48 protein-coding genes (1 of these 48 only partly in view) are annotated in these 57,274 nt (G+C 67.7%); 33 read left to right on the top strand and 15 right to left on the bottom strand.

Annotated features, from left to right (window positions below; translation table 11 throughout):
- The 3 genes from ABE571_RS09465 to ABE571_RS09455 form a co-directional block, all read left to right on the top strand.
- Positions 1 to 1,188 carry the final stretch of a TonB-dependent receptor gene (locus ABE571_RS09465; protein WP_346462780.1) on the top strand. Its footprint begins 1,569 nt before the window's first position, so 1,188 of the gene's 2,757 nt are visible here — the last part of the coding sequence; its start codon lies off the left edge, out of view; it ends in the stop codon at positions 1,186 to 1,188.
- 260 nt (positions 1,189 to 1,448) lie between these two features.
- Positions 1,449 to 4,628, top strand: coding sequence for a TonB-dependent receptor (locus tag ABE571_RS09460; RefSeq protein ID WP_346493610.1), 3,180 nt, complete (start codon positions 1,449 to 1,451; stop codon positions 4,626 to 4,628).
- A 151-nt stretch (positions 4,629 to 4,779) separates the two neighbouring features.
- Entirely contained in the window at positions 4,780 to 8,598 is a 3,819-nt protein-coding gene (locus ABE571_RS09455; RefSeq protein ID WP_346493609.1) for a LamG-like jellyroll fold domain-containing protein, read from the top strand.
- 45 nt (positions 8,599 to 8,643) lie between these two features.
- On the opposite strand, the gene ABE571_RS09450 is transcribed toward ABE571_RS09455, so the two are convergent.
- From ABE571_RS09450 to ABE571_RS09430, 5 genes are all read right to left on the bottom strand, one after another.
- Positions 8,644 to 9,483, bottom strand: a complete 840-nt coding sequence (locus tag ABE571_RS09450) for a PhzF family phenazine biosynthesis protein (protein ID WP_346462777.1) — start codon at positions 9,481 to 9,483, stop codon at positions 8,644 to 8,646.
- Between the two features lie 65 nt (positions 9,484 to 9,548).
- Positions 9,549 to 10,139 (bottom strand): cysteine dioxygenase family protein, encoded by a 591-nt coding sequence (locus tag ABE571_RS09445; RefSeq protein WP_313210570.1) that lies wholly within the window; start codon positions 10,137 to 10,139, stop codon positions 9,549 to 9,551.
- A gap of 116 nt (positions 10,140 to 10,255) precedes the next feature.
- A complete protein-coding gene (locus ABE571_RS09440) occupies positions 10,256 to 11,074 on the bottom strand; it encodes a rhamnogalacturonan acetylesterase (RefSeq protein WP_313219944.1) in 819 nt (272 codons plus the stop codon).
- Between the two features lie 44 nt (positions 11,075 to 11,118).
- Positions 11,119 to 12,741: a carboxylesterase/lipase family protein gene (locus ABE571_RS09435; RefSeq protein ID WP_346493608.1), complete on the bottom strand. Its 1,623-nt coding sequence runs from the start codon at positions 12,739 to 12,741 to the stop codon at positions 11,119 to 11,121.
- Positions 12,734 to 13,702 carry an alpha/beta hydrolase gene (locus ABE571_RS09430; RefSeq protein ID WP_346482569.1) on the bottom strand — a complete coding sequence of 323 codons (969 nt, stop codon included), beginning with the start codon at positions 13,700 to 13,702 and terminating at the stop codon, positions 12,734 to 12,736. Before ABE571_RS09430 ends, ABE571_RS09435 begins: the two co-directional genes overlap by 8 nt.
- Before the next feature lie 176 nt (positions 13,703 to 13,878).
- Here ABE571_RS09430 and ABE571_RS09425 point away from each other — a divergent pair, with 176 nt between their 5' ends.
- From ABE571_RS09425 to ABE571_RS09380, 10 genes are all read left to right on the top strand, one after another.
- Positions 13,879 to 14,700, top strand: coding sequence for a 2-keto-4-pentenoate hydratase (locus tag ABE571_RS09425; protein ID WP_313210576.1), 822 nt, complete (start codon positions 13,879 to 13,881; stop codon positions 14,698 to 14,700).
- 37 nt (positions 14,701 to 14,737) lie between these two features.
- Positions 14,738 to 15,742 (top strand): TRAP transporter substrate-binding protein, encoded by a 1,005-nt coding sequence (locus ABE571_RS09420; RefSeq protein WP_346493607.1) that lies wholly within the window; start codon positions 14,738 to 14,740, stop codon positions 15,740 to 15,742.
- A 12-nt stretch (positions 15,743 to 15,754) separates the two neighbouring features.
- Positions 15,755 to 16,285: a TRAP transporter small permease gene (locus ABE571_RS09415; protein ID WP_346493606.1), complete on the top strand. Its 531-nt coding sequence runs from the start codon at positions 15,755 to 15,757 to the stop codon at positions 16,283 to 16,285.
- A 3-nt stretch (positions 16,286 to 16,288) separates the two neighbouring features.
- Positions 16,289 to 17,572: a TRAP transporter large permease gene (locus ABE571_RS09410; RefSeq protein WP_123730975.1), complete on the top strand. Its 1,284-nt coding sequence runs from the start codon at positions 16,289 to 16,291 to the stop codon at positions 17,570 to 17,572.
- Positions 17,545 to 18,702, top strand: a complete 1,158-nt coding sequence (pelA, locus tag ABE571_RS09405; protein WP_346493605.1) for a pectate lyase — start codon at positions 17,545 to 17,547, stop codon at positions 18,700 to 18,702. Before ABE571_RS09410 ends, pelA begins: the two co-directional genes overlap by 28 nt.
- A 38-nt stretch (positions 18,703 to 18,740) precedes the next feature.
- Positions 18,741 to 20,321 (top strand): family 43 glycosylhydrolase, encoded by a 1,581-nt coding sequence (locus ABE571_RS09400; protein ID WP_346482571.1) that lies wholly within the window; start codon positions 18,741 to 18,743, stop codon positions 20,319 to 20,321.
- Between the two features lie 43 nt (positions 20,322 to 20,364).
- Complete coding sequence (locus ABE571_RS09395) at positions 20,365 to 21,423, top strand: LacI family DNA-binding transcriptional regulator (RefSeq protein ID WP_346493604.1); 1,059 nt, start codon at positions 20,365 to 20,367, stop codon at positions 21,421 to 21,423.
- Between the two features lie 178 nt (positions 21,424 to 21,601).
- Positions 21,602 to 22,450 carry a 5-dehydro-4-deoxy-D-glucuronate isomerase gene (gene kduI / locus ABE571_RS09390; RefSeq protein ID WP_313210589.1) on the top strand — a complete coding sequence of 283 codons (849 nt, stop codon included), beginning with the start codon at positions 21,602 to 21,604 and terminating at the stop codon, positions 22,448 to 22,450.
- A gap of 66 nt (positions 22,451 to 22,516) precedes the next feature.
- The gene (gene kduD, locus ABE571_RS09385) at positions 22,517 to 23,272 is read left to right on the top strand and encodes a 2-dehydro-3-deoxy-D-gluconate 5-dehydrogenase KduD (protein ID WP_019184096.1); all 756 of its coding nucleotides are present in this window, start codon (positions 22,517 to 22,519) and stop codon (positions 23,270 to 23,272) included.
- A gap of 178 nt (positions 23,273 to 23,450) precedes the next feature.
- Positions 23,451 to 24,554 carry a GDSL-type esterase/lipase family protein gene (locus tag ABE571_RS09380; RefSeq protein ID WP_346493603.1) on the top strand — a complete coding sequence of 368 codons (1,104 nt, stop codon included), beginning with the start codon at positions 23,451 to 23,453 and terminating at the stop codon, positions 24,552 to 24,554.
- A gap of 135 nt (positions 24,555 to 24,689) precedes the next feature.
- Here the strand turns inward: ABE571_RS09380 and phhA are convergent, their stop codons facing one another.
- Positions 24,690 to 25,586, bottom strand: coding sequence for a phenylalanine 4-monooxygenase (gene phhA, locus ABE571_RS09375; RefSeq protein ID WP_313210648.1), 897 nt, complete (start codon positions 25,584 to 25,586; stop codon positions 24,690 to 24,692).
- Positions 25,587 to 25,713: 127 nt separating this feature from the next.
- Here phhA and ABE571_RS09370 point away from each other — a divergent pair, with 127 nt between their 5' ends.
- Positions 25,714 to 26,196, top strand: a complete 483-nt coding sequence (locus tag ABE571_RS09370) for an Lrp/AsnC family transcriptional regulator (RefSeq protein ID WP_313210595.1) — start codon at positions 25,714 to 25,716, stop codon at positions 26,194 to 26,196.
- 107 nt (positions 26,197 to 26,303) lie between these two features.
- On the opposite strand, the gene ABE571_RS09365 is transcribed toward ABE571_RS09370, so the two are convergent.
- Positions 26,304 to 27,305: a patatin-like phospholipase family protein gene (locus tag ABE571_RS09365; RefSeq protein ID WP_346493602.1), complete on the bottom strand. Its 1,002-nt coding sequence runs from the start codon at positions 27,303 to 27,305 to the stop codon at positions 26,304 to 26,306.
- A 239-nt stretch (positions 27,306 to 27,544) separates the two neighbouring features.
- Between ABE571_RS09365 and ABE571_RS09360 the strand changes: the two genes are divergently transcribed.
- Positions 27,545 to 29,812 carry a TonB-dependent receptor gene (locus ABE571_RS09360; RefSeq protein ID WP_313210599.1) on the top strand — a complete coding sequence of 756 codons (2,268 nt, stop codon included), beginning with the start codon at positions 27,545 to 27,547 and terminating at the stop codon, positions 29,810 to 29,812.
- 133 nt (positions 29,813 to 29,945) lie between these two features.
- Positions 29,946 to 30,416, top strand: coding sequence for a hypothetical protein (locus tag ABE571_RS09355; protein WP_346493601.1), 471 nt, complete (start codon positions 29,946 to 29,948; stop codon positions 30,414 to 30,416).
- A gap of 24 nt (positions 30,417 to 30,440) precedes the next feature.
- On the opposite strand, the gene ABE571_RS09350 is transcribed toward ABE571_RS09355, so the two are convergent.
- Positions 30,441 to 31,289, bottom strand: coding sequence for a phosphatase PAP2 family protein (locus ABE571_RS09350; RefSeq protein ID WP_313210601.1), 849 nt, complete (start codon positions 31,287 to 31,289; stop codon positions 30,441 to 30,443).
- A 256-nt stretch (positions 31,290 to 31,545) separates the two neighbouring features.
- Here ABE571_RS09350 and ABE571_RS09345 point away from each other — a divergent pair, with 256 nt between their 5' ends.
- Positions 31,546 to 32,427, top strand: a complete 882-nt coding sequence (locus ABE571_RS09345) for a hypothetical protein (RefSeq protein ID WP_346493600.1) — start codon at positions 31,546 to 31,548, stop codon at positions 32,425 to 32,427.
- A gap of 11 nt (positions 32,428 to 32,438) precedes the next feature.
- The gene (locus ABE571_RS09340; RefSeq protein ID WP_346462768.1) at positions 32,439 to 33,647 is read left to right on the top strand and encodes a DUF4785 domain-containing protein; all 1,209 of its coding nucleotides are present in this window, start codon (positions 32,439 to 32,441) and stop codon (positions 33,645 to 33,647) included.
- Between the two features lie 10 nt (positions 33,648 to 33,657).
- Here ABE571_RS09340 and ABE571_RS09335 read toward each other — a convergent pair whose 3' ends face one another.
- A complete protein-coding gene (locus tag ABE571_RS09335; RefSeq protein ID WP_346462767.1) occupies positions 33,658 to 34,488 on the bottom strand; it encodes an ATP-binding cassette domain-containing protein in 831 nt (276 codons plus the stop codon).
- Between the two features lie 150 nt (positions 34,489 to 34,638).
- Between ABE571_RS09335 and ABE571_RS09330 the strand changes: the two genes are divergently transcribed.
- The 6 genes from ABE571_RS09330 to ABE571_RS09305 all read left to right on the top strand — a co-directional run bounded on the left by ABE571_RS09330 (position 34,639) and on the right by ABE571_RS09305 (position 42,293).
- Positions 34,639 to 35,841 (top strand): fatty acid desaturase, encoded by a 1,203-nt coding sequence (locus tag ABE571_RS09330; RefSeq protein ID WP_123730986.1) that lies wholly within the window; start codon positions 34,639 to 34,641, stop codon positions 35,839 to 35,841.
- 45 nt (positions 35,842 to 35,886) lie between these two features.
- The gene (locus ABE571_RS09325) at positions 35,887 to 36,222 is read left to right on the top strand and encodes an EF-hand domain-containing protein (RefSeq protein WP_346493599.1); all 336 of its coding nucleotides are present in this window, start codon (positions 35,887 to 35,889) and stop codon (positions 36,220 to 36,222) included.
- Positions 36,223 to 36,296: 74 nt separating this feature from the next.
- A complete protein-coding gene (mutM, locus tag ABE571_RS09320) occupies positions 36,297 to 37,109 on the top strand; it encodes a bifunctional DNA-formamidopyrimidine glycosylase/DNA-(apurinic or apyrimidinic site) lyase (protein WP_313210611.1) in 813 nt (270 codons plus the stop codon).
- A 65-nt stretch (positions 37,110 to 37,174) separates the two neighbouring features.
- Complete coding sequence (locus ABE571_RS09315; protein ID WP_313210613.1) at positions 37,175 to 37,738, top strand: ECF-type sigma factor; 564 nt, start codon at positions 37,175 to 37,177, stop codon at positions 37,736 to 37,738.
- Between the two features lie 30 nt (positions 37,739 to 37,768).
- Complete coding sequence (locus ABE571_RS09310) at positions 37,769 to 40,612, top strand: protein kinase (RefSeq protein WP_346493598.1); 2,844 nt, start codon at positions 37,769 to 37,771, stop codon at positions 40,610 to 40,612.
- 79 nt (positions 40,613 to 40,691) lie between these two features.
- Positions 40,692 to 42,293, top strand: a complete 1,602-nt coding sequence (locus tag ABE571_RS09305; protein WP_313210617.1) for a glucan biosynthesis protein D — start codon at positions 40,692 to 40,694, stop codon at positions 42,291 to 42,293.
- Here the strand turns inward: ABE571_RS09305 and ABE571_RS09300 are convergent, their stop codons facing one another.
- Positions 42,294 to 42,914 (bottom strand): thymidine kinase, encoded by a 621-nt coding sequence (locus ABE571_RS09300; protein WP_313210619.1) that lies wholly within the window; start codon positions 42,912 to 42,914, stop codon positions 42,294 to 42,296.
- Between the two features lie 47 nt (positions 42,915 to 42,961).
- Positions 42,962 to 43,687, bottom strand: coding sequence for a hypothetical protein (locus ABE571_RS09295; protein ID WP_313210621.1), 726 nt, complete (start codon positions 43,685 to 43,687; stop codon positions 42,962 to 42,964).
- Between the two features lie 126 nt (positions 43,688 to 43,813).
- Between ABE571_RS09295 and ABE571_RS09290 the strand changes: the two genes are divergently transcribed.
- Together ABE571_RS09290 and ABE571_RS09285 are read left to right on the top strand one after the other, a co-directional pair.
- Complete coding sequence (locus ABE571_RS09290; protein WP_176990295.1) at positions 43,814 to 45,790, top strand: UvrD-helicase domain-containing protein; 1,977 nt, start codon at positions 43,814 to 43,816, stop codon at positions 45,788 to 45,790.
- Positions 45,791 to 45,976: 186 nt separating this feature from the next.
- The gene (locus ABE571_RS09285; RefSeq protein ID WP_313210627.1) at positions 45,977 to 46,507 is read left to right on the top strand and encodes a GNAT family N-acetyltransferase; all 531 of its coding nucleotides are present in this window, start codon (positions 45,977 to 45,979) and stop codon (positions 46,505 to 46,507) included.
- A 67-nt stretch (positions 46,508 to 46,574) separates the two neighbouring features.
- On the opposite strand, the gene ABE571_RS09280 is transcribed toward ABE571_RS09285, so the two are convergent.
- Positions 46,575 to 47,243: a DUF480 domain-containing protein gene (locus ABE571_RS09280; protein WP_346462761.1), complete on the bottom strand. Its 669-nt coding sequence runs from the start codon at positions 47,241 to 47,243 to the stop codon at positions 46,575 to 46,577.
- A gap of 111 nt (positions 47,244 to 47,354) precedes the next feature.
- Here ABE571_RS09280 and ABE571_RS09275 point away from each other — a divergent pair, with 111 nt between their 5' ends.
- Both ABE571_RS09275 and pyrF read left to right on the top strand, forming a co-directional pair.
- Positions 47,355 to 48,278, top strand: coding sequence for a 5'-nucleotidase, lipoprotein e(P4) family (locus tag ABE571_RS09275; RefSeq protein ID WP_313210631.1), 924 nt, complete (start codon positions 47,355 to 47,357; stop codon positions 48,276 to 48,278).
- A complete protein-coding gene (gene pyrF, locus ABE571_RS09270) occupies positions 48,275 to 49,000 on the top strand; it encodes an orotidine-5'-phosphate decarboxylase (RefSeq protein WP_313210633.1) in 726 nt (241 codons plus the stop codon). The genes ABE571_RS09275 and pyrF overlap by 4 nt, the downstream gene beginning before the upstream one ends.
- 25 nt (positions 49,001 to 49,025) lie before the next feature.
- Here pyrF and ABE571_RS09265 read toward each other — a convergent pair whose 3' ends face one another.
- A complete protein-coding gene (locus ABE571_RS09265) occupies positions 49,026 to 49,151 on the bottom strand; it encodes a hypothetical protein (protein ID WP_313210635.1) in 126 nt (41 codons plus the stop codon).
- Here ABE571_RS09265 and ABE571_RS09260 point away from each other — a divergent pair.
- A complete protein-coding gene (locus ABE571_RS09260) occupies positions 49,150 to 50,118 on the top strand; it encodes a hypothetical protein (RefSeq protein WP_313210637.1) in 969 nt (322 codons plus the stop codon). The two genes, ABE571_RS09265 and ABE571_RS09260, sit on opposite strands and share 2 nt — an antisense overlap.
- Positions 50,118 to 52,832, top strand: a complete 2,715-nt coding sequence (plsB, locus tag ABE571_RS09255) for a glycerol-3-phosphate 1-O-acyltransferase PlsB (RefSeq protein WP_313210639.1) — start codon at positions 50,118 to 50,120, stop codon at positions 52,830 to 52,832. Before ABE571_RS09260 ends, plsB begins: the two co-directional genes overlap by 1 nt.
- Before the next feature lie 324 nt (positions 52,833 to 53,156).
- On the opposite strand, the gene ABE571_RS09250 is transcribed toward plsB, so the two are convergent.
- Positions 53,157 to 53,360 (bottom strand): DUF465 domain-containing protein, encoded by a 204-nt coding sequence (locus ABE571_RS09250; RefSeq protein WP_346493597.1) that lies wholly within the window; start codon positions 53,358 to 53,360, stop codon positions 53,157 to 53,159.
- 96 nt (positions 53,361 to 53,456) lie between these two features.
- On the opposite strand from ABE571_RS09250, the gene ttcA reads away from it, so the two are divergent.
- Genes ttcA through ABE571_RS09235 form a run of 3 tightly spaced genes read left to right on the top strand, consistent with a single transcriptional unit; the run spans position 53,457 to position 56,170 of the window.
- A complete protein-coding gene (gene ttcA / locus ABE571_RS09245) occupies positions 53,457 to 54,368 on the top strand; it encodes a tRNA 2-thiocytidine(32) synthetase TtcA (RefSeq protein ID WP_313211177.1) in 912 nt (303 codons plus the stop codon).
- A gap of 50 nt (positions 54,369 to 54,418) precedes the next feature.
- Complete coding sequence (locus ABE571_RS09240; protein ID WP_313211178.1) at positions 54,419 to 55,324, top strand: recombination-associated protein RdgC; 906 nt, start codon at positions 54,419 to 54,421, stop codon at positions 55,322 to 55,324.
- A gap of 57 nt (positions 55,325 to 55,381) precedes the next feature.
- On the top strand, positions 55,382 to 56,170 hold the full coding sequence (locus tag ABE571_RS09235; RefSeq protein ID WP_313211179.1) for a SprT family zinc-dependent metalloprotease: 789 nt from the start codon (positions 55,382 to 55,384) through the stop codon (positions 56,168 to 56,170).
- A 140-nt stretch (positions 56,171 to 56,310) separates the two neighbouring features.
- Here ABE571_RS09235 and ABE571_RS09230 read toward each other — a convergent pair whose 3' ends face one another.
- On the bottom strand, positions 56,311 to 57,183 hold the full coding sequence (locus ABE571_RS09230; protein ID WP_346493596.1) for a methylglyoxal synthase: 873 nt from the start codon (positions 57,181 to 57,183) through the stop codon (positions 56,311 to 56,313).
- Positions 57,184 to 57,274 lie beyond the last annotated feature (91 nt).

The following is a 57,274-nucleotide window of genomic DNA, read 5'->3' as shown; positions in this document are numbered from 1 at the left end:
GGCATCAACGGCAGCCCGTCCAACTGGGTGGTGCCGGATCTGAACGCGATTGCCGATCAGTTCGATATCTACAGCAACAGCGGCATCTTCGCCGTCGCCCCGCGCGCCAACAACGTGCGCAGCGTCGAAGAGAAGGACCGTGGTGCCTACCTGATGGGCGAGTTCTCCACCGAACTGGGCAGCCTGCCGTTGTCGGGTAACGTGGGTGTGCGCTACGTGCGCACCAAGCAGAGCTCCACCGGCCTGTCCACGCTGGCCACCGGTACGGTCTCCACCACGGAGAACCGCACCTACAACGACACCCTGCCCTCGTTCAACCTGGTGGCCGAAGTCACCCCGGACTTCCTGATCCGCCTCGGCGCGGCCAAGGTGATGAGCCGCCCGGGTCTGGGCAGCCTGACGCCGGGCGCAACGGTGGCCGTGGCCGGTGGTGCACGCACCATCTCCAGCGGCAACCCGGACCTGGAGCCGATCCGCGCGACCAACGTCGACCTCGGCTTCGAGTGGTACTTCGCCGAAGGCGCGATGGCCGGTATCGGTCTGTTCTACAAGGACATCGAGAGCTTCGTGCAGACCACCCGCGAAGTGCGTCCGTACTCCGACAGCGGCCTGCCTGCCTCGCTGCTGATCGGTACCGGTGCCTCGCCTGCCGACGACTTCACCTACAGCCGCCCGGTCAACACCCCCGGTGGTGAACTGCACGGCGTGGAAGCGAACTACACCCAGCCGTTCACCTTCCTGCCGGGCAAGTGGTCCAACCTCGGCGTGCAGTTGAACTACACCTGGGTTGAGTCGCAGATCCAGTACCTCAACGCTGCGGGCCAGCCGGTGATGAAGACCGACCTGACCGGTCTGTCCAAGTCGTCCTGGAACGCCACGCTGTTCTACGAAGGCAAGGTCTTCTCCGGCCGCGTCTCGGCGACCAACCGTGATGACTACCTGACCCAGGCACCGGGTACGGAAACCGGCTTCAACCTCGACGGTTACCACGGCATGACCGGCACCACGGTCCTCGATGCCTCGATCCGCTACACCATCAGCGACCAGCTCGAACTGAGCCTGGAAGGCATCAACCTGACCAACGAAGCCTCCGACGAGTGGGTCTACTCGCCGGCCACGGGTCGCCTGCCGCTGCAGTACACCGAAACCGGCCGCCAGTTCCTGCTGGGCGTGCGCTACAAGTTCTGATTCAACGGCAGTACCCACCGGCGGCGTGAGCGATCACGCCGCCGGCTGCGCGCACGCCGCCATCGTTGCCATCCCGACCCTCGCCAGCACATGCACGCTGCTGCGGCGCAAGATGCCGCCCCGTGAAGGGTTTGTTACGTTTCGGATGACCAGCGGTGTCACGCGGCAAGGCGCGACAGACGCTCCGGGGGAGGCCGGACGTCATGACTCATCAACATCAAAGTCGCATGGCGGCGCACCCTGGGAGGGGGTTACACACGATGGATCGACTCGACACCCGTAAAAAGACACCGGTTACCCTGCTTGCGGTCTCAATCGCGTTCGCGCTGCAGGGCGTGGCCGGCATTGCCGCGGCACAGCAGACGCCCGAAGCGGCCGCCTCGCTCAATGCAGTGGATCTGGACAAAGTGGAGGTCAAGGCGACCTACCGCGAAAGCCTGCAGCAATCCCTGGATGAAAAGCGCTACAGCGTCGAGCAGGTCGATGCGATCTACGCCGAAGACATCGGCAAGTTCCCCGATCTGAACCTGGCCGAGTCGATGCAGCGCATCGCCGGCGTCTCGATCGATCGCGAAGGCGGTGAAGGCCAGCAGATCTCCGTGCGCGGCCTGGGCTCGGATTTCACCCGCGTGCGCATCAACGGTCTGGAAGCGCTGTCCACCGCCGGCAGCGGTACCACCGGCGTCAACCGCAGCCGCGGCTTCGACTTCAATACCTTCGCCTCGGAGCTGTTCAGCCGGGTCAAGATCAACAAGACCCAGTCGGCGCAGACCGATGAGGGCTCGCTCGGCGCCACCGTCGATCTTCGCGGCTCGCGCCCGTTCGATTTCGAGGGCTTCCAGGCCTCGCTCGGCGGCCAGTACGGCTTCAACGAGCTGTCCAGGAACAAGGACCCGCGCATCTCCGGGCTGATCAGCAACACCTGGGCCGACGGCCGGGTCGGCGCGCTGATGTCGGTGGCCTACAGCAAGCGCACCATCTTCGAAGAAGGCTACAACCCGGTCCGCTGGGAGCACGGCAACTACCGCAACTCCAACCAGAGCACCGCGGCCAACAACGGCACCTACGGCTTCTGCAGCCCGGCTGGTTACGACCCGCAGACCCCGCGCAATCCGCTGGCCAATGAAACCGCCGCCGGTGTCGGCAGCGCCGCCAACCAGGCGCGCAGCAACGGCTGGGGCAGCTACGGCATCGATGCGACCCACTGCGGCCCCGGCCTGGATCGCCCGGCCGCGACCGCCGAGAACATCGCCGCGTACGAGACCGCGACCAACGCCTGGATCCCGCGTTACCCGCGTTACATCCGCACCGAACATGAGATCGAGCGCCTGGGTGTCACCGGCGCGCTGCAGTTCAAGGTCAGCGACGACACGCAGTTGAACCTGGACATGCTGTACTCCAAGCTCGACAAGAATGTGCGCGAAGATTCGATCGGTGCCAACCTGCACCGCACCGCGCAGTACGGCGGCAAGACCCAGATCGTGGTCCGCGAGGCGCAGGCCGATGAACAGAACCGCCTGACCTACGGCGTGTTCGACAACGTCGACTTCCGCACCGAATCCACCGCGATCGAAGAGAGCACCGAATTCAAGCAGTTCAGCCTGAACCTGGAACATCGCTTCAACGACGCGGTGCGCCTGGATGCGGTGATCGGCCACTCCGAGTCGAACTATGAGCGGCCGGTCTTCTCGATGGTCAGCTTCGACAACAGCAACCTGGATGGCTTCGTGCTGGACATGCGCAACGGCAAGGTGCCGGCGATGTCCTTCCCGTTCGATCTCAACGCCGTGGACAACTGGAAGTGGCTGGGCTACGGCAGCACGCCGGTCAATGCCAACGGTACCGCGCGCGGCGGCAACATCAGCGAAGTGCGCTTGAACCCGCAGTACGTCGACAATGCCTTCGATACGGCCAAGGTCGACCTCACGTTCAACATCAACCCCACCTTCACCCTGCGCGGCGGTCTGGCCTACAAGGACTACGACATGAGCACGCAGGAGTACCGCAACATCAGCTACGGGCGCCTCTCCCAGGCGCTGCCGGCCGGTGTGGGCGTGGGTGACCTGAGCAACACCCTGAGCGGCTTCGGCAAGGGCATGGACGGCAACCTGCCCAACGCCTGGCTGGTGCCGGACTTCAACCAGATCGCCAAGCTGCTGGACATCTACTGCAACTGCAACACCGGCACGCTCGGCGGTGACTACCGCCTGGGCAGCGTCGGTCACTTCGGCGCATCGAACAACAACTTCGACGTCAACGAAAAAAGCTACGGCAGCTACCTGCAGCTGGACTTCAACACCGACCTGCTGGGCCGCGCGTTCCGCGGCAACCTGGGCGTGCGCTACGTGCAGACCCGCATCACCGCCGATGGCTATGCGCCGTGCACCGCCGCCAACGCCAACGATCTGTCCTCGGCCTGCGAACCGTTCTTCGGGGTGGCCAGCGCCACCGCCGATCCCGGCGAGCGCCTGCAGGTCGGCACCCGGGTCGGCCACAAGTACGACGACTGGCTGCCTTCGTTGAACCTGGCGTGGGACCTGAGCGATACCTTCGTGCTGCGCTTCGGCGCGGCCAAGACCATGGCCCGCCCGACCCTGTCCAACCTGTCGCCGAGCGTCAGCGGTGGCCCCACCGCGTACTTCGATGACGATCGCAGCTACTCGATCAACCTGGGCAACCCCAAGCTGGATCCGTTCCGCTCGACCAACTACGACCTGAGCGCGGAGTGGTACTTCGACGAAGGCGCACTGCTGTCGGCCGCGGTGTTCTACAAGGACATCGAGAGCTACGTGCAGCGCACCCGCCTGCTCACCACCTGGGCGGACATGGGCTACTCGCTGGATCTGCTGCCGACCGGCTTCAGCCCGGACACGGTGTTCAACGTGCAGAGCTACTTCAATACCCCGGGCGGCCCGCTCAAGGGCTATGAAGTCTCCTACCAGCAGCCTTTCAGCTTCCTGCCCGGCTTCTGGCGCAACTTCGGCGTGCAGCTCAACTACACGCACGTCGAATCCAAGATCAAATACATGTTCAGCTCGGGAACCGGCAGCACGATCGTCACCACGTACACCGAAAACGACCTGCTGAACCTCTCGCCGAACTCGTACAACGCCACGCTGTACTACGACGACGGCCGCTTCAGCGCGCGCGTCTCCACCAGCTACCGCGACGCGTACATCAGCACCATCCTCTCGCAGGAAAACGTCTGGGACCTGGACGGCAACCAGTTCGCCACCGCCGATGTGCAGGGCAAGTACAGCGTGGAGAACGTGGATTTCAACATGTCCTACAAGGTCAACAAGAATCTCTCGCTGACCTTCGAGGCGATCAACCTGCTCGATACCGCCGATGAGCGCTATGTCGATTCGGCGCTGTCGCTGCCGGACCGCTACACCCACACTGGCCGCCAGTACTACCTCGGCCTGCGCTACAAGTTCTGACCGTGCTGCGTCTTCCGCCACCGCTATCGCGCCCGTCCCCGTCCTTCTCTCCGGGATGGCGGGCGCGGTGCCGGGGCGGGAGGCCACCGTAAGCGGCTGACCCCCGCTGCTGGTTCCGCTGTACTGTTTCTGCTGTCGAAAGGAAGGTCTCATGCATCGCGTTGTCGCCCCCTCGATCCGCCTCTCCCGCCTGTCCGCCAGCCTGCTGGCGCTGCTGCTTGCGGGCAGTGGCACCGCTTGGGCGCAGACCGCGCCGCAGCTGCTCTTCCACGTCTCGGCCGACCAGGGCCTGCAGGCCGACACCGCCGCTGGCGACCCGGTCCCCAACTTCGTGGACAAGGTGAAGCGGGTGCCGAACGGGGCGCACGGCAGCGCCATTGAGTGGGCGGATGATGGCGTGTTGTCGTGGAACGCGCCGGGCAACATCCAGGCCCAGCGCGGCACGCTGGGCTTCTTCTGGCGCGCGCGCTACGCGGTGGGCGAAGCACCGTTCGTGATCTTCCGGGTCGGCTACGCCGACCACAGCAGCTGGGACATGGCCTGGCTGCGCATCGACTGGAACGGCCACGGCTTCGATGCGTTCGTCACCGATGCCAACCTGGCGCGCACGCGCGTGTCGTTCAAGCTCGACCAGACTCCCTCGCCGCAGCAGTGGCAGCACATCGCCTTCGGCTGGGACGAAAACCACGGCGTGCGCCTGTACGTGGACGGCAAGGAAGTGGCCCGCCAGGCGACCACCGCCGACTACGACGCCGCACTCGATCAGCTCGGCCTGGCCGCGCGCGTGATGGCGCCCTACCAGGTGCAGAGCCGCTACAACTTCCTGCGCGGCAGCGACTTCGACGAGATCCGCGTCTACGACCGCCTGCTCGATCCGGCCGGCATGGCCGCCCTGGCGCGCAATGCCACGCCCGCCACCGCGGTGGCCGTGCCGGAGCCGATGCGCGCCTGGCGCCACCGCCATGGCTGGGACGCTGCGCCACCGCCGGCGCTGACCGCGCCGACCACCACGATCCGCAAGGTCGAGTTCGCCGATACCAAGGACCACAAGCAGTGGATGTGGAAGGCGACCGACGGTATTGCCGAAACCACCTGGCCGGGCGTATACAACCGCTCGCGCCTGCCGGGCCGCAACGACTACTTCCAGCTGCCCGACTGGAACACCTACGTCGAGGGCGGCCAGCAGCTGGACCTGACCCTGCCGGCCGGTGAAAGCGTCAACCGCATCGAAGTGCGTGGCGCCGCGTTCGGCGGGCTCAGCCACAGCACCGACGGCCAGCCGTCGCAGACCCTGTTCCAGCGCCCGCAGGGCGTGGTGCGCAGCGTGAATGCCATTGCCGCACAGACCGGCGGCGTCCTGCACTTCCGCAATACCGAACAGGAAACGCCGATCCAGGAAATCTGGGCCTACCAGGTCAGCGACGCGGCCGAGCCGGAGGGCACGGTCAAGCAGCGCTACCTGGTCGACAGCCAGGCGCTGCCGGACTACACCAACATCGCGGCACTTCGGGAGTACATCGACGGCCGCTACCCGGCGGCCGAACGCAGCACGGTGATGGCGCTGCCCAAGGGCGCCGGCGCACGCAAGCGCACGGCCGACACGCTGCCCGCGCAACCGCTGCCGATCGTGCACGTACTGATTCCCTCCGGCGTCAGTGATGCCCCGGCGGCACAACCGCTGATCCGCAGCTGGGCGCACAGCTGGGAGAACATGCATGACGGCCTGGACGGCGTGGCCATCGACCTGCCCGCGCTGGACCTGCCCGCCACCCACGACGGGCTGATCCCGCTCAACATCCGCATCAAGGACCCGCTCTGGCCGGCGCGCGACATGATCGACGTGTCGGTGTCGGTCAAACCGGGCCAGAAGCGCACCCTGTGGCTGGATCTGCGCGACCGCATCCTCACCGCCGACAGCCTGTGGATCTCCATCGCCTCGGCCGCGCCAGGCTTCAACGCCGCGTCGCTGGACGGGGCGGAAATCCGCATGGTCTACAAGGACCGCGAGGAGGCGAAGAAGGAGCACATCGCCGATCGTTTCAACCAGGTGCGTGACAACTGGGGCTTCCTGGTCGAAGAGCACACTACCTCCAAGCGCCAGCGCCTGTACGCGCGCGTGTATGCCGATCTCAGTGATCTGCTGCGGGTGGACCCGGACCACGAACTCGGCCGCCTGTACTGGAACTACATCAGCTACAACAGCCAGGGCAAGCCGCCATTCACCCAGCCCGAGCCGCCCAAGGGCGTGCCGCTGTGGGCGTTCCGGCAGACCGAAGACCTCACCTACGTGCGCCGCTTCATCGACTGGTGGATCGACAACCGCCAGATCGCCTACGGTGATTTCGGCGGCGGCATCTCCGACGATTCCGACCTGACCCAGCAGTGGCCCGGCCTGGCGCTGATGGGCGTGCAGCCGGACAAGCTCAACGCCTCGCTGACCGCGCTGTCCGATGCGGTGTACCGCAATGGCATGTTCAGCAACGGCTTGAGCACCATCGAAACCGATGAGTTGCACGCGTACGAGGAAGGCATCAACACCAACAGTGCGATGCTCTACCTCAACTGGGGCGATCCGCTCACCGTCGAGCGTCTGATGGAAACGGTGAAGGCGTTCGACGAACGCATCATCCTGCCCAACCCGCAGGGCCATCTGCTGTTCTCCAGCAACTGGTTCGGCGGCAACAAGGTGTACCGCGAACCGAACTGGCAATGGCAGAAGCCGTATTCCTTCCCGGTCCTGCACCCGGCGTTCCTGATCGGCCAGTACAACGCCGATCCGACCGGCCGCAAGCTGGTCACCGGGCTGGCCGATGGCTATCTCGCCCACGCCTACACCGACGACAAGGGCCGCTGGGCACTGCCGAACGAGATCAACTGGGCGACCGGCAAGACCCGCGGCGGTGAGCTCAACAATGGCTCGGGCAGCGGCGACATCATGCACACCTTCTGGGCGGCATGGCGCTGGACCGGCGATGACAAATACCTCAAGGCACTGGACTACCGCGTCGAGCGGGGTGGGCCGGGGGCGCTGTCCAACCTGGGCGAGAACTATGTCGAGGCCCTCGGCCGCGGCGCCGAGTGGAACCCGCGCTTCATCAGCGATGCCGACGGTGGCAGCACCGGCTTCGCCAGCCTGATGGCGTGGCAGGCAACCGGCGACAAGAAGTACCTGGCGGCGCTGCATGCCGACGGCATCCAGGCCAAGGCGCAGCGCGAATACATGAACACCGAAGGCCACTGGTGGTCCGACCGTGTCGAAGCGCCAAGTGAATTCCTGCAGCGTGCACGCCTGGGCGGCATCGCGCTCAAGCGCAACCAGAGCTGGCCGGGCCACACCGTGAGCTGGCGCTTCGCCCAGCCGCAGGCCGCCGAGCAGGTCGCGCTGCTGGTGCATGCACCCTCGCCGGACCGCTTCAAGGTGATCGCCTACAACCTGGGCAAGCACGCAGTGGATGCGGAGATGAGCACCTGGAACGTCACCGCCGGGCAATGGCGGATGACCAGCGGCGTGGACCGCGACGGCGATGACACCATCGATGGCAAGGCCACCACGCGTGATCTCACCCTGGAGCGCAGTGCCTCGACCACGCTGCGGTTCGTGCCGGGCCAGAGCCAGGTGTTCGAGTTCGAGCTGGTGCAGGCCGGCACGCCGGTCGAACAGCGTGCCGACCTCGGCATCGGGCGCGGCGATGTGCGCGTGGACGGGCGTCAGGTGCAGGTGACCGTGCACAGCCTGGGCCACGTCGCCACCGGGGTGGGCGTGGCAGTGCTGGAAGATGCGAAGGGCCGTGAGCTGGCCCGGGCCGAGATTCCGAGTCTGGCGGCGCCGAGCGACCTGCTGCCGAAGACCACGACCGTCAGCCTGCCGCTGCCGGCCGGGGAGCGCGCTGGCCTGCGCGTGCGCGTGATGCAGGCCGACGGTGCGGCGGAAGTGACCCAGCGCAACAACGTGGTGGCGCTGGACCCATAACGCCATGCGGTGCATGGCGCTGCCGGCGCCCTGCCCCTGTCTGGCTCACAGCGTGACCTGCCCCTCGATGCAGGTCACGCAGTCGCCGCCGATCCACAGCGCATCGCCCAGCCGCTCCACCCGCAACCGGCCGGCGCGCCCGATCGCCGTGCCCTGGCTGATCACATAGCGATCCGGCGCCTCGCCGGTGGCCAGCAGCCAGCGCGCGATGCCGGCATTGAGGCTGCCGGTGGCCGGGTCTTCCGGGGCGCCGTCGCCGGCAATGAAGGCACGGCTTTCGTACTGGGCCTCGTCGCCATCACTGGGCAGCCAAGGCCCGAACACGCCGACCTTCATGCCCTCCAGCTGCGCGTAGTCCGGCTGGATCGCAAGTACGGCCGCACGATCACGCAGGCGCAGTGCCAGCCAGCCGGTGCCGTTGTCGGCCCAGCGGGCGTCCACCACGTCCTCTGCCGCCACGCCCAGGCCGCGTCGGACGCGCTCACGCAGGTCCGGCGTCAACGCCTCGCCCCGCAGCAGCGGCGGCGCCAGGAACGCCAGGCCGGACGCGCTGCGCCGTATCCGCACCCGCCCGATCCCGCACTCCTGCACGATCTCCGCGCCCTTCGGCACGCCGCCATGGGCCAACCACGCATGGCAGCTGCCCAAGGTGGGATGCCCGGCGAACGGCAGCTCTTCCAGCGTGGTGAAGATGCGCACGCGATAGTCCGCCTGCGGATCGGTCGGCGGCAGCAGGAAGGTGGTCTCGCTCAGGTTGGTCCAGTGGGCGAACGCGGCCATGCGTGCGTCGTCGATGCCTTCTGCATCAAGCACTACGGCCAGCGGATTGCCGCGCAGCGGGTCCTGGCTGAAGACGTTGACCTGCTGGAACGGAAACGTACGCATGGCGGCGCTTCGAAAGGTGGGAACCGGATGATGCGCGCGGCGCAGGCCGCAGGTCGAGCGCGGCCCTAGGCCGCGTCGGTTTCCATCACCTGCACGCGGCGCTGGTACCAGCCGTCGGCCTCGGGTTCGAAGACGGCGCTGCGGGTCATCTCGCCCTGATAGACGTGCACGGAGATCGCCAGGTCGTCATCGCTGGTGTTGCGGAGGGTGTGGTACTCATGCGGCGGGATCAGGCTGCCGGCACTGCCGCAGTCGCCCAGCACCGCCGGTTCGGCACGGAAGCGGAAGCGCTCGCCGTCGCGCTCCAGCAGCTGGTACTGGGTGATCTCCAGCTGGCCCAGCCAGACCCCTTCCACGCACCACAGCCCGCTGTGGTCGTGCAGCGGCGTGCCCTGTCCCGGGCCCCAGCTCATCGCGACGATGCTGTAGCCGTGCACCGGGCTGCGATACAGCTCGCGGCGGGCGTAGTGATCCTCGATCGGGCGGTGCACGCAGGCCGGCAGCTGGATGCGGCTGTCGGCGATCGCCTCGCGCAACGCCGCGCGCAGCGTTGCGGCGATCTGGTGCGCGTGCTCGTGCTGGACGGCATGGTCGACGGCGGCGATCAATCGATCACGGCCATGGAACGGAGGAAACGGGTTGCATTGGTCTTGCATACCCCGAGTCTAGGCGATCCCGGTGAACAGCGTGTTTGACCTGAATCACATCCAATCGACTCACGATCCCCGACGTAGCGATCCATTCGAAAGAACTCGAAGGGTCTGCCTATCGATCAGGGAATCAGCAGCGGTCGCAACGATGGCACTTGCCGGGCCAGTTCCTCGGTGACCAGCGTGGCGAACAACGCTGCGCCGTCCGGGCCCAGATGGGTGTAATCGAAGGCGACCTTGGCCTGTCCCATGGGCTCGGTGAGGGCGTTGTTCTGCGCGGCCGGTGCGCCGGCAGTGGGCGCGGCGCCCACGGTGGTCCCGCCCAGCGCCGCGCTGACCTGTGCGGGCGTGGCGGCCGCCTGTGCCAGCGGCATGGCCGCCACCGGCCCCAGCGCCTGGACCACCGCGCGGCTGCGCGCGTGCAGATCGACCAGCGGGACCTTCATCTCGCGCGCCACGGTCCGCACCGCCTCGGCCCACGGCGCCAGGTCATCGATCAGCACGCCATCGGCGAACTGGCGGCGGGTCAACGGGGTCAGCAGCACCGGCTGCGCACCGGCGGCACGGATCTCACGCACGTAGCGGCGCAGGTTGTCCGGGAATTCGCGCTGCAGATCGGTGGAGCGGCCCGGCTTGCCTGGCTGGTCGTTATGGCCGAACTGGACCAGCACCCAGGTGGTGGCATAGCCGGGCGTGCGCATCTCCGCGTCGGCCAACGCCCACGAGCCTTCGGCGCGGTAGTTGTACGTGCTGCGACCGCCACGGGCCAGGTTGGTGCAGGTCAGGAACGAGGTCACGTGCCGTGCGCAGAACGCCGGGCCCCAGCCGCCCTGCACGGCCGTGGTGGAATCGCCGACCAGCACGATCTTGCTGGCCCGGATCGGGGTCGGTGCCGGACGATCCAGCACCGCCGGATCCACGGCGGCGTGCGCAACGCTCATCAGGCCGAACAGCACGCTGCCCAGCAGCCAGGTCGACGCGCGCATCAGAACGTACCTCGTTGAATGAAGGGGGCCTGCTGATAGAGGCGGCGCTCGCCACCGCGCGGGTCGTCGGCCTGCTGCGAGGGGGTATCGAACAGCATCGTTTCGCGGCGGGCCAGCGAATAGGTCTGCCAGCGGGGCAGTGCGCCATGATTCGGATCGCCATGGCGCGCAAAGGCGATCAACGCCTCGCTCATGGTCGCTGCGACACGGGTCGCCGCTTCGCCGTCACCGGTGCGTGAGCCGGGGCGATCGGTGGTATCGAACACCAGCGGGATATCCAGCGTGTGGAACGCGCCGAACCTGCCGCCGTCCAGCGGCGAGCCCCAATCGAGTTGATAGGCCCAGGTGGGGGCGCCCTGGCGCGCACGCGCCTCCAGTTCCTCCAGTGCACCCCGCCAGGAGCGGCCGGCGGTGGTGGCCGCGAAGAACACCTCCGAGGGCGTGTAGTGCGGGTACAGGCGGCGGTACTCGGCGATCACCACCGAGGGCAGCAGGTCCACGTACTGCTCTTTTTCCAGCTTGGCCGGCAGCGTCTCCCAGGTCAGCGCGAAATTGGCCGGGTCGTTGCCGAGGAAGGCGCGGGTCTCATCGTGGGTGTTGCCGATCACCATTGGAATCCCGGCGGACTGCGCGGGCGCCTCCGGCCAGAACGGATGCACCGACAACGAACGCCCGTCGAGCACCGGCCCGACATACAGGCTGCTGTTCTCCACGCGCGACGGGTCGCGCGCACGGGTGGCGGCCAGCAGTGCCTCCATCGGCATCGTGCGCAGCGCCTCGGCGTCGGCCGCGCCTACCGCCTGCATCGCGATCTGCGCGCGCTGGGTGGCCGCCCGCGGGCCGGCCGCGGTGACCTGCTGCCCACTCATGGTCCAGGCGCGCTGGAACAAACCGCGCGCGGCCGGCATGGCCATCAGCGTGGCGATCTTGGCGCCGCCGCCGGACTGCCCGACCACGGTGATGTTGTCGGCATCGCCCCCGAATTCGGCGGCATGCTGGCGCACCCAGTGCAGCGCCTGGACCAGGTCGAGCTGGCCGACATTGCCCGAGTCGGCGAAGCGCGCATCGCCCAGCTGCGCCAGGTACAGATAGCCGAACACGTTGAGCCGATGGTTGACCGTGACCACGACCACGTCGCCGCGCCGGCACAACGCGCTGCCGTCGTACAGCGGGTCGCTGCCGGAGCCGTTGTTGTACGCGCCGCCATGGATGTAGAACACGATCGGCCGCTTGCCGCCGTCGCGCAGCGCCGGGGTCCACACGTTGAGGTAGAGACAGTCTTCGCTGCCCGGCCCTTCCTTGCCGGTCTGCGGGGCGGCGTTGCCATAGTCCAGCGCATCGCGCACGCCACGCCAGGCCATCTCGGGCAGCGCCGGCTGGAACCGCCGGGGCGCGGTGTCGGCCCCATAGGGGATGCCGCGGAACACATTCACCCCCTGCTCCCGTTGTCCGCGCACCCGGCCACTGCGTACCCGGGCCAGCGGTGAGGCGTCATCGCGCGGCCCGGGCGCGCCGGCGAACGCCGGCATCAGCGGCAGGCTGGTGGCACCCAGCATCAGGGCGTAGCGCGCGCTGTCGCGCAGAAAGCGTCGACGCTGCAGGTCGGCGGGGGACTCACTCATGGCGCGCGGGCTCCGTGTGGCGCGAAGGGATCCAGCGCAGGGCCAGCTCGGGCCACTGCGCAACGGTCAGACCGGCCGGGATGCGCACGCCGAAGCCGTGGCCACCGAACGGGAACAGGTGCATTTCGGTGGTGACGCCGGCGCGCAGCAGCGCCTGGTAATACACCAGGCTGTTGTGCACCGAGACCACGTTGTCGTCCTGCGCATGCACCAGGAAGGTCGGCGGGGTATCGGCGCGGACCTGGTCCTGCATCGAGAACTGCTGCTGCAGCGTGCTGTCCGGATGCGGCCCGAGCAGGCGCGAACGCGAGCCGGTATGCGCATGCCTGCCCATGTCGATCACCGGGTAGATCAGCAGTGCGACATCCGGACGTGCGCTGAGCGCATCGATCGCGTCGCGGTGCGGATACACCGGTGCATCGAAGCCGTTGCTCAACCGCGCGGCAACGTGCCCGCCGGCCGAGAAGCCCATCACCCCGATGCGCTGCGGATCAATCTGCCATCGCGCAGCATCGGCGCGGATCACCCGCATCGCACGCTGGGCATCGGCCAGTGCGGCCTGGCGATCACTGCGGCCGGCCGGCAGCCGGTAACGCAGCACGAACAGGGTCACCCCACCCTGCTCGACGAACGCCGGCACCAGCGCGGTGCCTTCCTTGTCGAGCACGATGCGCTGATAGCCGCCGCCCGGCACCACCAGCAGGGCGGTGCCATTCGGGCGCGCCGGTCGGTACACCACCAGGTAAGGCGCACTGACGTTGTCGATGTAACGGTCCGGCAGCGCCGGATCGCGGCTGCGCTCGATCACGTTGGGCACGGTGGCCGGGCCGGATTCACCCGGCACCCGGCCGTCGGGCCAGAGCGCGATGCGGTCCGGGTCGCCGAGGGCCGGTTCGGTCTCCGGTACGGCACGCTCGGCCGCGTGGGCCAGACCGCCGACCAGCAGCAGGAGAGTCAGCATGGGCAACGCGAGGAAGCGGCGCATCCGGGTACGTCCTTCGGGCAAGGGGAACAGGCATCGTGCCTGACCGGCAGCCGTTCTGATGCGCTGCACATTGCCAATGACACCGGTTTACCATATACAGCTCATCCAGCCACTGTCGATTGGCAGTGCAACAATTTTTCCGGGAGACCCGCTTGAGCAACGACCACGGCAAACAGGACCTGCCCGACCAGGGGTTGGGCGAGATCGCCCGGCACTTCGTCAGCGCCCGCCAACACGGCCAATCCCTGCCCGATTTCCCGGGAACCATCCCGGAAGACCTGGTCACGGCCTATCAGGTACAGGACCAGGCCATCGCGCTGTGGGACGACCAGGTGGTCGGCTGGAAGGTCGGCTACATCGCTGCCGAGCGCCGCGATGTCTCCGGCGACGACCGTCTGCTGGGGCCGATTTTCTCGCGTCAGCTCTGGAATGCTACCGGTGGAACAGTCGAGATTCCGGTGTTCGTCGGTGGCTTCGGCGCGGTCGAGGCCGAGTACGTGATCCAGCTGCAGGAAGACGCCCCGGCGGACAAGCTGCACTGGACCCCGGAAGAAGCCGAGGCGCTGGCCGCCAAGCTGTTCATCGGCGTTGAGGTGGCCAGCAGCCCGCTGGCGACGATCAACAAGCTCGGCCCGCGCGTGGTGGTGTCGGACTTCGGCAACAACAACGGCCTGGTGCTCGGCCCGGAAATCCCGGACTGGACCCGCCTGGACGACGCCGACCTGCGTGCGGAAACCCGCATCGAAGGCCAGGTGGTCGGCACCGGTGGCGCGACCCTGCTGCCCGGCGGCCTGCGCACCGCCTATGCGTTCGCCCTGGGCCGCTCGGCGCAGCGTGGCCGCCCGTTGAAGGCCGGCGATCTGATCGCCAGTGGGAACGCGACCGGCATCCACGACATCGCCGTGGGCCAGGAAGCATTGATCCGTTTCGTCGGTTACGGCGACATTACCTGCAAGGCCATCGCCGCCGGTTGACCGCGCGGACATGGCGAGCACGCTTGGGAGGGCGCAGATGTTCACTCGCAGAAGTTTCCTGGCTACCAGTCTGGGCGCGCTTGCCGCGCCCGCGCTGACAGCCTGTTCGCGGTCATCCAACGCCGCACCGGCCGGTGCGCAGCTGTTGACCGCCACCGACGTCCACGTCGCCGACTACCCCACCGTCACCGCGGTGAAATGGATCGGGAAGACGCTGGAAGAAAAAACCGGCGGCCGGCTGCGGCTGCGCCAGTATCACTCCGGCCAGCTGGGCCGTGAGTCCGAGGCGATCGACATGGCCCGCTTCGGCGCCATCGATATCACCCGCGTCTACTCCGGCGCGCTCAACAACGCGTTTACGCTGACCCAGGGCCTGTGCCTGCCGTATGTGTTCGAGTCGGTGGCGCATATGCGCCGCGCGCTCGACGGCGGCGTCGCCGATACGGTCCTGCAGGGCTTTGAAACGCGCGATCTGGTCGGCCTGGCCATCTACGATTCCGGCGCGCGCTGCTTCTACAACACCAAGCACCCGATCGTGGAGCCCAAGGACCTGCACGGCCTCAAGCTGCGCGTGGCGTCCTCGGACATCTTCATCCAGCTGATGCGCCTGCTCGGTGCCAACCCGACCCCGATGTCGCTGGGCGACACCTTCTCGGGCATGGAAACGCACATGATCGACGGTGCGGAAAACAACATGCGCAGCTTCCATTCCAGCCGTCATTTCGAGGCCGCGCACTACTGGTCGCAGAGCGATCACTCCTATGCACCGGACGTGCTGCTGATGTCGCGCCAGAGCTTCGATGCGCTGAGTCCGGCCGACCGTACCCTGGTGATCGAGACCGCGCGTGAATCGGTGCAGGTGATGCGCGAGCAGTGGGATGCCTCGGAAAACACCGCCCGCCAGGCCGTGGCCGACTTCGGCATCAAGTTCAACGAGGTCGACATGCCGGCCTTCCGCAAGGCCGCCGACCCGCTGCTGCAGCGTTACCTGCAGCAGCCGGAGCTGGCCGCCCTCACCCGTCGCATCCGCGACTTCGCCTGAGGCCCCGACGCGATGTCCGACTCGACTTCCGAAACCGTCATCACCCCCACCGGGCCGCAGCGCCTGCTCAACATCATTGCCGACGTGGCGATCTACATTGCCGTCATCGCCCTGCTGGGCCTGGTGGTGGTGCAGGGCTGGCAGGTGTTCGCCCGCTATGTGATCAATGATTCGCCCAGCTGGACCGAGCCGGTCACGCTGCTGCTGCTGGCCACGGCGATGAGCCTGGGTGCGGCCACCGGTGTGCATACCCGCCGCCACTTCGGTTTCTTCCTGCTGGCCGCGCACATGGGCCCGGGCCTGCGCCGCGCCGTCGATGTGTTCGCCGCGCTGGTGGTGGCCGTGCTCGGCGTGGTCATCGCCTGGTGGGCGGCGGTGCTGCTGATGGACGGCCTGGATATCAAGGCCGCCGGCGCCCACCTGCCGCAGAGCATCAACTACCTGCCCCTGTCGATCGGTGGCGCCTTGATGGCGATCTTCGCCGTGAACCAGATGGCGCTGGCTGTACGGCCGGCCGATGCCGTTGCCGAGGGAGATCGCTGAGTCATGGGTATTACCATTCTTTTCACCGTGTTCGCGGTGCTGTTGCTGCTCGGTGTGCCGGTCGCGTTCGCGCTGGCCGCCGCCGCCCTGGCCACGCTGTGGTACCTGGATCTGCCGACGCTGGTGCTGGTCCAGCAGATCTCGGCCGGTACCGGGTCGGCCTCGCTGATCGCCATTCCCTTGTTCATCTTCGCCGGTGAAATCATGATGCGCGGCGGCATCTCCGAGCGTCTGATCTCGCTGGCCTCGTCGCTGGTCGGTCGCATGCGCGGTGGCCTGGGCCAGGTCTCGATCCTGTCCTCGCTGTTCTTCGGCGGTGTGTCCGGCTCGGCCATCGCCGATGTCTCGGCGGTCGGCGGCACGATGATTCCGCAGATGGTCAAGCGCGGTTACGACCGTGACTTCGCGGTCAACGTCAGCATCACCGCCGCGCTGGTCGCGCTGCTGGTGCCGCCGTCGCACAACCTGATCCTGTTCTCGGCCGCGGCCGGTGGTGGCCTGTCGATCGCCGATCTGTTCGCGGCCGGTATCGTGCCGGCGCTGCTGATGACGGTCGTGCTGATGATCACCGGTTATCTGGTGGCACGCCGCCGCGGTTACGGCGTGGAGATCTTCCCGGGCTGGCGTGCGGTGCTGCTGCGCCTGGTCTCGGCGCTGCCTGGCCTGGGCCTGGTGGCGCTGATCTTCATCGGTATCCGGGCCGGCATCTTCACCGCGGTGGAGAGCGCGGCGATCGCCGTGGTCTACGCGCTGCTGGTGACCACCGTGCTGTACCGCCAGCTCGACTGGCGCGAGTTCCTCGGCACGGTCACCCATGCCGCGCGCAGCACCGGTGTGATCCTGTTCGTGATCGCCACGGCGGCCGTGTTCGGCTGGCTGCTGGCCTATCTCGAAGTGCCCTCGGCCGCGGTCAACTTCCTGCAGTCGTTCGCGCACAGCCAGTTCATGGTGCTGCTGATGATCGTGATCATGCTGTTGCTGCTGGGCACCTTCATGGACCTGGCGCCGATGATCCTGATCTGCACGCCGATCTTCCTGCCGGTGGCCAAGGCCTACGGCATCGATCCGATCCACTTCGGCCTGGTGCTGGTGCTGACCGGTGGCCTGGGCCTGGTGACGCCGCCGGTGGGCTCGGTGCTGTTCATCGGTACGGCAATCGGCAAGATCAGCGTCGGTGAGAGCATGCGCTCGATCTGGCCGTTCTGGTTCGCCGCGCTGGGCGTGCTGTTGATCGTCACCTTCTTCCCGGAAATGTCGCTGTGGCTGCCTGCCCTGCTGCGCGCGTAAGCGTGCGGCGGCTGGCAGCCCTGCTGTGGATCGCCCTGCCCTGCGCCGTCATGGCGCAGGGCCAGGACATTCCGCTGCGCGGCTTCCAGGACGGCATCCACCATTGGCAGAGCGGGCATGGCACGGACTACCCGCGCTACTCCCCTGATCAGTACCGGCAGATCGCCGACAACCTGGTCGTGCTGCAGCGGCGTGGTGGGGGCTGGGCGGTCAACCAGGATCCGCAGCGGATCCTCGATGATGCCGCCAGGGCAAAGGTGCTGGCCGACCAGGCCACGCCCGGCGGCAGCTTCGACAACCGCAACATCTACACCCAGGTCAGCTACCTGGCCGACGCCTTCGCGCGCAGCGGCGATGCCCGCTACCGCGACGCGGCGGTGCGCGGGCTGGACTTCATCCTCGCCGAGCAGATCCCCGGCTGTGGTGGCTGGCCGCATTCGGTGCCCTCGCGCACCGCGTACCACGGCCACATCACGTTCGCTGACGACGTCACCAGTGGCGTGCTGACCACGCTGCGGCGCATCCAGCGCGAGCCGGCGTTCGGCTTCATCACGGCCGGTCAGCGCGCCCGCGTGGACGCTGCCGTCACCGCCGGCGATGCCTGCCTGCTGCGCCTGCAGGTGCGCCAGGACGGCGTGCCGACGATCTGGGCCGGGCAGTACGACCGCACCACCTTGCTGCCCGCGCAGGGCCGGAAGTTCGAGCTGCCGGCGCTGGTCACCGACGAGAGTGTCGGCGTGGTCCGCTACCTGATGTCGATCCCGGATCCCGCGCCGGAGGTGGTCGCCTCGGTCAACGCCGCGATGACGTGGTTCCAGGCGCATGCGTTGACCGGGTGGCGGCTGGAGACCTTCGAAACCACCCCCGCGCAGTTCCAGTTCCATCGCACCACGGTCGACCGCCGCCTGGTCGCCGATGCGGGCGCGCCGCTGCTGTGGGGCCGCTTCCACGACCTGCACGACAGTGGCGTGCTGCTGGCCAACCGCGAGGGCGAACGCGTCGCCACGTTCAACGACATCCCGCGCGAGCGCCGCACCGGCTATCACTGGTACGGCACCTGGCCACAGGCCCTGATCACCACCGAGTACCCACGCTGGCAACAGCGTCTTGCCGGGACCGGGGCGCGCTGAGCGCGGCCGGCCCACGATACGTTCAAGGGAGAAAGACGATGCACCTGAGGAAGACCCTGGCGAGCTTCGCCACCGCCTGCCTGCTGCTGGCCGGCGCCGGTCACGCCGCCGAGCCGGCCACCGCCTGGAAGCGCGGGATCGAGAACCAGCGCCAGGCCGATCTGGGCAATGGCACCTTCCTCAACCCGGTGTTCGCCGGTGATCGCCCGGATCCTTCCGTGCTCAAGGATGGGGAGGACTACTACCTCACCTTGTCCTCGTTCGATGCCTACCCCGGCCTGCCGATCTGGCACTCGCGCGATCTGGTCAACTGGCAGCCGCTGGGCCACGCGATCACCAAGAACGTCGGTGCGATCTGGGCGCCGGACATCGTCAAGCACGGCAGCCGCTATTACATCTATTTCCCGGCCCGCACCGGCGAGACCCGCAGCAACTTCGTGGTCTGGGCCGACAGCATCAAGGGCCCGTGGAGCGAGCCCATCGATATCGGCCTGGGCAGCTACATCGATCCCGGCCATGCGGTGGGCGAAGACGGCAAGCGCTACCTGTTCCTCAGCGGTGGCGACTACGTGCAGCTGGCCGATGACGGCCTGAGCGTGGTCGGCACGCCCAAGCACGTCTACGATGGCTGGAAGTACCCGGAAAGCTGGGACGTGGAGGCCTATGCGCAGGAAGGCCCGAAGATCAACTTCCGCGATGGCTGGTACTACATGACCACCGCCGTGGGTGGCACCGCCGGCCCGCCGACCGGGCACATGGTGATCACCGCGCGCTCGCGCTCGATCCACGGCCCGTGGGTGAATGCGCCGAACAACCCGATCATGCGTACCCAGTCGGCCGCCGAGCCGTGGTGGTCGCGCGGCCATGCCACGGTGATCGAAGGCACCGACGGGCGCTGGTGGATGATGTATCACGGCTACGAGAACGGGTACTGGACGCTGGGCCGCCAGGCCCTGCTGGAGCCGATCGAATGGACCGCCGATGGCTGGTTCGTGGCCAAGGGCGGCGACCTCGGCCAGCCGCTCGCCAAGCCGTCGGGTACCTCGGTCGGCCAGCACGGCATGGCGTTGTCCGACGATTTCCGCGGCAGCACGCTCGGTGCGCAGTGGTCGTTCTTCAACCCGGCCCAGGACGAGTACAAGCGCCTGGCCTTCACCGGCAAGGGCATGGTGCTGCAGGGCAAGGGCAGCACCCCGCGCGACAGCTCGCCGCTGACCGCCATCGCCGGCGACAAGGCCTACCAGTTCGAGGTCGAGATGGAGATCGCCCCGGGCGCGGTGGGCGGGGCCCTGCTCTACTACAGCGACCGCCTGTATGTGGGCGTGGGCAGCAACGGCGAGAAGTTCATCATGCACCGCTACGGCGAGGAGCGCCCCACCCGGCTGGCCCCCAGCGCCACCGGCGGCACGCTGTGGCTGCGGGTGACCAACAACCGCCATATCGTCACCATCCACTCCAGCACCGACGGCAAAACCTGGCAGAAGTACCCGGTTCAGATGGAAGTCTCCGGCTACCATCACAATGTGGCGGGCAAGTTCCTGGCCCTGAAGCCGGCGATCTATGCTGCCGGCGACGGCAAGGTCGAGTTCCGGAATTTCCGCTACCGCGCCCTCGATTGAGCTCCCCGCTAGAATCCCTTGACTCATCCCCGGTTTGAACGACATGTCATTGCGCAGCAAAACCGATCCGTCGCCGCACGGATTGACCAAAGGCAAGGCCGCCACGATCAACGACATCGCGCGTCTTTCCGGGGTATCGAAGAAGACCGTCTCGCGCATCATCAACAACTCGCCGCTGGTGCGTAAGGACACGCGCGAGAAGGTTGAGGCACTGATGCGCGAGGTCGGTTACACGCCGGACCCGCTGGCCCGCGGGCTGGCATTCCGCCGCTCGTTCCTGATCGGCATGGTCTACGACAACCCGACCGCCCAGTACATCGTGGACATGCAGTACGGCGCTCTGGATGCGCTGCGCGGCTCCAGTTTCGAACTGGTCGTGCATCCCTGCGATTCGCGCAGCCCCGGCTACATCGACGGCGTGCGCCGCTTCGTCCAGCAGCAGAAGCTGCACGGCGTGATCCTGGTGCCACGTGCCTCCGAAGACCAGGCGCTGGTGGACATGCTCGATGAGATCGGCTGCCGCTTCACCCGGATCGCCTCGCTGCCGCTGGACGAAACCTCGCAGATGGTGGTCACCCACGACCGCGACGGTGCCGCCGAAGCGGCCGATTACCTGCTCTCGCTGGGCCACCGCGATATCGCCCTGGTCACCGGCCCGAGTGCCTACCGCTCGGCGCACGAACGCACCGCCGGCTTCATCGATGCCCTCGCCAAGCGCGGCATCGAGCTGCCCCCGGCGCGCATCGTCGAGGCCGGCTATACCTTCGAATCGGGCGTGGCCGCCGCCGAAAAGCTGCTGCTGGGCAAGCAGCGCCCGACCGCCATCTTCACCGGTAACGATGAAATGGCCGCCGGTATCTACAAGGTCGCGCTGCGCGCGGGCATCAACATCCCACGCCAGCTCTCGATCATCGGCTACGACGACAGCCCGCTGGCCTCGCGCCTGTGGCCGTCGCTGACCTCGGTGCGGCGCCACACCCGCGACACCGGCCGCACAGCGGCCGCGATGCTGATCCAGCCCGACGGCCTGGCGGTGATGCAGCACGCCAGCGTGCGCCCGCACCTGATCGTGCGCGACTCCTGTCAGCCCCCCGAGGATTGACGCCCCGGGCGTGAACCCTCGGCGCCTCCCCCTGTCCTGTCGCCTCCCGTCCCGACCCCGTCTGCGGGCCACCCGACCTATCGTGCGCTGCAAAATGACACCGGTTTACCAACTGGCTACAATCACCTGAAATCGTGCCGGGGCCGACGCATCGCCCCACCCCTGCTCTGGAGACGCCATGTACTGCAAGACCCATTACGCCACCCATCCCGACGCCATCAAGGGCGCCAGCAATGACGACCTGCGCGACCTGTACCTGCTCGACGGTCTGTTCAACGCCGATGCGGTGACCCTGAAGTACACCCACTACGAGCGCTTCGTGCTCGGCGGTGCGGCCCCGGTCAACGGCCCGGTCTCGCTGCCCAAGCAGACCGAACCGGCCTCGGCCGCCGGCCATGCCTTCCTGGAACGCCGCGAACTGGGCGTGATCAACGTCGGCGCCGGCAGCGGTACCATCACCGTGGACGGCACCGTGTTCACGCTGGGCCCGAAGGATGGCCTGTACGTGGCCATGGGCAGCGAAGACGTGGTGTTCGCCTCCGATGACGCCGCCAACCCGGCGCAGTTCTACCTGGCCTCGACCCCGGCGCACGCGCGCTTCGAGACCAAGGCGCTGTCGATCAAGGACGCCGTGGCCCTGGACCGTGGCGCGCTGGAAACCAGCAACGAGCGCACCATCTACCAGTACATCGTGCCGGCCACCTGCCAGTCCTCGCAGCTGCTGCTGGGCCTGACCGTGCTCAAGCCGGGCAGCGTCTGGAACACCATGCCGCCGCACCTGCATGACCGCCGCAGCGAAGTGTATTTCTACTTCGATCTGGGTCAGAACGACCGCGTGTACCACTTCATGGGCGAGCCGGACGCGCAGCGTCACATCGTCATCCAGAACAACGAAGCCGTCGTGTCGCCGCCGTGGTCCATCCACATGGGCGCCGGCACCAGCAATTACGCCTTCATCTGGGCGATGGGCGGCGAGAACCTGGATTACACCGACATGCACGTGCTGGACATCTGCCAGCTCAAGTGACCCCGACGCGCCGCCGGCATCGCGCCGGCGGCGTCTGTTACGCATTGGACAAGGACTACATACGCAATGGCTAATCCGTTCAGTCTGGAAGGCAAGGTCGCCCTCGTCACCGGTGGCAACACCGGCCTGGGCCAGGGCATCGCGGTCGCATTGGCGCAGGCCGGTGCCGACGTCGCCGTGGCCGGCATCGCGCCGCCCACCGAGACCATCGCCAAGATCACCGCGCTGGGCCGCCGCTGCCTGGCGATCGAAGCAAACCTGATCAGCATCGAGCCGGTCGAGCGCGTCATCCGCGAAACCATCGAAGGCCTGGGCGGCCTGGATATCCTGGTCAACAACGCCGGCCTGATCCGCCGCGCCGATGCCGTGGAGTTCAGCGAGCAGGACTGGGACGACGTGATGAACGTCAACATCAAGTCCGCGTTCTTCATCTCGCAGGCCGCCGGCAAGCATTTCATCGCCCAGGGCCGCGGCAAGATCATCAACATCGCCTCGATGCTGTCCTTCCAGGGCGGTATCCGCGTGCCGTCGTACACGGCCAGCAAGAGCGGCATCGCCGGCATCACCCGTCTGCTCGCCAACGAATGGGCCAGCAAGGGCATCAACGTCAACGCGATCGCCCCGGGCTACATGGCGACCGACAACACCGCCGCGCTGCGCGCCGACGAGGACCGCAACAAGTCCATCCTCGATCGCATCCCGGCCGCGCGCTGGGGCACCCCGGAAGACCTCGGCGGCACCGCCGTGTTCCTGGCCTCCAGCGCCTCGGACTACGTCAACGGCGCGGTCCTGCCGGTTGATGGCGGCTGGCTCGCCCGGTAACACCATCGCTATGCGCTGGCGCTCCCACGATCTGCGCTGCAGATCGTGGGCCCCGAGCAATCGTTGCATCCAGACCGCCACCGCTTCGCGGTCGCCCCCTGACTCAGGGGGCTTTCCACCAGATGCACGCCGGTAGTGCCGGCCGCTGGCCGGCAGCTCTCCACCCAGGAGCATGACCATGCTGCGTTTGCTGTTGTCCCTGTCGTTCCTCCTCGCGGCCCCCAGCGCGCTGTGTGCCCCACACCGCATCTTCATTGCCGGGGATTCCACCGCCGCCGCGTACGGCCCGGAGCGCGCGCCACAGGCCGGCTGGGGCCAGGCCCTGCAGAGCTATCTCGATCCCGCTGTGTGGGAGGTCCGCAACCACGCCAAGGGCGGCCGCAGCACGCGCAGCTTCATCGATGAGAAGCGCCTGGATGCGATCGCCGCCGAGCTCCAGCGCGGGGACGTGCTGCTGATCCAGTTCGGCCACAACGATGCCAAGTTCGAAGATCCCACCCGCTATACCGATCCCGCTACGGCGTACCCGCAGTTCCTGATGCGCTACGTGCAGCTGGCCCGCGACAAGGGCGCCACGCCGGTGCTGATCACCCCGGTGGCGCGGCTGCTGTACGACTTCGGTTCGCTGCTGGACACGCACGGTGTGTACACCCAGGCGGTGAAAGCGCTGGCGACCCGCGAGCAGGTCGCGCTGATCGATCTCAACGACAGTTCCACGCGCTGGATCCGCGGGCTGGGCGAACACGGCGCCAAGCCGTATTTCATGTTCGTGCCCGAGCAGAACAAGGCCGATGGCACGCACTTCAGCGTGGCCGGTGCGACGGCGGTGGCGTGCCTGGTGATGCGCGACTGGGTGGCGTTGCAGCCTGACCTCACGTCGGCGCTGAAGCGCGATATCGACTGCGAGGTGCGCAGTGCGGGGCAGGGCGGTGAGGCCGCCAAACCCTCGCGCGTGGTCCACGAGCGTGACATCGCGGTGACCCAGCCCGGCCCGCATGGTGGAGCGGGGCCGACCACGGCGTATCCGTTTTTCGCCGAAGACACCGACCTGCCGTTCGTGCTTCGCAAGCGCGTGCTGCACAAGGGGGCCGGCATCGGCCTGCACCCCCAGCACAAAGACGAGATCTACTACGTCGTCAGCGGGCAGGGCAGCTACGTGCTGGATGGGAAGCAGTACGACGTGGCGGCGGGGGATGCGCTGCTGACGCGAACGGGCAGTTCGCATGCGCTGCAGCAGGTGGGGGAGATGGATCTGGTGGTGCTGCTGGCGTATCCCCGGTAGAGCCGACCGTTGGTCGGCTGCTCCAGCTCCACGGCATCCGCCGCATCGTGGCTCGAACGGCAGCCGACCAACGGTCGGCTCTACCGATCGCACAACGGTCGGCTCTACCGATCACACAACGGTCGGCTCTACCGATCACACGTCGCCGCCGTCTTCCCAGCCTTCGCCGGTGCCCTTCTGGAACACCGTGTCGCTGGCCTGCACCTCACCGGCGGGCAGATGGTCCTTGGCTTCCAGCGCGGCATAGATCGGGGTGAAGTCCGGCGCGGTCGCGGCCATCAACTGCTCGAAGCTGTCGATGACGAAGTAGGTTTTCTGGAAGGTGTCGATGCGGTAGCGGGTGCGCATGATCCGCTCCAGATCGAAGCCGATCCGGTTCGGCGCCGCCGACTCCAGCGAGTACAGCGATTCGCCCTTCGAGGAGACGATGCCGGCGCCATAGATGCGCAGGCCTTCCTCGGTGTTGATCAGGCCGAACTCCACCGTGTACCAGTACAGGCGGGTCAGGTGCTGCAGCGCTTCCGGGCCGATCGCATGCGCCTTGACGCCGCCGCGGCCGTAGGCGGCCATGTAGTCGGCGAACACCGGGTTCATCAGCAGCGGCACATGCCCGAACAGGTCATGGAACATGTCCGGCTCGGCGATGTAGTCGATCTGGTCCGGACGGCGGATCCACCAGGTGACCGGGAAACGGCGGTTGGCCAGATGGTCGAAGAAATCCAGTTCCGGCAGCAGCCCCTCCACACCCACCAGCGTCCAGCCGGTGGCGGCGCCGAGCACCTCATTGAGCTGGTCGAAGCGCGGGATCATGTGCGCGCTCATGCCCATCTCGTCCTGCGCGTGCAGGAACTCCTTGCTGGCGCGGCCTTCCAGCAGCGCACGCTGGCGCTGGTACAGCGTGCTCCAGGTGGCGTGGTCGTCGGCGGTGTAGCTGTCCCAGGGCTGTTCCACGATGGCGGTGGTATAGACCGGCACGTATCCCTTGTCGGTCTGCTGGTGTTCGACGCGGCGGGGGGCGGTGGCGGTTTCCATCGTGGTGGTCTCCTGGGAAGTCATCTGTCGATGCTAGGGCAGGGCACGCGCAAGAGGTTTGCAAAGTTGCGCGGATATGGGCTTCTGGCGCAAGATCATTGCGTCCACCTCATGTTGCGGGGCAGCAATGGCCGGAGATACCCAGTTCGACCGCACGGATCTGCGCTTGCTGGCCGAAATCCAGCAACACGGCCGCGCGACCAACGCCGAGTTGGCCGCACGGGTAAATCTGTCTCCGTCGGCCTGCCTGCGGCGCGTCCAGCGGCTGGAAAGCGAGGGCGTGATCGCCGGCTATGGCGCCCGCCTGGAGCCGCGCCAGATTGGCCTGGGCCTGCAGGCCTTCGTCCGGGTGCAGCTGGAGAAGCACGACCAGCACGCCATCGGCGTGTTCGCCGACAGCGTGCTGAACTGGGATGAGGTGGTGGCCTGCCATGCGCTCACCGGCGACATGGATTACCTGCTGCACATCTACGTGCGCGACCTGGAGCACTTTTCCAGCTTCCTGCTCGACAAGCTGCTCAATGCCGCCGGCGTGGCCGACGTCAATTCCAGCTTCGTGCTGCGCACGGTGAAGGATTTCCGCGCGCTGCCGTTGTCGCAGTTGGAATGACGCGGATCGCCCTCCCGATCGCACGGTAGAGCCGACCATTGGTCGGGTTCGTGGAGACCAGAGCCAGGAGCCGCCGACCAACGGTCGGCTCTACCGGTGGCGGGGCTTCAGCCCTCGCACTTTTCCTTGCGCCCCATCAGCTTGCCCACGCGCGAGGGCTCATCGCACTTGGGCGGCGGCGGCGGCGGCGGGGCCAGCGCGGCCGCACGCGCCTTCTGCAGTTGCTGGACCTTGGCGCGGATCTGCGGCATCGCCGCCATCGCGGCCTTCTCGCCTTCCAGGATCGCGTTGTTGCGCTGGCCGAAATCGGCGGCGCCGATGTCCAGCACCTTCGGCCGGATGATCACGTCCGCGCGCGCCAGTTCCTGCTCGCCCAGGCGCTGGCCCATGATCGAGATCGACTGGTTGACGATGCCGAGCATGCCGGTCGGCGCCTTGCCGCTGGCCTTGCTGGAGATGTCCACGGCGATCACGATGTCCGCGCCGAGCTGGCGCGCCGCATCCACCGGCACCGGGCTGACTACGCCGCCGTCGATGTAGTTGTACTTGCCGATCTTCACCGGCTCGAACACACCGGGGATGCTGCTGGAGGCGCGCACGGCCTGGCCGACGTTGCCCCGCACGAACACGGTGCGCTCGCCGGTTTCCAACTGGGTGGCGACCGCGGCGAAGGGCTTGCTCAGCTTTTCGGCGGGACGGTTGTCGACCTGTGCGTTGACGTAGTCCTGCAGCTTCTGGCCCTGGACCAGGCCGCCGGAGAACAGGCGCACGTCGCGGATGCTGGCTTCATCCAGGGCCACCGCCTTGGACTGCATCTGGAACGCGTCCATGCCGCTGGCATACAGCGCGCCGACCACGCTGCCGGCGCTGGTGCCGGACACCACCACCGGTTCGAAGCCGTTGGCCTCCAGCATCTTGATCACGCCGATATGCGCAAAGCCCTTGGCCGCGCCGCCGCCCAGCGCGATGCCGATCTTGACCGGCTTGGCCGGGGTCACCGGCACAGCCGCCGGCGGCGGGGTCGGGCGCACGGGGTCACCGCCGCAACCGGCCAGCAGGCCGAGCAGGGCAACGGACAGCGTCAGGCGGGTACGGCGCAGTGAAGTCATCGGCGTGGCAACTGAATGGGCATCAAGGGGCGCCAGCATACCGAAGCGATGGCGCGCCCGGCAGAACAGCCGGGCAGGGCATTCAGGCCATGACCGGGGAGGTCAGGCCGCGACGGCCGTCACAACGCGCGTGCCCGGGAGGGCGTAATGAATAGCGGTTGTTTGCGGCTCTGTTGCTGTACTGCAACAATTGTCTGGTAGCGCCGGTCCACCACCCCTCCCAACACAGCCTAAACGCCATGTTCCCGAACCGCACTGCCCACGGCCGTTTCCCGTCCGTGCACCCGCTCGTTGTCGCCCTTGCCGCCCTGCTGCCATTGACGGCCGCAGCCCAGGACGCCCCCGCCGCCAAGGATCCGGTCGCCCTCGATACGCTGCAGGTCACGGCGCAACGCCGCGTCGAAAACGCCAAGGACGTGCCGGTCTCGATCTCGGCCATCCAGGGTGAAAAGCTCGACGTGCTCGGTTCGGCCGGCGATGACATCCGCTTCCTGTCGGCGCGTGTGCCCAGCCTGAACATTGAATCGTCCTACGGTCGTGCCTTCCCGCGGTTCTACATCCGCGGCCTGGGCAACACCGATTTCGACCTCAATGCCTCGCAGCCGGTCTCGCTGGTGTATGACGATGTGGTGCAGGAAAGCCCGCTGCTGAAGGGCTTCCCGCTGTTCGACCTGGCCGGTGTGGAAGTGCTGCGCGGCCCGCAGGGCACGCTGTTCGGCCGCAACACCCCGGCCGGCGTGGTGAAATTCGATTCGGCGCGTCCCTCGCAGGATGCCGACGGCTACATCAAGGTCGCCTACGGCAGCTACAACACCTGGAACACGCAGGGCGCCTACGGCGGCCCGTTGACCGACCGCTGGTCGGCGCGCGTGTCCGCGCTGTACCAGCGCCGCGACGACTGGGTCACCAACACCCGCCAGGGCGCCCCGGCGCAGGGCTTCGAGGGCTATGACGAAGCCGCCGCCCGCGTGCAGTTCCTGTACGAAGGCGACGATGTCGAAGCGCTGTTCAACCTGCACAAGCGCAAGCTCAACGGCACCGCGCGCCTGTTCCGCGCCAACATCCTCAAGCCGGGCACCAACCAGCTGGTCGAGAACTTCGACCGCGATGAAGTCTCCACCGATGGCCAGAACTTCTCCGACCTGGAAACCTGGGGCGGCAGCGCGCGCCTGAAGTGGGATCTGGGCCGCGTGACGCTGCACTCGATCACCGGTTACGAGACCGCCGAATCGCTGAACCACGGCGACATCGACGGCGGCTACGGTGCCAGCTTCCTGGGCGCCGGCAACTACGGCCCGGGCAACATCCCGTTCGCCTCCGAATCGGCCGATGGCCTGCCGCACCACCGCCAGTGGACCCAGGAATTCCGCGTGGAATCCAATGAGTGGGGCCGCTTCGACTGGCAGGCCGGCGTGTTCTACTTCGATGAAGATGTCACCATCGACAGCTTCAACTACGACTCGCTGACCCCGGGCAATCCGCAGACCGGTCACGCCGTGCAGCAGCAGCGCAACAAGGCGTGGGCCGCGTTCGCCTCCGGCGATTTCGACGTGACCGAGCGCTTCAAGCTGCGCGGTGGCGTGCGTTACACGCAGGACAAGAAGGACTTCAGCGCCAGCGTGCTGCAGGCCGTGCCGTTCGGTACCCCGGTCAGCGGCCCGTACATCGCCAGGACCGACGTCAACGACGTCAGCTGGGACCTGAGCGGCGTCTACCAGATCACCGACAACCTCAACGCGTATGCCCGCGTGGCCAAGGGCTTCCGCGCGCCGTCGATCCAGGGCCGCCTGGCCTTTGGTGGCGTCTCGCAGGCCGATTCGGAGAAGGTGATCTCCTACGAGGCCGGCATCAAGGCCGACCTGTTCGATCGTCGCGCGCGCCTGGGCTTCAACGTGTTCCGCTACAACGTTGATGGCCAGCAGCTGATCGCCGTGGGTGGCACCAACAACACCGCGACCCTGCTCAATGCCGACAAGACCCTCGGCCAGGGCGCCGAGCTCGACTTCGAAGCCTACCTGACCGACCACGTGCTGCTGACCCTGGGCAGCAGCTACAACGACACCGAGATCAAGGACAAGGATCTGGCGGTGGCGATCTGTGGCGGCGGCTGCACCATCACCGACCCGACCACGGTCATCGATGGCGGCACTTACGCACTGGTCAACGGCAACCCGCTGCCGCAGGCGCCGAAGTGGATCCACAACCTGACGTTGCGCGCCGGCTTCCCAGTCAACGATGCCAGCGAGTTCTACGTCTACACCGACTGGGCCTACCGCAGCGAAGTGAACTTCTTCCTGTACGAGTCGCCGGAGTTCCGCAGCCGCTCCTCGCTGGAAGGTGGCCTGCGCCTGGGCTACAACTGGGATTACGGCCAGTACGACGTGGCCGTGTACGGCCGCAACCTGACCGACCAGGTCCGCGTGGTGGGCGCAATCGACTTCAACAACCTGACCGGCTTCCTCAACGAGCCGCGTACGTTCGGTCTGGAGTTCACCGCGAAGTTCTGATCCACGTCATGCGGTAGCGGTAGGTGCCCACCGTTGGTGGGCACGTTGAAAAACGAAGAACGGCGCGGAGAAATCCGCGCCGTTTTCTATTCCCCGGCCAGCAATCCGCGGCATTCCACGTAAGATCAAAGGCATGGACGAAACGGACTACAAGCGATCTACACGGCGATGGGCGTTCCTGTTCTGGGCGGCCATGGATGCGGTACAGGTCGCTTTCTACGCCTTGTCGGCACTGCAACGCGGACGTATTCCCTACGTCGATGATGCTCATGGGTCCCTGGCCGTTCTGCAAAGCCATGGGTACGCCACCCTGCTGACGCTGGTGCCCAGCTGGATGCTGCAGGCAAGCCTGATTGCATCGGCTGTACTGCTGCTGCGTCATAGCCGATATGGCGTGCTTCTGGCGTACGCGCAGATACCGTTGCGGCTGATGTTTTTAGTGCCGTCGGTGCCCTTTGCGTTGTCGGCGCTTCAGGGCCTCACCATGGCCCCGACCGCCAGCGTGCTGATGGCGGTGGGGCTGATGTTGGTGATCGAGCTGCTCAAGATGGGGACGCTGCGTCGAAAACCTGGTCTCTCTGCTGTTTACGGCACCGTCCAGTAACGTGCCGCGCCGTCACTGGTCGCCTTACAGCGCGCTCGCCGGCCGCACCTTCAACACCGCTTCTTCAGTCGCGCAATCCCGTGCCGAATGCAGCCCCGCCTTGCGTGCCGCCACGATTTCCTTGCGTGCAGCCAGCAGGTCGCTGTTGAAGGCGGCATTGTCATGCAGGCGTGCCACAGCAGCAGCGCCCATGAAACGGCCTTCCAGAATGTCGCTCTGCCAATGCACGTTGCAGACCAGGCGGCTCTCGCCGTAGTTGCGGCCGCGTGCCTGGATCGCATCGGCGCGGTCCGGGGCGATCTCCGAGAGGATCAGGGCCCAGGCCCAGCCGATCGAGGTGTGGCCGGACGGATAGGAGCCGTTGCCGCGCAGGTCCTGCTCGTCTTCCGGCGAACAGGTCGGTTCGTTGTTGACCATGAACGGCCGCGCGCGCTGGTAGTGCTTCTTCGCCGTGCGGGTGGCCGCGCTGGCATCGATCCGGCTGCGTTCGAGCAGGCGGTACAGGGCCGGCGTCTTCACCGCATCCACGTCGACATCGATCGCGCACGAGAACTGGTTGGCACCGGCCGGGAAGGCGAGTTCGGCGTCGCGGTGGGCCTGTTCGAAGCGCGGGCTGCCGCGCAGGGCACGGGCTTCACGGCTGACCTGTTCGTCCAGTGCGAAGCTGGCCGAACCGGCGGCCGGCGGTGCCGGTACCAGTGCCAGGCTGTCCGGCACGGCCGTGCTCTGCAGGTAGCCGACCGCCTTGGTGGTGACCGAGGCTTCCACCGCCGTGGTGCGCGGCGCGGCCGTTGACGAACAGCCGGCGAGGGCGGCGAGCAGGGCGGTCACCAGCAGCGGGCGAACGGCAGCAGAGCGCAGGGACGACGACATCGGCAGGTCTCGGAGAGGGGGAGCCGCATGATCGCAGCTTCCTCTGGCAACGACAGCGGCCGTTCGTCATCCGGCCAGATCCGGCATGGCCGTGCCCCGGATGACGGAAACCCGCGACTGGTTCACGGATTTCATGGGTCGCACGACATAGCGTCATCGCAGGCGCCATCGATCGTCATATCTCCATGGATATATGCACCCCATGGCAACGCGGCAGCGCCGGTCATCAGGGGGATCACCTGCAAGGAGACAGCGGATGCGAAGCAACGCGGGAAGGTGGGGTGGCGGTCTCGCCCTGGGGCTGATGCTGGCGTGCGCGAGCGTGCACGCGGCCGATGTGGTGGGCGTGGCGTTCGTGCACGGCACCGGCAAGCAGACCGACGCACGTACGGACTACTGGCAGCCGGGCATCATCGACACCGTGCGCCAGGGGCTGCCCAACAGCAGCAACTACACCGTCATCAACTGTGATTTCGAACAGTACATGTGGACGCCCGAGGCGGCGGGTTGCCTGGCCGGGCAGCTGACCACCTTCATCAACAGCAAGGGCATCACCAAACTGGTGGTGATCACCCATTCCAACGGCGGCAACGTGGTGCGCTGGGTCCTCTCCAACCCCACGTATGACAGCCGCTATCCGAAAATCATCCAGACGGTCAGCAAGGTCACTGCGCTGGCGCCGTCCTCGGCCGGCACGCCGCTCGCCGACGCGGTGCTCAACGGCAACGTGTTCGAAACCTCGGTGGGCTGGCTGCTGGGCTACAAGAGCGATGCCGTGCGGCAGCAGCAGGTGGGCCACATGGCCACCTACAACGCGCAGAACCTGTACGGCACCGCCGGCCGCCCTGCGTTGCCCAAGCCGTTCCGCGCCGTGGTCGGCTCGGATGTGGAATCGGCGGTGTGGGACAGCAACAGCTACTGCGGTGGCTATGCGCAGAACGTGGGCCTGGAGTTCACCCAGAACTGGTTGAACAGCTGCTCGGACGGCTTCCTGGAGTGCAGCAGCCAGAAGGCGGCCGGTACGACCTGGTTCACCGACACGCAGCGCACCCGGGGCGCCGAGCCGCTCAGCCACAACCAGAGCCGGCGCGAATGCTTCGGCCTGGGCACGATCCTGCGCAACGACCTGACCCTGTGAGGAGCCTCCCGATGATGCGACAGACGACGATCGCGGTGGCCCTGCTCGCCGCCCTGGCAGCCTTGCCACTGCAGGCGGCACAACCGTTGCTGGCCGCCCGCGCCAGCGACCAGGTCCCGCGTGCGGTAGAGCGTGCGCCCCTGCCGGCCGGACCGGTGGAGCAGGCACCGCTGAGCTTTGCGTGGGCGCTGGATCCCGCCCAGGCACTGGCCGCTGCGCCGGCCTTCATGGCCAGCAGCCGCAGCTACTGGGAGATGGTGGACGCGCCGGCGCTGCAGCAGGGCCTGGCCTTGCCGCTGACCGCGCCCGACGCGGTGATCCAGCTCAGTCCGGTGCAGGGCGCGCGTGCGCTGGATACCACCCAATGGCAGGTGCGTGACCCGGCCGGTGCGCTGGCGGTGGCCCAGGTGGTCGATGAGCAGCAACTGCGCGCGGCCGGGATGTCGGTCGGCACGGGCACGGCCATGGTCCGCACGGGCACCACATCGGCGGTCGGCAGCTACCGGCTGCAGAGCACACAGGCCCAGGGCCGCTACGTGGTGCAGGTGCTGGAACCCAACAGCCCGATCGCCCTGCAGCTGCAGGCGAGCAGCGAACGGGTGCTCGCCGGGGGCACGCTGGCGCTGAGCGCGCGTCTGGTCAACGACGGTGGCGCGGCTGCGGCACGGCCCGCCCGTGCCAGTACGCGGCCGCTGCCGGCCGTGGGCGAGGCCCTGCTGGTGGCGCCGGATGGCCGCAGCTGGCCGGTGCCGCTGGTCGCCGCCAAAGACGGTCTACGTGCCCAGGTGACGGTGCCGCAGGACATCGGCACGGCGCAGGGGCTGTGGGAGCTGCAGGCGTTCGTCAGTGCCGACGGCGTGCAGCGCGATGCCAAGGTGGCGTTCGCGGTGGCGCAGCCGACGGCGCGCTTCCAGGGCCAGGTCGAGGCGGATGCCAGCCGCCGCGAGGTGCGCCTGCCGTTGCAGATCGGTGCGCCCGGCCGCTACGAGGCGCGCGGTACGCTGTATGCCACCGGCCCGGACGGGACGCTGCGGCCCGTCGCGCAGGCACACAGTGCGGCGTGGTTCGCGACGGCAGGGGCGGGTGAGCTGCGCCTGCCGTTCGCCAGCGTGGCGTTGCCGAGTGGCTATGCCGCCCCGTTCGAAGTGCGCGACCTGCAGTTGCAGGACCAGAGCCGGATGGCACCGATCGAATCGCGTGCGGTGGCGGTGAGGTTCTAGGCTGCGTGACCTAACCCGCGAACGCACTCAATCGGCCGGCCTGATCCACCACCCGGATCGGGCCGCCGAACAGCTGGGACAACGGTGCATCGCGCAGCAGCTCCGCGCGCGGGCCGTCAGCGAGGATCTTGCCGCCGCGCAGCATCACCACCCGCTCGATCTCAGGGATGATCTCCTCGATGTGATGAGTGACCAGCACCAGGGTGATGCCCTGGCGGGCGAGCTCGCGCATGGTGGCGATCAGCTGCTCGCGCGCGATCAGGTCCAGCCCGGTGGAGGGTTCATCCAGCAGCAGGGCCTGCGGGCGGTTCACCAGCGCCCGGGCGATCAGCACGCGCCGGGTTTCCCCGGCCGAGAGTTCGGCATAGCCGCGCTGCAGCAGCGGCAGGGCACCGGTCATGGCCAGGGTTTCACGGGCGCGCTCGCGCATCTCCGGGCTCACCTCGCGGAAGGCCGGCACCACGAAGCTGGCGAAGAAGCCGGTCAGCACCGCCTCTTCCACGGTCAGCCCGGGCATGTCGGAAAGGTTGCTGCTCAGGTCGCCGGTGACGATGCCCAGCTGCGAGCGCAGCCGGTCCACCTGCCAGCGGTTCTGGCCGAGCACGCGCACCGCCACCGTGCCATCACCGTGCGCCAGCGGGTACAGCTCGCGGGTGATCAGTTTGATGAAGGACGACTTGCCGCAGCCATTGGGGCCGAGCAACGCGGTGTGCTGGCCCTGTTCGATGCGCAGGCTGAGATCGTGCAGGACCCGGACCTGGCCGCGGATGACACAGGCGCGGTCGAGCTCGATCAGGGGGACGGGGGAGGCCGGCACCGCCGGTGAGGCTGCGACTGTCATGAATGCGGGGGCATGCTCACGAAGGTAAGGGGAGAACTGAATGACTGCGCAAAAATGGCATCGAAGGGATGAAGTTTGCAACGTCTGGCCCCATCATGTCCGAAGGTATCCCTGTTTCCTTGACGGCCGACTGCGGCCCGGAGTCCTGCGATGTTCGATACGCTCCTCAACTTCCTGACCGGCGGTGTCGTCGGCCTCGGCTGGTGGGGCATGGGTCTGGTGTTGCTGGTGTTCACCCAGCTGACCATCTTTGCCGTGACGCTGTATCTGCACCGCAGCCAGGCGCACCGGGGGGTGGATTTCCACCCGGTGATCGCGCACTTCTTCCGCTTCTGGACCTGGCTCACCACCTCCATGATCACCAAGGAGTGGGTGGCGATCCATCGCAAGCACCACGCCAAGGTGGAAACCGATGAAGACCCGCACAGCCCGGTGACCAAGGGCATCGGCATGGTGTTCTGGCGGGGCGTGGAGCTGTACCGCGAGGCCCGCGCGATGCGCGCGGACATCGAGCAGTACGGCCGCGGTGCTCCGGATGACTGGATCGAGCGTCACCTGTACACCCCGCACGCCAATCTCGGCCCTGTCGCGCTGCTGGTGATCAACAGCGTGCTGTTCGGCCTGCCTGGCGTGGCCCTGTGGGCGATCCAGATGGCCTGGATCCCGTTCTGGGCCGCCGGCGTCATCAATGGCCTGGGCCACTGGTGGGGCTACCGCAACTTCGAATCGGCCGACACCTCCACCAATCTGACGCCGTGGGCGTTCTGGGTGGGCGGCGAAGAGCTGCACAACAACCACCATGCCTTCCCGAGCTCGGCGCGCTTCTCGATGCGCCGCTGGGAGTTCGACATCGGCTGGGCGGTGATCCGCGGCCTGCAGGCGGTGCGTCTGGCCAAGGTGCTGCGCGTGGCGCCGAGCATGGACGTGCGCCCGAACATCGCCGTGCCGGATGCGGAAACCCTCAAGGCCCTGCTGTCGCATCGCTTCCAGGCGATGACCGATTACCAGCGCAACGTATTCGTGCCAGCCCTGCGCGAAGAGGCCGCGATGGCCGGCGCCAAGCTGCGCAAGCTGCTGCCGCGCCGCATGCGCCGTGGCCTGGTCAACGACGGCCGCTGGCTCAAGCCGGATTGCCGCGCCCAGCTCAGCACGTGGGTCGAGCAGCGCCCGCGGATCCGCGTGCTGGTCGAACACCGCGCGCGTCTGGCGGCCCTGCTGGAAGCGCGCGGTAATGACGCCGCCGAGCGCTTGAAGCTGCTGCAGGCCTGGTGCCATGAAGCCGAAGCCAGTGGCATCGCCGCGCTGCAGAACTACGCCGCGCGCCTGAAAGGCTACGCACTGACGGCGCACTGATCGGTGCGCTTCCCAACCGGGAACGTCTCCGCGAAACGCCGCCTTGTGCGGCGTTTCGCGTGTCTGGGCCTGGCCGTGGGCCTGCTCGGCGCGACGGCACAGGCGCAGGTCACGGATACCGGCAGCTACCTGCAGCGCATGGACACCGACGGCGACGGCCGGGTCAGCGTGGAGGAATACGTGCAGTGGCTGCTGTACGCCTTTGACCGCATGGACCGCAACGGCGATGGCGTGCTCAGCGCCGATGAGCTGCCCGGTGGCAAAGGCCCGTCGATCACGCGGGAGCAGCAGCGGCAGACGCTGATCCAGCGGTTCCACAAACAGGATGCGAATGGCGACGGGTATCTGAGTGCGCGCGAGTTGGCTGCGCCGCCGCGCTGAACGTCGCGCCCGGACCGCCGCGAGGCAGCGCACGCTCTACCGCGGTTCATCGGGGGACGCCTTAGAATCCCCCCATGCCCGAGCTTCCCGAAGTAGAAACCACCCGTCGCGGCCTGGCCCCGCACCTGGAAGGCCGCAACGTCCACGGCGTGATCCTGCGCCGGCCCGACCTGCGCTGGCCAATCCCGCCGGAGATCAGCACGCTGCTCCCCGGGCAGGCCATCCAGGGCGTGCGCCGCCGCGCCAAGTACCTGCTGCTCGATACCGCCATTGGCAGCGCACTGCTGCACCTGGGCATGTCCGGCAGCCTGCGCGTACTGCCCGGCGACACCCCGGTGCGCGCACACGACCACGTCGACATCAGCCTGGACAACGGCCGCCTGCTGCGCTTCAACGACCCGCGCCGGTTCGGCAGCCTGCTCTGGCAGCCGGCCGGGGAGACCCATGAGCTGCTGGCAGCGCTGGGGCCCGAGCCGCTGGATGACGCGTTCGATGGCGACTACCTGTTCGCCCGCAGCCGTGGCCGCAGCGCCTCGGTGAAGACCTTCCTGATGGACCAGGGCATCGTGGTCGGGGTGGGCAACATCTATGCCGCCGAAAGCCTGTTCATGGCCGGGATCAACCCGCTGCGCGAGGCCGGCAAGATCTCCCGCGCGCGCTATCAGCGCCTGGCCGATGCGGTGAAACAGATCCTGGCCTACGCCATCACCCGCGGCGGCACCACCCTGCGCGATTTCATCAATCCGGACGGGGCGCCGGGGTACTTCGAGCAGGAGCTGCTGGTGTACGGGCGTGAAGGCGAGCCCTGCCGCCAGTGCGGCCGGCTGCTCCGCCACGCCACCATCGGCCAGCGCGCCAGCGTCTGGTGCGGGCACTGCCAGCGCTGAATCGTCGCGCGGCTGTCGCCCACCGGGCGGTATAGTCCGCCCAACGTCACCGGCGGGGGTGTGCGATGGACGAAGCACCGGATATCACCGTATGGCTGGATTCGGCCCGGGCGGGCGACCGCGCCGCGCTCGACCGGGTCCTGACCCTGCTCTATCACGAGCTGCACAGCATGGCCCGCCGGCAGCTGGCCGGACAGCAGGGACGCACCCTGGATGCCACCTCGCTGGTGCACGAGTCCTACCTGAAGCTGCTCGGCTCCCGCGGCGCGGCCCGCTTCGAGGATCGCGCGCATTTCTTCGCCTACGCCGCCTCGGCGATGCGCAGCGTGGTGGTGGATTACGCACGCAACCGGCTCGCGCGCAAGCGCGGCGGTGATCTCAAGCGGGTGGAGCTGCCGGAGAACAGCAGCAGCGGCGTGCGTCTGGATGAAGATCTGCTGGCGCTGGATGTGGCGCTGGCCCAGCTGCATGCGGTGGATGCACACCTGGCCAAGGTGGTGGAACTGCGTTACTTCGCCGGCCTGTCCGAGCAGGAGATTGCGGATCTGTGCCAACGCTCGGAGCGCAGCATCCGCCGCGACTGGCAGAAGGCGCGCATGTTCCTGCTGGCTTCGGTCGGGGAGCCCTGAAAGGCCACGCATCGTCCGGGGAGAGGACCGATGGAGGCGTCACGCTGGCGGCAGTTGTCCTGCCTGCTGGATCAATTGCTGGAACTGCCCGAACCGGCGCGTGAGCAGCGGCTCGCGCGCCTGCGTGTGGAGGATCCGGGCCTGGCCGACGATGTGGAGCGCCTGCTCGCGCATGAGCGCGACAGCCACGAGTTCCTGGCCCAGCCGCTGTGGACCGCCGCGCCGGAGGACAGCCGGGTGGGCACGCGCGTCGGCCCCTACCGCTTGCTCCGGCCCCTCGGCGAGGGCGGGATGGGTGAGGTCTGGCTGGCCGAGCGCGCCGATGGCCTGTATGAGCGCCAGGTCGCGCTGAAGCTGCTGCGCAGCGGCTACGCCGATCCCGGCCTGCGTCAGCGCTTCAGCCGCGAACGCGAGATTCTGGCGCGGCTGCAGCACCCGAACCTGGCCCATCTGCTGGATGCCGGCGTGGATCTGCAGGGGCAGCCTTACCTTGCGCTGGCCTACGTGGAAGGCGAGCCGATCACCGAGCACTGCCAGCGCCTGGCGCTCCCGCTGGAGCGGCGGCTGCAGCTGATGTTGCAGGTCTGCGCGGTGGTCAGCCATGCGCATGCCAACCTGATCGTGCACCGCGACCTCAAGCCCTCCAACATCCTGGTCACGGCCGAGGGCGACGTGAAGCTGCTGGATTTCGGCATCGCCAAGCTGCTCGACGATGACGAGGGCAAACCGCCCGTGCATCCTCCCACCGAAGCGCGGGCGTTCACCCTGCACTACGCCGCGCCGGAACAGGTCCGCGGCGAGCCGGTGTCCACGCTGACCGATGTGTACTCGCTGGGCGTGGTGCTGTTCGAGGTGATCACCGGGCAGAAGCCCTATCGCCTGCGCCGGCACAGCGATGCCGAGTGGGAGCGCTCGATCCTGGAGGTGCAGGCACCGCGCGCCTCGGCCGTCATGGCGCGCGTGGCCGCCGCCGGTGGCGAACAGGCCGGGGCAGCCCGGCGACTGTCGCGGCGCCTGCGCGGCGATCTGGACACCATCCTGCTCAAGGCCCTGCAGAAGGATCCTGCGCAGCGCTACGCCTCGGTGGAAGCCCTGGCCCAGGACCTGCGCCGCTTCCTCGAAGGCCGTCCGATCCACGCGCGCCCGCAGCATGTGGGCTACCGGCTGCGCAAATATCTGGGGCGGCATCGCTGGGGCGTAGCGTTGGGCAGCATGGCCGTGCTGGCGCTGCTCGCATTGGCATTGACTGCGTTGTGGCAGATGCAGCAGGCGCGGCGGGAGATCGCGCGTGCCCAGGCCATGCAGGATTTCACGGTCGGCCTGTTCGATCGCGCCGCCGGCGTGCGCCATGGCAGCTTCGATCTGCGCCAGCTGCTGGCCACCGGTCAGCAACGCGGTGAGGCGGAACTGCGCGATCAACCGCTGTCGCTGGCCGAGCTGGAGGGCGTGATCGGCCGGCTGCGGATCGGCATGGGCGACTACCAGCTGGCGCTGCAGACGCTGGACCGACAACGCGCGCTGCTGGAGGAGGCCGGCGAGGTGCCGCCCACCCTGCAGCTGGAAGCGGTGACCCAGCGCGGCCGTGCGCTGCGCATGCTGGGCCGCTCGCGCGAGTGCGTGACCCACCTCACTCCGATGCAGGCGCTGGCCGCCGAGTACCGCCTGCGGCTGCCGGCGGCCGTGGCCGAGTACCACACCCAACTCGGGCGCTGCCAACAACTTCTGGGGTACCGCGACAACGCCCGCGCCGCCTTCGAACAGGCACGGGTGCTGCGGCGCGATGTACTGCGCGATACCCCCGGCACCTCCGAGAGCCTGGCCGACCTGGCCGCACTGGACAGCGACGATGGCCGCGCCCCGGCGGCACTGGCCGGCTACCGGCAAGCGCTGCAGCTGCTGCAGGCCGGTGACACCGTGCGGTATCCCCAGTTGATCGCGCTGCGCCGGCACATGGGCGAGACGCTGGCTGCGCAGGGCGATCTGGACGCGGCCGAGCGGGCCCTGAAGATCGCCAGTGCCGATGCGGTGGGCATGTATGGGCCGGATCACCCGGAAACCCTGTCGATCCGTCGCTTGCGTGCCCTGCTGGCGATGCAGCGCGGTGATCTTGAGCAGGCCCAGACCCAGCTGCAGCAGGTCCATCACCTGACCCGGCAGGCCCTGGGCGAGCAACACCGCGACACCGGGCTGACCTGGCACGCGCTGGGCCGGTTGGCACTGGAGCGCGGTGACAGCACCGTGGCGATCGATGACTTCGCCCGGGCGGTGGCGATCTGGCGACAACCCGACTGCGTGGGGCTGCTGCCGCAGGGCCTGTATGACCTGGGCGAAGCCTTGGCCCAGGCGGGGCGCTGGCAGGCGGCGCTGGCTGCCCTGCATGAGGGCCGGCAGTGGCAGGCGGCGCAACGGGGCGACGACGATGCGTCCGTGCAGCAGGCGGATCGGCGCATGGCCGAACTGGTCAGCGCCTACGGCGACCCGCATCAGGCCGGCGAGCAACTGGCGGCGCTGATGCGCCGGGTGGACCGGGCGGGTCCGTCCAGCCCGGCGCTGCAGCGCGCGCTGCAACTGGCCTGGGGCCGCAATCTGGGCCGCATGGGCCAGGCCGTGGAAGCACGCCGCGCGCTGGCCCCGTTGCTGGTGGGCGACGCCGCCGATCAGGGCAGCCGCGTCCTGCGCTGGCGCGCCCGCGCCGCGATGGCGGAGCTGGACTGCACGAGCGCACCGGCGCGTGCGCGTGAGGCGCTGGGGCAGCTGCAGCAGGAGCTGCAGGCACAGTGGCCGCAGGGCGGGCAGCTGCTGCAGGAGGTGAACCAGATGCGGCAGGCATGCGCACCGGCGCAGGTCGCGGCCGCCCCAGAGCACGCTGGCTGAACGCCGCCGCGCATTCACCTCGGCGAATTAACGTCTGCGTGCCTATGATGGCCGGCCCTCCCTTGCCATCGCTGCCTGCATGCAACGACGCGACTTCCTCCGCAATGCCTCCGTGGCCCTGGCCGCCTTCGGCCTGCCTGCACTGCCGGCGTGTGCCGCGCAGGGCAACCAGGTCGGCCTGCGCCGGCTGGGCGAGCCGCAGCCGTTCGATTTCGCCTCGCTGAAGGGGCAGGCCCGCGCGCTGTCCCAGGCCGCCTACCAGAGCCACAAGCGCACCCTGCCGGGTCCGGTCGAAGCGCTGGACTGGGATCAGTACCAGTCGATCCAGTACCGCCAGGATCACGCGCTGTGGGCCGACCAGCCCGGTCGCTACCAGGCCAAGTTTTTCCACCTTGGCCTGTACTTCCACTCGCCGGTGCGGATGTTCGACGTGACCGACGGCAAGGCGCAGGAGCTGGCCTACGACGGCGCCGCGTTCGACTACGGCAAGAGTGGCCTGAAGGGCAGCCATCTGCCGGCCGACCTGGGCTTTGCCGGTTTCCGTCTCAACACCCGCAAGGACACCGACCGCGACTTCGCCGCATTCCTGGGGGCCAGCTATTTCCGCGCAGTCGGCAAAGAGGGCCAGTACGGCCAGTCCGCGCGCGGTCTGGCGATCGATACCGGCACGGGCAAGCCCGAGGAGTTCCCGGATTTCATCGCCTATTACCTCGAGCAGCCGGCGGCCGACTCCAACACGCTGGTGGTGTACGCCCTGCTGGATTCGCCGAGCACCACCGGCGCCTACCGCTTTGCGATCACCAACGGCGATGTGCTGCTGATGGACATCGACTGCGCGCTGTACCCGCGCAAGGCGATCGAGCGGCTCGGCATCGCCCCGTGCACCAGCATGTACCAGGTGGGCGAGAACGACCGCCGCATGGCCTGGGACTGGCGCCCGGAGATCCACGATACCGACGGCCTGTCGATGTGGACCGGGGCCGGTGAATGGATCTGGCGGCCGCTGTGCAACCCGTACCACCTGCGCTTCAACATGTTCGTGGACAACAACCCGCGCGGCTTCGGCCTGCTCCAGCGCGACCGCAATTTCGATCACTACCAGGACGACGGCGTCTTCTACGAGAAGCGCCCGTGCCTGTGGGTGGAACCGAAGGGGCAATGGGGCAAAGGCTCGGTGCAGCTGGTCGAAATCCCGACCGTGGATGAAACCTTCGACAACATCGTGGCGTTCTGGAATCCCGAGGCCAAGCCGCAGCCGGGCCAGGAGCTGCTGCTCGGCTACCGCCTGTACTGGGGCGCCGAGCCGCCGGCGCGTACGCCGCTGGCACACTGCGTGGCCAGCCGCACCGGCCTGGGCGGGGTGATCGGCAAGCGGCGCGAGTACTTCTCCTGGCGCTTCGCGGTCGATTTCGAAGGCGGCGAACTGGCCGCGTTGATCGACAAGGGTGAGGTGGAAGCCGTGGTCCAGGTCAGCCGTGGCCGCACCGAGATCGTTTCGGCCCGCCCGCTGCGCGAGATCAAGGGCTACCGCGCCATGTTCGATCTGGTGCCGCCAGACGATTCCACCGAGCAGATCGACATCCGCCTGTACCTGCGCAGTGGCGGCAAGACGCTGACCGAAACCTGGCTGTACCAGTACAGCCCGCCGCCGAAGGGTGCGCCGGAGCGCACGTTGTACTGATCAAAGCGGCAGTGGGGCCTGTGCCGGGTCGATTCTTCCCTCGCCGCGCGTGATCTTCTTGAACTCCGCGCGGCTCACCGACACATAGCGCTCGTTGCCGCCGATCTCCACCTGCGGCCCGTCCTGCACCGCGTGGCCGTGCTCGTCCACGCGCACGGTCATCGTGGCCTTCTTGCCGCTGTGGCAGATCGTCTTGATCTCCTGCATCTCGTCGGCCCAGGCCAGCAGGTACTGGCTGCCTTCGAACAGCTCGCCGCGGAAATCGGTGCGCAGGCCGTAGCACAGCACCGGGATGCGCATCTGGTCGACCACCTCGCTGAGCTGCCAGACCTGGCTGCGGGTCAGGAACTGCGCCTCATCGACGAGGACGCAGCCCAGCAGGCCGTGCGTGGCGATGTCCTCGGCGATCAGCTGCTGCAGGTCGGTGTCCTGCTGGAACGCGATCCCGTCGGCCTTCAGGCCGATCCGCGAGGCCACTACGCCGCGCCCGGCGCGATCATCCAGCCGTGGGGTCAGGATGGCCACGCGCATGCCCCGCTCGCGGTAGTTGTGCGCCGACTGCAGCAGGGTGGTGGTCTTGCCGGCGTTCATCGCCGAATAATAGAAATAGAGCTTGGCCATGCCGGGATTTTATCCGCTCGGGCGCCCGGGCATGGTGCCGTGTTCATTCAGTCCTGGGAACCGGGTACGGCGGTGGGGATGCCGACCTCGACGCTGCCGGTGCCGATGGTACGCCCGGCGGCCTCCAGTTGCTGTGCCTGCCAGTGCCAGTACTGGTCAGGCTGCCAGTATTCGTCCCGATAGAACACGTCCGGTTCCACGTAACGCTTGCCACGATCATCGCGGACCAGCATGCGCATGCCTCCGACCCAGCCGGTGCGGCTGCCAGTGACCTCAAGCAGGCCACGACGCAGCTCACGCTCCTGTCGGGGCTGGGCGACCGTGTCTCCGAACTCCGCGTACAGGGCTTGGCCTTGCTGCACTGCGCGGGTCTGTTCGTCCGGGGTCAGCGCGGCCCAGTACCGCTCACGCAGCACCAGGAGGAATTCGGTCCCGCGCTCGGCCGCCAGGTCCATCCAGGCATAGGCCAGGGCCCGATCCTGATCGCCGCCCTGGCCGTTCCACCACATCTCGGCAAGCGCGGCCTGGGACAACTTGTCGGCATGGCGCGCGCCGAGCCGGTAAAAGCGCCGCGCCTCTTCGAGGCGGCCACGCGCCTGCGCCTCCTTGCCGAGTTTGCGGTAGCGCAGGTCAGGATGGCTGGCCAGAAAGGTGTGGGTGTCCTGCGCATCCTGCGCGCGCAGGTCCGGCTGACTCGACTGCCCCCACGCTGGCAGCGCGGCCAGGGCGGCGATCATGGTGCATACCCGGCTTGCCTTCCTGACGATTGCCATGCGTCGCGTCCTCTGCGTTGATCGGGACAATGGATACCCCAGCCCCGTGAAGGCGTCAATCCGGCTGGTGGCACGTCGATGCGGGCTGACCAAGGCCCGGTACAATGCCCCTCCCCTGGAGATGGCATGCACGGTCTCAATCCTCCCCAACACGCGGCAGTGATGCACTGCGAAGGTCCTCTGCTGGTGCTTGCGGGCGCGGGCAGCGGCAAGACGCGCGTGATCGTGGAGAAGATTGGCCAGCTGATCGCCAGCAAGCGCTACCCGGCGCGGCGGATCGCGGCGATCACCTTCACCAACAAATCGGCCAAGGAAATGCGCGAGCGCGTGGCCAAGCGCCTGCGCGGTGACGACGCCGATGAAGTGACGATCTGTACGTTCCACGCGCTGGGGCTGAAGTTCCTGCAGATTGAACATGCGGCCGTCGGGCTCAAGCGCGGCTTTTCGATCTTCGATGCCGACGATTCGACCGCGCAGGTCAAGGACCTGATGTACGGGGCCAAGCCGGACGACATCGAGGACGTGAAGAACCTGATCTCGCGCGCCAAGAACGCCGGCCTCTCACCCGAGCAGGCTATGGCCGCGGCGCGCAGCACGCGCGAGAAGGAAGCGGCCAGCGTCTACGAGCGCTACCAGCTGCGCCTGACTGCGTTCAACGCGGTCGATTTCGATGATCTGATCCGCCTGCCGGTGCAGGTGCTGGAAGAGAATCCGGAGATCGCCATCGCCTGGCGCGAACGCATCGGCTACCTGCTGGTCGACGAATGCCAGGACACCAACGATGCGCAGTACCGGCTGCTCAAGCAGCTGGCCGGCAGCAAGGGCAACTTCACCTGCGTGGGCGATGACGATCAGTCGATCTACGCCTGGCGCGGTGCGAACCCGGAAAACCTGCAGCAGATGGCGCGCGATTATCCTGCGCTGGAAATCATCAAGCTGGAGCAGAACTACCGCTGCTCCAACCGCGTGCTGCGCGCGGCCAACGCGCTGATCGCCAACAACCCGCACGAACACCTCAAGAAGCTGTGGAGCGACCAGGCCGACGGCGAGCGCATCCGTGTGTGGGAGTGCCGCAACAGCGAGCACGAAGCGGAAAAGGTCGCGGCGGAAATCTCCTTCCTGGCCACCTCCAAGAAGATTCCGTGGAGCGATTTCTGCATCCTGTTCCGCGGCAATTTCCAGTCGCGGCCGCTGGAAAAAGCGCTGCAGCTGGTGCGTGCGCCGTACCACATCACCGGCGGCACCGCGTTCCTGGAACGGCAGGAGGTCAAGGACACGCTGTCCTGGCTGCGTCTGCTGGTGAACCCGGATGACGATACGGCGTTCATGCGTGCGGTGCAGTCACCCAAGCGCGAAGTGGGTGCCGGCACGCTGGCCAAGCTGGCCGAGCTGGCCTCGGAAAAAGACCTGCCGATGGCGCATGCCGCCGAAGCGATCGGGGCGCTCTCGCAGCTGCCACCGCGCGCGGCCAACGGGCTGAGCCGCTTCACCGATATCCTGCGCGACCTGCGCGCGGAAATGCCCAAGCTCAGCTCCGGCGATCTGGTGCGCAAGCTGGTGAAGGATTCCGGGCTGGTCTCGGACCTGCGCAGTGCGTGCAAGGAAGAGTCGGTCTACCAGCGCCGCCTCGGCAACCTGGAAGAACTGGCGCAGTGGTTCGAAGGCGGCCCGCGGGGTGCCTCCACGGCGGATCTGGCCGCGCAGCTGGCCTTGCTCTCGCGCAACGACAAGGACGACGGCGGCAACCAGGTGCGGATGATGACCATGCACGCCTCCAAGGGCCTGGAATTCCCGTACGTGTTCATCATCGGCTGCGAGGACGGCGTACTGCCACACCAGGTCAGCCTGGACGAAGGCAACCTGCAGGAAGAGCGGCGTCTGTTGTACGTGGGTATCACCCGCGCCAAGGTGCAGCTGTGGATGAGTTACAGCAAGCTCACCCGCAAGTTCGGCGAGCACGTGCGGCTCAAGCCCAGCCGTTTCTTCGATGAGATACCCGCCGAGGAAATGCAGCGCGACGGTGCCGACCCCGTCGCCGATGCCGCGCGCAAGAAAGAGCGCGCCAGCGCGGGCCTGGCCGCGATCCAGGCCCTGTTCGACTGACCCACCGCACGGGTAGAGCCGACCGTTGGTCGGCTGCCCAAAGCGCGTCGGCTGCCGTATCCCGGCTCGAAGAGCAGCCGACCAACGGTCGGCTCTACCATGTTCCCGCAGCCGACCAACGGTCGGCTCTACCGTGTTCGGGGCGCGCATTGCACAATCGGTGTATCGCCTTCCACCGGTACCCGCATGTCCGCCGTGATCCAGACCGACCGCCTGCACCTGCGCCTGATCGACCCCGATCATGACGCGGCCGACATGCTGGCCCTGCTCAACGAGCCGGGCTTCATCCGCAACATCGCCGACCGCGGCGTACGCACCTTGGCGCAGGCGCGCGACTACACCGCCGAGCGCGTGCTCGGCAGCTACACCCTCAATGGCTTTGGCATGTACGCCGTGATCCGCCGCGAGGACGGCGCATGGCTGGGCAACGCCGGTCTGGTCCGCCGCGCCGGGCTGCCGGCACCGGATATCGGTTATGCACTGCTGTCGCAGTACGAAGGCCACGGCTACGCATTCGAAGCCGCGCGCGGGGTGATGCACTACGCACGCGATGTGCTCGGTCATGCCGATCTGTACGGCATCGTCTCGCCGGACAACGTGCGCTCCGCCGCGCTGCTGCGCAAGCTGGGCATGGAGGACCGGGGGGACCTGCTGCTGCCGCCGCCAAACGAAGACGTGGTGCTGTTGTTCGCCACCCCGGGCGCGCCGGCCCCCTGACACCGTCGACGGGCACGGCGCGGCGCTCGATCCTCGGCCGGTAGAGCCGACCGTTGGTCGGCTGCTCTCAGCCCCCCAACTGTGCGCGCAGCTCCGCCAGCTGTTCCTGCAGCTCGGCCACGGTGGCTTCCAACTGCTGCACGCGGGACTCCAGCGCCGGATTGGCACCGCTGCCGCCGCCGCCGGACGGCGCCGACCGGTACTGCTCGGCCAAGGCCTGCACGTCCACCGGGCCGGCCATCAGGTGCATGTAGCGGTCTTCGCGCTGGCCGCTGGCGCGCGGCAGCTGGATCGCCATGCCGCGCTGGATCATGCGCTCCAGGTGGTGGCGCAGTTCGTCCACGTCCTGGAAGCGGACCAGCCGCTCGCTGCGGGTCAGCAGTTCATTGAGGGTCTGCGGGCCGCGCAGCAGCAACAGGCCCAGGATGGCCAGTTGCTGGCGGGTCAGGTCCAGCGCGGCACCGGCGCGGTGCTCGTAGCGCTCGGCGCGCGAGGAGTACTGCTGGCGCGCCAGGCCCAGGGTCTCCAGCTGGCGCAGCGCGTGGTGCACATCGCCGGCCGACAGGGCCATGACCGGCTCGCGGGCGGTCTTCTGGTTGGCCGCCACCTGGGCGGCGTTGACCGTCAGCGGGTAGGCGTCCGGGGTGGTCGCCTCCTTCTCGATCAGGCAGCCCAACGCGCGGGCCTGGGCCGCGCTGAGCACGGGCAGGGCAGGGGTCTGGGTGTCGTCGGTCATGGGGCGCTCCGGGGTGTTTCAGGGGCGTGCAGCATAGCCGAGCCCCGCCTGTGGCATGAATGCCGCGGGACAAGCCGGTAAACTGGCGCGAATCTGTTGCCGGTGAATGCCATGCGTCGTAGTGCTGTTTCCCTGTCCGTGCTTGCCTGTGCCGTGCTGGCACTGAGTGCCTGCAAGCGCACTGAAACCCCGGCCGATGCCGCCCCGCCGGCGGCCGCTGCCGCGGCGAGCGCGCCGGTCGCCACCGGCGATGCCGCCGTGGCTGCCAATGACAACCTCAACGCGGTGCTGTGGATGCAGCGTTCGCAGGAGTACCGGGCAATCACCGAGCAGACCTACCGTTCGGCGGCCGATCACCTGGACAAGGCACTCAAGGAGCCCAACTGGGACGCGCTGGTGCCTGAAGAACGCGGCAATGCCGCCAAGGGCCTGAAGCCTGCCGTGGTGCTGGATGTGGATGAAACCGTGCTGGACAACTCGCCCTACCAGGCCCGCCTGGTGCGCGATGGCAAGGAATACGACGAGCTGAGCTGGGACCAGTGGGTGGCTGAAAAGAAGGCCAAGGCGATTCCGGGCGTGGTCGATTTCGCCAAGGCCGCCAATGCCAAGGGCGTGACCCTGCTGTACATCTCCAACCGCGCCGTCCACCTCAAGGAGGCCACCCTGGCCAACCTGCGCGAGCAGGGCCTGCCGGTGGCCGATGACAGCGTGTTCCTCGGCCTGGGCACCGTGGTGGACGGCTGCGAGCAGGCCGGCAGCGAAAAGAACTGCCGCCGCCGCCTGGCCGGCCAGAAATACCGCGTGCTGATGCAGTTCGGTGACCAGCTGGGCGACTTCGTGGAAGTCACCGCCAACACCAACGACGGTCGCGACGCGCTGCTGCAGCAGTATCACGACTGGTTCGGCGAGCGCTGGTGGATGCTGCCCAACCCGACCTACGGCGGCTTCGAGCCGGCCCAGTTCAACAACGATTACAGCCAGTCGCGCCAGGCCCGCCACGACGCCAAGCGCGCCGCGCTGGATTACGCACCGTGAGCCGCGCGCCGCTGCCGCTGCGGGACGAGGAGCGCCTGATCTTCGCGCTCGACGTGCCCGGCCGCGACGATGCGCTGGCCTGGGTCGATCGTCTCGGCGATGCCGTGTCGTTCTACAAGATCGGCATGGAACTGCTGGCCTCCGGCGAGTACTTCGAGGTGCTCGATGCACTGGCCGCACGCGACAAGCGGGTGTTCGTCGATCTCAAGTTCTTCGACATCCCGGCCACCGCCGCGGCGGTGATCAAGCGCCTGTCGCAGTGGCCGGTGAGCTACGCCACCATCCATGGCTGGCACCCGGCGATGATGGAGGCCTGCGCGGCCGCCAACGGCAGCGACATGCGCCTGCTGGCGGTGACCGTGCTGACCTCGATGGGCCGCAGCGACCTGGCCCAGATGGGCATCGACCGCGAGCCGGTCGAGGTGGTGGTGGAACGCGCGCTGGCCGCCCAGGCCGCCGGCATCGACGGGGTGATCGCCTCCGGCCAGGAGGCCGGGCCGATCCGCGCCGCCACCGGCGCCGGGTTCTCGATCGTCTGCCCGGGCATCCGCCCCGGGGGTCCGGTCGGCGATGACCAGAAGCGCACCGTCGGCGTGGCCCAGGCCTTTGCCGACGGCGCCGATGCGATCGTGGTCGGCCGCCCGATCCGGCTCGCCAGCGACCCGCAGGCCGCCGCGCGCGCCCTCCAGGCCGAGATCGCCCAGGCGCTCGCCGCGCGCTGAGGCGGTGACGGGGCCGGACGCTCCGTCACACGCGGTTTTTCTGTACATTCAAGGGCTTGCGCACCGAGCGCAGGGTCGGCAGGTCTGCCGGCTTGCCGCTGTCACCGAACAGGCCGCAAGATGCGGACCGGTCCGGGGAGTCCGAATTCATGTCCATGTCGTTGAAGCCGTGGCAGTACCGAGGGCAGGCGTTGGCGCTCGCCCTGTGCGGGTTGGTGCTGCTCAGTGCCTGCAGGGACAAGCAGATCGATCCGGATGCACCGGCGTCCGAGCCGGTCGCGGCCCTGCAGCAACTGGCGCAGCGGGTCGCCGACAACGATCTGGTCGGCTACGCGAAGGCAGCGGTGCCGCCCACCCAGTACGCCCGCCTGCAGGGCGCCTGGCGCCAGGGGCACAGCCGTTGGCCGCTGACCGAGCTGCCACTGGATGGGCAGTTGTTGCCGATGCTGGCCGCGCTGTCGCGGCCGGATGCGCCGCAGCGGCTGCAACGCTCGTTCGATACCCAGATCGCCGGTCAGGCCACGCAGGTCCGCCAGGCGGCCCATTCGATGGGATTGTTCGGCGAGCAGTACCTGAGCAACCAGAGCGAGTACAGCGACAGCGAGCGCGCCCATTACACCCAGGTGGTGAAGGCGCTCAGCCGCTGGGCCGCCGCGGCGCCACTGACCGACAAGCAGCGGGCAAAGACGACCATCACCCTGCTCACCGCTACCGCGCGCACTGCGGGGCTGTCCACGGATGCCGAACTGCAGGCCGCGGGCATGGAAGAGAGCCTGCGTCGCCTCGGCCCCTTCATCAAGGCCTTCAAGACCGCGCTGGCCAGTTACGGGCTGTCGCTGGACGCGGCGTTGACCGAGCTGCGTGGCGAGCTGACGTCCGAGCTGGGCGACGATGCCGTGGTGCGCATCCAGTACACGTTGGCCGGCGAGCAGATCGACGCCCAGGTGCGGATGACACGGCGCGACGGGCACTGGTATGTGACCCGCACGCTGGAAGACACCGATGCGCTGCTGCAGGCCGCCGACGCCGCGCAAGCTGAACATGATGCCCGCCAGGCCGCTGAAGCAGAGGCGGCTGCGACGGTCAAGGACGGTGCTTCTGCACCGGCTAAGCCATAATGAAGCCGATGCCGAACCAGAATCCCCTGCCTTTCCCCGGCGAAGAGCCGCCCAAGACGCCGGACGCTACGTCCTCGTCGCCCGATACCGTGCCGTCCGACGGTGCTGCCGCCCCGGTTCCACCGGCCGCTGGCGCGCCCGTGGAGGCCGTTGCCGTCGAGGCGGAGCCGTCCACTGTTGCGCCGTCCGCGATCGTGCCCGGCACCCGCCCCCCCAGCGGTCGCCCGCCGTGGTGGGCGCGCCTGCTCGGCCGTCTGGTCGAGCCGTGGCTGTCGCTGAAGATCGAACCGGAGCACCCCGGCCAGTACAACGACGGCCGCCCGGTGGTCTACGTGCTGGAGGACTACGGTCTGTCCAACGCGCTGATCCTGGACAAGGCCTGCCGCGAAGCCGGCCTGCCCTCGCCGCTGGTGCCGATCGCCGGTGACCCGACCGGGCGCAAGCGCGCCTACCTGGCCCTGTCGCGCCGGAGCAGCAGCAACTCGCTGATCCCCGAGCAGCGTGGCGCCAAGACCCACTCGGACTCGTTGGCCAAGGTCCTGCAGGCGCACCGCGCCCGCGGCGAGCTGGACGTGCACCTGGTGCCGGTGTCGATCTTCGTCGGCCGCGCGCCGGACAAGCAAAGCGGCTGGTTCGCGGTGCTGTTCTCGGAAAACTGGGCCCTGGTGGGTCGTTTCCGTCGCCTGCTGGCGGTGCTGCTCAACGGCCGCAGCACGATCGTGCGCTTTGCCCCGCCGATCTCGCTGCGCACCACGGTCGATGAGGGGCTGGACCCCGAGCGCACCGTGCGCAAGCTGCAGCGCGTGCTGCGCACCCATTTCCGCCGCATCCGCGAATCGGTGATCGGGCCGGATCTGTCGACCCGCCGCCTGCTGGTGGACAAGGTGCTCGACGCGGACACCGTGCGCGAAGCGATCGCCTCACAGGCCAAGCGCGACAACTCCAAGCCGGCCGATGCCTGGAAAAAAGCCCACGCCTACGCGTGGGAAATTGCCGCGGACTACTCCAGTCCCGTGGTGCGCTCGGCCAGCTTCATGCTCAGCCATGTCTGGAACCGCATCTATGCCGGCGTGCTGGTCCACCACCTGGACAAGTTCAAGGCGGCCGCGCCCGGGCACGAAGTGGTCTATGTGCCCAGCCACCGCAGCCACATGGATTACCTGCTGCTGTCCTACCTGCTGTACGACCGCGGCATCGTGCCGCCGCACATCGTGGCCGGCATCAATCTCAACCTGCCGGTGGTCGGCACGCTGCTGCGCAAGGGCGGTGCGTTCTTCATCCGCCGCTCGATCCGTGGCAACGCGCTGTACTCGGCGGTGCTCAGCGAATACGTGGCGCAGCTGGTCGCCGGCGGGTACTCGATCGAGTACTTCGTCGAAGGCGGCCGCTCGCGCACCGGGCGCCTGCTGCAGCCCAAGGGCGGCATGATCTCGATGACGCTGCGCGCCTTCCTGCGCCAGCCGCGCAAGCCGGTGCTGTTCCAGCCGGTCTACATCGGCTATGAAAAGCTGATGGAAGGCGGCAGCTACCTGGACGAACTGTCCGGGCGGCCGAAGGAAAAGGAATCGATCTGGTCGCTGCTGTGGTCGATCCCGAAGGTGCTCAAGCAGAACTACGGCCAGGTCGTGGTGAACTTCGGTGAGCCGATCGCGCTCAACGACGTGCTCGCCCAGCGTGCGCCGGACTGGAACGGCCAACCGGTCGGCGAGGACGAGAAGCCCTCGTGGTTGTCCGGCACGGTGGATCACCTGGCCGAACGTATCCAGGTGCATATCAACGGCGCGGCCGACGTCAATCCGATCAACCTGCTCGCGCTGGCGCTGCTGTCCACGCCCAAGCATGCGATGGGCGAGGCGGACCTGATCGCGCAGATCGAACTGTGCAAGACCCTGCTGGTCGAGATGCCGTACTCGGACCGGGTGACGGTGACCCCGCACTCGCCGGAGCGGATCATCGCCCACGCCGAGGAGATCAACGTCCTCACCCGCATCAAGCACCCGCTGGGCGACGTGCTCAGCGTGAGCGGCGACACCGCGGTGCTGCTGAGCTACTTCCGCAACAACGTCATCCACCTGTTCACGGCCTCGTCGTGGGTGGCCTGCTGCTTCCAGAACAACCGCCGCATGAGCCGTACCGGGCTGGTCCAGCTGGGCCGCACGGTGTATCCGTTCCTGCAGGCCGAGCTGTTCCTGCCGTGGACCGAAGACGAGTTCGCCCAGCGCATCGAGCAGACCATCAACGTGTTCGTGCGCGAAGGGCTGCTGCAGAACATCAACGATGACGACGGCGGCATCCTGGCGCGCAACACCGGGCAGACCGACGAAGTCTTCCGCCTGCGCGCGATCGGCCATTCGCTGCAGCAGGCGTTCGAGCGCTATTACATCGCGATCTCGGTGCTGGTGAAGAATGGCCCCGGCACGTTGGGCGCGGCCGAGCTGGAAAGCCTGTGCCAGCAGGCTGCACAGCGTCTGAGCCTGCTCTATGCGCCGGCCGCGCCGGAGTTCTTCGACCGCACCCTGTTCCGCGGTTTCATCCAGAAGCTGCGCGAACTACGCCTGGTGTGGCCCGATGAAAACAGCAAGCTGCTGTTCGATGCGCGCCTGGACGCGTGGGCAAAGGATGCGAAATTCATCCTCGGCCGCGAACTGCGCCATACCATCGAGCGTGTCAGCCCGGAAGCGGCCAAGCCGGAAGAGCCGGTCAGCACGGATTGACGGAAGCGGATGCGCCGAGGCGCATCCGGACGTATCCGCACGCATCCGCACGCATCCGGACGCATCCGGACGTATCCGAATCTAATTGCGTTCGCCAGCAATTCGTAGGTACCGACCGTTGGTCGGTACCCGCGCGCAAGCGCGGCACAAGCGTCCGCAGACCAGGCAACACGGCGTGCACCGATTGACCGACGTTGACCACCGTCCGAAGCCACATGACAGGGGTTCATGTCGCCGGGACGAACGGCAGCCGACCAACGGTCGGCTCTACCCCCGGAACATGGGCGGTGATCGGGACGAACGGCAGCCGACCAACGGTCGGCTCTACGCGGGTTCGTCCGGAATCAGCATGTCTTCCAGCTTGGCGATGCAGTCCTTCAACTGCAGCTTGCGCCGCTTCAGGCGCTTGGCGTCCAGCTCATCGTCGCCGTTGGCGGCCATGCGCAGGATCTGATCATCCAGCGCACGATGCTCCTGCCGAAGGACGGCAAGGCGGGCAGTGATATCGGCGGGTGTCATGGTGTTCACAAGCTCCGAGCATACACATCCCGGATGACCGCCGGGAGTGAACGCAGTCACTTCCTGGCCCCTGTGAGGGCGCGTTGCAGCCGGTAGAATGCGTGCATGAGCGCTGCTGTCATCCGCCTGCCCGATCCCGTCCCGCGCGCCCGCGATCCGCGTGCGCCCGGCGGTGTGCAGGACCGGCTGGCGCGGCAGCTGCGGCGCCAGGTCGGCCAGGCCATCGCCGACTTCGGCATGATCGAGGCGGGCGACAAAGTGATGGTGTGCCTGTCCGGTGGCAAGGACAGCTACACCCTGCTCGACATCCTGTTGCAGCTGCAGAAGAAAGCGCCCGTACCGTTCGAGCTGGTCGCGGTGAACCTGGACCAGAAGCAGCCGGGCTTTCCCGAGCAGGTGCTGCCGACGTACCTGGCCTCGATCGGTGTGCCGTTCCAGATCATCGAGCAGGACACCTATTCGGTGGTCAGCCGGGTGATCCCGGAAGGCCGCACGATGTGTTCGCTGTGCTCGCGTCTGCGCCGTGGCGCGCTGTACCGGCATGCGGCCGAACACGGCTACACCAAGATCGCGCTGGGCCACCACCGCGATGACAGCGTGGCCACGTTCTTCCTCAATCTGTTCCACCACGCCAAGCTCTCGGCGATGCCGCCCAAGCTGCGCAGCGACGACGGCCAGCACATCGTGATCCGCCCGCTGGCCTACGTGGGCGAGGCAGACATCAGCGCCTACGCGCAGGCGCGTGCGTTCCCGATCATTCCCTGCACGCTGTGTGGCAGCCAGGACACCCTGCAGCGCCGCCAGGTGGAACAGATGCTGCAGCAGTGGGAGCGCGAGCAGCCCGGGCGCATCGACCAGATCGCACGCGCGCTGGGTAACATCCATCCCTCGCAGCTGGCCGATCCGGCCCTGTTTGATTTCATGGCACTGGGGCGCGCCGCGGCGGCCCCGCTGCCCGATCCGCCGGCCTGGGCCGGCACTGCCCACGACCTCGGCGACGCCTCCGGCCCGGCCTGAGCCACGCCGGTGCGCCCGCCCTCCCTTTCACGCTCTTACTCTGGACGTCCATGTTCTTTCGCAACCTGACGCTGTTCCGCTTCCCGACCGCCACCGATTTCTCCGAGGTAGACACCCTGCTGCCGCAGGTGCTGCTCAAGCCGGTCGGTCCGCTTGAAATGAATTCGCGCGGCTTCATCTCGCCGTTCGGCCGTGAAGAAAAGGCCGTGTTCTCGCACCGCGTCGGCGATGCGCTGTGGCTGACCGTCGGCGGTGAGGACAAGATCCTGCCGGGCGCGGTGGTCAACGACCTGCTCGCGCGCAAGCTCGAGGAAATCGAAGAGAAGGAAGGCCGCAAGCCCGGCGGCCGCGAGCGCAAGCGCATGAAGGACGATCTGCTGCACGAGCTGATGCCGCGTGCCTTCGTGAAGAGCTCGCGTACCGACGCGCTGATCGACCTGACCCACGGGTACGTCGCCGTGGACTGCTCGAGCAGCAAGAAGGGCGAGAACATGATGTCCGACATCCGCGGCCTGCTCGGCAGCTTCCCGGCGATGCCGCTGAACGCCGAAGTGGCGCCGCGCTCGATCCTCACCGGCTGGATCGCCGGCGAAACCCTGCCGACCGGGCTGAGCCTGGGCGAAGAGTGCGAGATGAAGGACCCGGCCGAGGGCGGTGCGGTGGTCAAGTGCCAGCACCAGGAACTGCGCTGCGACGAGATCGACAAGCACCTGGACGCCGGCAAGCAGGTGACCAAGCTGGCCCTGGTCTTCGAGGACAACCTGTCCTTCGTGCTGGGCGACGACCTGATCGTGCGCAAGCTGAAGTTCCTGGATGGCGCGCTGGACCAGCTCGAGCACGCCGACGATGACGGCCGCCGCGCCGAACTGGATGCCCGTTTCGCCCTGCAGAGCGGCGAAGTGCGCCGCCTGTTCCTGCTGCTGGAAGAGGCGTTCAAGCTGAGCAAGGCGGACTGATCGGTTCCGATCAGTCCCCAGTCATGCGCCGGTCACGGCCGGCGCTATGCTGTACCCATGTCCGGATTCCTCCGCCGCCTGATTTCGCCGGCTGTCAGCACGCTGCAGCGCGATACGGTACGGCTGCGCCTGGAGGATGCCGAGATCGATGTCCTGCGTGTGCGCGATCCGCGTGCGCGCCGGATCAAGCTCAGCGTCGATGAGCGCGGCGTACGCCTGACCCTGCCACCGCGCGCCAGCCTGGTGATGGGCGAGCGTTTTCTCGACCAGCATCGCGGCTGGTTGTCCGAACAACTGCGCAGCTACCAGGCCACCAACCTGCCGCCACCGCTGGTGATCGGCGAGGCGGGGGTGCTGCCGCTGCGCGGTGAGCTGCTGCCGCTGCGCTGGGAAACCGGCCGCTACGCGCACATGCGCGTGGACGAACAGGGCGCCTGCCTGCACTGGCCCACGCGCGGGACCGATGCCACGCTGCGCCGCACCCTGCGCGAGTTCTACGAAGCACAGACCCGTGCCGATGTCGGTCAGTGGCTGCCGCGTTACCTGCCCGGCCTGCCGCGTGCACCGGCGCGGCTGCGGCTGAAGGTGATGTCCTCGCAATGGGGCTCGCTGGCCCCGGACGGCAGCATGGCGCTGGATCTGGCCCTGGTGTTGGGGCGGCCTTCGGCGTTCGAGTACGTGCTGGTGCACGAGCTCTGCCACCTGATCCAGGCCAATCACTCGCCGGCGTTCTGGGCGGAGGTGGAGAAGCGCTTCCCGGCGTGGCGGCAGGAGCGCGATTATTTTCAGGCCGAAGGACGGCGATTGAAGGCCATGCTGCGGCAGCTGCTGACCCCCACCCCGTAGAGCCGACCGTTGGTCGGCTGCGCATGACATCCAACCCCGCGATCCTGGCGCACCGACCAACGGTCGGTACCTACCGGTGTGTGGCGCATCGGCCGACCATCGATTCGTCGGGGTCTGGCGTACCGACCAACGGTCGGTACCTACCGGGTGGCGCGGGCGGTGGCGGCCTGCGCCCAGCGCGCCGCCACCCGTGGCGCGGTGATGCACACGGCCTGGTCGGTCACGGTGGTGACCGCGCGCTCCAGCAGCTGGATGTCGGCTTCGTGCTGGCGGGCCACGTGCGGGTCTTCGAAGAAGATCGCGCGCTGGCAGTGGCCTTCCAGCACGCGGTCGGCAATCTGCGCATCGCCGCCCATCGGGCCGCTCTGGTAGCGCGTCACCCATTCCTCGCCCTGCGGCCAGCCGCGGCTCCAGGCCAGTTCGTTGAGGCGCTGGCCGGTGGTGCCGGTGCCGACCCGGCGGCGGAAGCGCGACAGCACCGCGAAGTGCTCATCGGCGAAGGCCAGCATCGCCGGCTTCATCGCGTCATGCGCGATCAGGGCCAGCGTGTGCTGTTCGAAGGCGTGCAGGTCATCGGCGCCCGGGTCCGGCGCCAGGCCAGCATGCAGGCGCTCCACCTCGACCCAGTCGCGCGCGGTGGCGACGGTGGAGATGAAGGGCTTGCCGTGGATCACGCACTGGCGCTTGAGCGCGGTCGCTTCGGGAAAGACCGAGGACGGATCGACCGGGTCCATCAGGTAGATCGCGCCGTCCAGCGTGCGGTCCGGCGTGCCCATCCCGACCACCTCGGCGACCAGCTTCATCAGGCCGCCCTCGCGGCCGTTGGGGTAGCGGCGCAGCGGGGCGAAGTCCTGCAGGAAGCCCAGCCGCTGGATCGCATCGAAGGTGCGCCCGACCGCATGCAGCTCGACGCCCAGTTCGCGCAGGCCGGTATCGCTGGCACGCAGCCAGCGGAACAGCGCGGCGTGCTTGTCGTGGTGATGCAGGCGGTTCGCGGCCAAGCCGATGCGCATGAGGGCAGTCCAGAGGAAGACCGCGCCAGTGTAATCCGCTCAGGTTGCGGGGAAGCAAGCATCGAACAGTGATGGAGATCACGCGTCTTCA

It is taken from the genome of Stenotrophomonas sp. TWI273, assembly GCF_039674765.1.
Classification (GTDB): Bacteria; Pseudomonadota; Gammaproteobacteria; order Xanthomonadales; family Xanthomonadaceae; genus Stenotrophomonas.
Note: the sequence above shows the minus strand (reverse complement) of the source record. Positions and strands in the feature narration are given on the sequence as shown.

Excerpts from the sequence above, each read along its gene's own strand:
- ABE571_RS09445 (WP_313210570.1), bottom strand. The coding sequence starts at position 10,139 with ATGCAAGACCAATGCAACCCGTTTCCTCCGTTCCATGGCCGTGATCGA.
- ABE571_RS09365 (WP_346493602.1), bottom strand. The coding sequence starts at position 27,305 with ATGACTTCACTGCGCCGTACCCGCCTGACGCTGTCCGTTGCCCTGCTC.
- ABE571_RS09275 (WP_313210631.1), top strand. The coding sequence starts at position 47,355 with ATGCGTCGTAGTGCTGTTTCCCTGTCCGTGCTTGCCTGTGCCGTGCTG.
- phhA (WP_313210648.1), bottom strand. The coding sequence starts at position 25,586 with ATGGAAACCGCCACCGCCCCCCGCCGCGTCGAACACCAGCAGACCGAC.
- ABE571_RS09285 (WP_313210627.1), top strand. The coding sequence starts at position 45,977 with ATGTCCGCCGTGATCCAGACCGACCGCCTGCACCTGCGCCTGATCGAC.
- ABE571_RS09440 (WP_313219944.1), bottom strand. The coding sequence starts at position 11,074 with ATGAGCGTTGCGCACGCCGCCGTGGATCCGGCGGTGCTGGATCGTCCG.
- ABE571_RS09460 (WP_346493610.1), top strand. The coding sequence starts at position 1,449 with ATGGATCGACTCGACACCCGTAAAAAGACACCGGTTACCCTGCTTGCG.
- ABE571_RS09310 (WP_346493598.1), top strand. The coding sequence starts at position 37,769 with ATGGAGGCGTCACGCTGGCGGCAGTTGTCCTGCCTGCTGGATCAATTG.
- ABE571_RS09400 (WP_346482571.1), top strand. The coding sequence starts at position 18,741 with ATGCACCTGAGGAAGACCCTGGCGAGCTTCGCCACCGCCTGCCTGCTG.
- ABE571_RS09265 (WP_313210635.1), bottom strand. The coding sequence starts at position 49,151 with ATGAATTCGGACTCCCCGGACCGGTCCGCATCTTGCGGCCTGTTCGGT.
- ABE571_RS09415 (WP_346493606.1), top strand. The coding sequence starts at position 15,755 with ATGTCCGACTCGACTTCCGAAACCGTCATCACCCCCACCGGGCCGCAG.
- ABE571_RS09435 (WP_346493608.1), bottom strand. The coding sequence starts at position 12,741 with ATGAGTGAGTCCCCCGCCGACCTGCAGCGTCGACGCTTTCTGCGCGAC.
- ABE571_RS09295 (WP_313210621.1), bottom strand. The coding sequence starts at position 43,687 with ATGGCAATCGTCAGGAAGGCAAGCCGGGTATGCACCATGATCGCCGCC.
- ABE571_RS09345 (WP_346493600.1), top strand. The coding sequence starts at position 31,546 with ATGCGAAGCAACGCGGGAAGGTGGGGTGGCGGTCTCGCCCTGGGGCTG.
- ABE571_RS09350 (WP_313210601.1), bottom strand. The coding sequence starts at position 31,289 with ATGTCGTCGTCCCTGCGCTCTGCTGCCGTTCGCCCGCTGCTGGTGACC.
- ABE571_RS09430 (WP_346482569.1), bottom strand. The coding sequence starts at position 13,702 with ATGCTGACTCTCCTGCTGCTGGTCGGCGGTCTGGCCCACGCGGCCGAG.
- ABE571_RS09455 (WP_346493609.1), top strand. The coding sequence starts at position 4,780 with ATGCATCGCGTTGTCGCCCCCTCGATCCGCCTCTCCCGCCTGTCCGCC.
- ABE571_RS09330 (WP_123730986.1), top strand. The coding sequence starts at position 34,639 with ATGTTCGATACGCTCCTCAACTTCCTGACCGGCGGTGTCGTCGGCCTC.
- ABE571_RS09240 (WP_313211178.1), top strand. The coding sequence starts at position 54,419 with ATGTTCTTTCGCAACCTGACGCTGTTCCGCTTCCCGACCGCCACCGAT.
- ABE571_RS09380 (WP_346493603.1), top strand. The coding sequence starts at position 23,451 with ATGCTGCGTTTGCTGTTGTCCCTGTCGTTCCTCCTCGCGGCCCCCAGC.
- ABE571_RS09300 (WP_313210619.1), bottom strand. The coding sequence starts at position 42,914 with ATGGCCAAGCTCTATTTCTATTATTCGGCGATGAACGCCGGCAAGACC.
- kduI (WP_313210589.1), top strand. The coding sequence starts at position 21,602 with ATGTACTGCAAGACCCATTACGCCACCCATCCCGACGCCATCAAGGGC.
- ABE571_RS09280 (WP_346462761.1), bottom strand. The coding sequence starts at position 47,243 with ATGACCGACGACACCCAGACCCCTGCCCTGCCCGTGCTCAGCGCGGCC.
- ABE571_RS09370 (WP_313210595.1), top strand. The coding sequence starts at position 25,714 with ATGGCCGGAGATACCCAGTTCGACCGCACGGATCTGCGCTTGCTGGCC.
- ABE571_RS09420 (WP_346493607.1), top strand. The coding sequence starts at position 14,738 with ATGTTCACTCGCAGAAGTTTCCTGGCTACCAGTCTGGGCGCGCTTGCC.
- ABE571_RS09395 (WP_346493604.1), top strand. The coding sequence starts at position 20,365 with ATGTCATTGCGCAGCAAAACCGATCCGTCGCCGCACGGATTGACCAAA.
- mutM (WP_313210611.1), top strand. The coding sequence starts at position 36,297 with ATGCCCGAGCTTCCCGAAGTAGAAACCACCCGTCGCGGCCTGGCCCCG.
- ABE571_RS09360 (WP_313210599.1), top strand. The coding sequence starts at position 27,545 with ATGTTCCCGAACCGCACTGCCCACGGCCGTTTCCCGTCCGTGCACCCG.
- ABE571_RS09290 (WP_176990295.1), top strand. The coding sequence starts at position 43,814 with ATGCACGGTCTCAATCCTCCCCAACACGCGGCAGTGATGCACTGCGAA.
- ABE571_RS09335 (WP_346462767.1), bottom strand. The coding sequence starts at position 34,488 with ATGACAGTCGCAGCCTCACCGGCGGTGCCGGCCTCCCCCGTCCCCCTG.
- ABE571_RS09410 (WP_123730975.1), top strand. The coding sequence starts at position 16,289 with ATGGGTATTACCATTCTTTTCACCGTGTTCGCGGTGCTGTTGCTGCTC.
- ABE571_RS09340 (WP_346462768.1), top strand. The coding sequence starts at position 32,439 with ATGATGCGACAGACGACGATCGCGGTGGCCCTGCTCGCCGCCCTGGCA.
- ABE571_RS09315 (WP_313210613.1), top strand. The coding sequence starts at position 37,175 with ATGGACGAAGCACCGGATATCACCGTATGGCTGGATTCGGCCCGGGCG.
- ttcA (WP_313211177.1), top strand. The coding sequence starts at position 53,457 with ATGAGCGCTGCTGTCATCCGCCTGCCCGATCCCGTCCCGCGCGCCCGC.
- ABE571_RS09355 (WP_346493601.1), top strand. The coding sequence starts at position 29,946 with ATGGACGAAACGGACTACAAGCGATCTACACGGCGATGGGCGTTCCTG.
- kduD (WP_019184096.1), top strand. The coding sequence starts at position 22,517 with ATGGCTAATCCGTTCAGTCTGGAAGGCAAGGTCGCCCTCGTCACCGGT.
- plsB (WP_313210639.1), top strand. The coding sequence starts at position 50,118 with ATGAAGCCGATGCCGAACCAGAATCCCCTGCCTTTCCCCGGCGAAGAG.
- ABE571_RS09305 (WP_313210617.1), top strand. The coding sequence starts at position 40,692 with ATGCAACGACGCGACTTCCTCCGCAATGCCTCCGTGGCCCTGGCCGCC.
- ABE571_RS09450 (WP_346462777.1), bottom strand. The coding sequence starts at position 9,483 with ATGCGTACGTTTCCGTTCCAGCAGGTCAACGTCTTCAGCCAGGACCCG.
- ABE571_RS09230 (WP_346493596.1), bottom strand. The coding sequence starts at position 57,183 with ATGCGCATCGGCTTGGCCGCGAACCGCCTGCATCACCACGACAAGCAC.
- ABE571_RS09260 (WP_313210637.1), top strand. The coding sequence starts at position 49,150 with ATGTCCATGTCGTTGAAGCCGTGGCAGTACCGAGGGCAGGCGTTGGCG.
- ABE571_RS09235 (WP_313211179.1), top strand. The coding sequence starts at position 55,382 with ATGTCCGGATTCCTCCGCCGCCTGATTTCGCCGGCTGTCAGCACGCTG.